General features: G+C 66.2%; 52 protein-coding genes and 1 tRNA gene (1 of these 53 cut by a window edge). 31 read left to right on the top strand and 22 right to left on the bottom strand.

Annotated elements, in window-relative coordinates:
• Positions 1–146: 146 nt before the first annotated feature.
• From E1832_RS08935 to E1832_RS08925, 3 genes are all read right to left on the bottom strand, one after another.
• Positions 147–1,487 (bottom strand): ATP-binding protein, encoded by a 1,341-nt coding sequence (locus E1832_RS08935; RefSeq protein WP_133359393.1) that lies wholly within the window; start codon positions 1,485–1,487, stop codon positions 147–149.
• A complete protein-coding gene (locus E1832_RS08930; protein WP_133359392.1) occupies positions 1,484–2,149 on the bottom strand; it encodes a response regulator in 666 nt (221 codons plus the stop codon). The genes E1832_RS08935 and E1832_RS08930 overlap by 4 nt, the downstream gene beginning before the upstream one ends.
• 124 nt (positions 2,150–2,273) lie before the next feature.
• Entirely contained in the window at positions 2,274–2,747 is a 474-nt protein-coding gene (locus E1832_RS08925) for a hypothetical protein (RefSeq protein WP_133359391.1), read from the bottom strand.
• A gap of 493 nt (positions 2,748–3,240) precedes the next feature.
• Between E1832_RS08925 and E1832_RS08920 the strand changes: the two genes are divergently transcribed.
• Both E1832_RS08920 and E1832_RS08915 read left to right on the top strand, forming a co-directional pair.
• Entirely contained in the window at positions 3,241–5,991 is a 2,751-nt protein-coding gene (locus tag E1832_RS08920) for a VCBS domain-containing protein (RefSeq protein ID WP_133359390.1), read from the top strand.
• A gap of 462 nt (positions 5,992–6,453) precedes the next feature.
• Positions 6,454–7,113, top strand: a complete 660-nt coding sequence (locus tag E1832_RS08915; RefSeq protein WP_245513919.1) for a dienelactone hydrolase family protein — start codon at positions 6,454–6,456, stop codon at positions 7,111–7,113.
• Between the two features lie 30 nt (positions 7,114–7,143).
• Here E1832_RS08915 and E1832_RS08910 read toward each other — a convergent pair whose 3' ends face one another.
• Entirely contained in the window at positions 7,144–8,229 is a 1,086-nt protein-coding gene (locus tag E1832_RS08910; RefSeq protein WP_133359388.1) for a CapA family protein, read from the bottom strand.
• A 228-nt stretch (positions 8,230–8,457) separates the two neighbouring features.
• Between E1832_RS08910 and E1832_RS08905 the strand changes: the two genes are divergently transcribed.
• The 3 genes from E1832_RS08905 to E1832_RS08900 are packed head-to-tail and all read left to right on the top strand — an operon-like array spanning position 8,458 to position 10,423.
• Complete coding sequence (locus E1832_RS08905; RefSeq protein ID WP_133359387.1) at positions 8,458–9,312, top strand: helix-hairpin-helix domain-containing protein; 855 nt, start codon at positions 8,458–8,460, stop codon at positions 9,310–9,312.
• Positions 9,305–9,466, top strand: a complete 162-nt coding sequence (locus E1832_RS22505) for a hypothetical protein (RefSeq protein ID WP_165978841.1) — start codon at positions 9,305–9,307, stop codon at positions 9,464–9,466. The genes E1832_RS08905 and E1832_RS22505 overlap by 8 nt, the downstream gene beginning before the upstream one ends.
• 6 nt (positions 9,467–9,472) lie before the next feature.
• Positions 9,473–10,423 carry a DNA topoisomerase VI subunit B gene (locus tag E1832_RS08900; protein WP_133359386.1) on the top strand — a complete coding sequence of 317 codons (951 nt, stop codon included), beginning with the start codon at positions 9,473–9,475 and terminating at the stop codon, positions 10,421–10,423.
• A gap of 425 nt (positions 10,424–10,848) precedes the next feature.
• Here E1832_RS08900 and E1832_RS08895 read toward each other — a convergent pair whose 3' ends face one another.
• The 3 genes from E1832_RS08895 to E1832_RS08885 all read right to left on the bottom strand — a co-directional run bounded on the left by E1832_RS08895 (position 10,849) and on the right by E1832_RS08885 (position 11,803).
• A complete protein-coding gene (locus tag E1832_RS08895) occupies positions 10,849–11,160 on the bottom strand; it encodes a type II toxin-antitoxin system RelE/ParE family toxin (RefSeq protein ID WP_133359385.1) in 312 nt (103 codons plus the stop codon).
• A gap of 4 nt (positions 11,161–11,164) precedes the next feature.
• Complete coding sequence (locus tag E1832_RS08890) at positions 11,165–11,419, bottom strand: ribbon-helix-helix domain-containing protein (protein ID WP_133359384.1); 255 nt, start codon at positions 11,417–11,419, stop codon at positions 11,165–11,167.
• 72 nt (positions 11,420–11,491) lie between these two features.
• Entirely contained in the window at positions 11,492–11,803 is a 312-nt protein-coding gene (locus tag E1832_RS08885) for an XRE family transcriptional regulator (RefSeq protein WP_133359383.1), read from the bottom strand.
• A 153-nt stretch (positions 11,804–11,956) separates the two neighbouring features.
• On the opposite strand from E1832_RS08885, the gene E1832_RS08880 reads away from it, so the two are divergent.
• From E1832_RS08880 to E1832_RS08870, 3 genes are read left to right on the top strand one after another with little or no spacing between them, the layout of a single operon-like run.
• A complete protein-coding gene (locus E1832_RS08880; protein ID WP_165978842.1) occupies positions 11,957–13,474 on the top strand; it encodes a recombinase family protein in 1,518 nt (505 codons plus the stop codon).
• A complete protein-coding gene (locus tag E1832_RS08875) occupies positions 13,474–14,382 on the top strand; it encodes a plasmid partitioning protein RepB C-terminal domain-containing protein (RefSeq protein WP_133359381.1) in 909 nt (302 codons plus the stop codon). Before E1832_RS08880 ends, E1832_RS08875 begins: the two co-directional genes overlap by 1 nt.
• Positions 14,379–15,296: a plasmid partitioning protein RepB C-terminal domain-containing protein gene (locus E1832_RS08870; protein ID WP_133359380.1), complete on the top strand. Its 918-nt coding sequence runs from the start codon at positions 14,379–14,381 to the stop codon at positions 15,294–15,296. The genes E1832_RS08875 and E1832_RS08870 overlap by 4 nt, the downstream gene beginning before the upstream one ends.
• Positions 15,297–15,712: 416 nt before the next feature.
• Here the strand turns inward: E1832_RS08870 and terL are convergent, their stop codons facing one another.
• From terL to E1832_RS08860, 3 genes are read right to left on the bottom strand one after another with little or no spacing between them, the layout of a single operon-like run.
• Positions 15,713–17,287: a phage terminase large subunit gene (gene terL / locus E1832_RS08865; RefSeq protein ID WP_206021027.1), complete on the bottom strand. Its 1,575-nt coding sequence runs from the start codon at positions 17,285–17,287 to the stop codon at positions 15,713–15,715.
• Complete coding sequence (locus tag E1832_RS22500) at positions 17,175–17,606, bottom strand: DUF5681 domain-containing protein (RefSeq protein WP_165978839.1); 432 nt, start codon at positions 17,604–17,606, stop codon at positions 17,175–17,177. Before E1832_RS22500 ends, terL begins: the two co-directional genes overlap by 113 nt.
• Positions 17,599–18,990, bottom strand: a complete 1,392-nt coding sequence (locus E1832_RS08860; protein ID WP_245513918.1) for a site-specific DNA-methyltransferase — start codon at positions 18,988–18,990, stop codon at positions 17,599–17,601. The genes E1832_RS22500 and E1832_RS08860 overlap by 8 nt, the downstream gene beginning before the upstream one ends.
• Positions 18,991–19,581: 591 nt before the next feature.
• On the opposite strand from E1832_RS08860, the gene E1832_RS08855 reads away from it, so the two are divergent.
• From E1832_RS08855 to E1832_RS08845, 3 genes are read left to right on the top strand one after another with little or no spacing between them, the layout of a single operon-like run.
• Positions 19,582–19,809, top strand: a complete 228-nt coding sequence (locus tag E1832_RS08855) for a DUF3489 domain-containing protein (RefSeq protein WP_245513917.1) — start codon at positions 19,582–19,584, stop codon at positions 19,807–19,809.
• Positions 19,806–20,222, top strand: coding sequence for a DUF2924 domain-containing protein (locus E1832_RS08850; protein WP_133359377.1), 417 nt, complete (start codon positions 19,806–19,808; stop codon positions 20,220–20,222). Before E1832_RS08855 ends, E1832_RS08850 begins: the two co-directional genes overlap by 4 nt.
• The gene (locus E1832_RS08845; protein WP_133359376.1) at positions 20,219–21,898 is read left to right on the top strand and encodes a recombinase family protein; all 1,680 of its coding nucleotides are present in this window, start codon (positions 20,219–20,221) and stop codon (positions 21,896–21,898) included. The genes E1832_RS08850 and E1832_RS08845 overlap by 4 nt, the downstream gene beginning before the upstream one ends.
• Before the next feature lie 375 nt (positions 21,899–22,273).
• Here the strand turns inward: E1832_RS08845 and E1832_RS08840 are convergent.
• Positions 22,274–22,363 (bottom strand) — tRNA-Ser (locus tag E1832_RS08840).
• A 303-nt stretch (positions 22,364–22,666) separates the two neighbouring features.
• Here E1832_RS08840 and E1832_RS08835 point away from each other — a divergent pair.
• The 7 genes from E1832_RS08835 to E1832_RS08805 all read left to right on the top strand — a co-directional run bounded on the left by E1832_RS08835 (position 22,667) and on the right by E1832_RS08805 (position 29,131).
• Positions 22,667–23,536 carry an SPOR domain-containing protein gene (locus E1832_RS08835; protein ID WP_245513915.1) on the top strand — a complete coding sequence of 290 codons (870 nt, stop codon included), beginning with the start codon at positions 22,667–22,669 and terminating at the stop codon, positions 23,534–23,536.
• On the top strand, positions 23,520–24,719 hold the full coding sequence (locus E1832_RS08830) for a D-alanyl-D-alanine carboxypeptidase family protein (protein WP_133359374.1): 1,200 nt from the start codon (positions 23,520–23,522) through the stop codon (positions 24,717–24,719). The genes E1832_RS08835 and E1832_RS08830 overlap by 17 nt, the downstream gene beginning before the upstream one ends.
• Entirely contained in the window at positions 24,716–25,342 is a 627-nt protein-coding gene (gene tmk / locus E1832_RS08825) for a dTMP kinase (protein WP_133359373.1), read from the top strand. Before E1832_RS08830 ends, tmk begins: the two co-directional genes overlap by 4 nt.
• Positions 25,339–26,460 (top strand): DNA polymerase III subunit delta', encoded by a 1,122-nt coding sequence (locus tag E1832_RS08820; RefSeq protein WP_133359372.1) that lies wholly within the window; start codon positions 25,339–25,341, stop codon positions 26,458–26,460. The genes tmk and E1832_RS08820 overlap by 4 nt, the downstream gene beginning before the upstream one ends.
• A gap of 43 nt (positions 26,461–26,503) precedes the next feature.
• On the top strand, positions 26,504–27,322 hold the full coding sequence (locus tag E1832_RS08815) for a TatD family hydrolase (RefSeq protein ID WP_133359371.1): 819 nt from the start codon (positions 26,504–26,506) through the stop codon (positions 27,320–27,322).
• Positions 27,319–28,128: an MBL fold metallo-hydrolase gene (locus tag E1832_RS08810; protein ID WP_133359370.1), complete on the top strand. Its 810-nt coding sequence runs from the start codon at positions 27,319–27,321 to the stop codon at positions 28,126–28,128. The genes E1832_RS08815 and E1832_RS08810 overlap by 4 nt, the downstream gene beginning before the upstream one ends.
• Positions 28,129–28,198: 70 nt before the next feature.
• Positions 28,199–29,131 carry an AEC family transporter gene (locus E1832_RS08805; protein WP_133359369.1) on the top strand — a complete coding sequence of 311 codons (933 nt, stop codon included), beginning with the start codon at positions 28,199–28,201 and terminating at the stop codon, positions 29,129–29,131.
• A 42-nt stretch (positions 29,132–29,173) separates the two neighbouring features.
• Here the strand turns inward: E1832_RS08805 and E1832_RS08800 are convergent, their stop codons facing one another.
• Positions 29,174–30,079 (bottom strand): LysR family transcriptional regulator, encoded by a 906-nt coding sequence (locus E1832_RS08800; protein ID WP_133359368.1) that lies wholly within the window; start codon positions 30,077–30,079, stop codon positions 29,174–29,176.
• 95 nt (positions 30,080–30,174) lie between these two features.
• Between E1832_RS08800 and metF the strand changes: the two genes are divergently transcribed.
• Both metF and E1832_RS08790 read left to right on the top strand, forming a co-directional pair.
• A complete protein-coding gene (metF, locus tag E1832_RS08795; protein WP_133359367.1) occupies positions 30,175–31,044 on the top strand; it encodes a methylenetetrahydrofolate reductase [NAD(P)H] in 870 nt (289 codons plus the stop codon).
• A 57-nt stretch (positions 31,045–31,101) separates the two neighbouring features.
• Positions 31,102–31,608: a PaaI family thioesterase gene (locus tag E1832_RS08790; RefSeq protein ID WP_133359366.1), complete on the top strand. Its 507-nt coding sequence runs from the start codon at positions 31,102–31,104 to the stop codon at positions 31,606–31,608.
• Between the two features lie 60 nt (positions 31,609–31,668).
• Here the strand turns inward: E1832_RS08790 and E1832_RS08785 are convergent, their stop codons facing one another.
• The 3 genes from E1832_RS08785 to E1832_RS08775 are packed head-to-tail and all read right to left on the bottom strand — an operon-like array spanning position 31,669 to position 36,208.
• On the bottom strand, positions 31,669–32,739 hold the full coding sequence (locus tag E1832_RS08785; RefSeq protein WP_133359365.1) for a DUF2235 domain-containing protein: 1,071 nt from the start codon (positions 32,737–32,739) through the stop codon (positions 31,669–31,671).
• On the bottom strand, positions 32,717–35,014 hold the full coding sequence (locus E1832_RS08780; protein WP_133359364.1) for a xanthine dehydrogenase family protein molybdopterin-binding subunit: 2,298 nt from the start codon (positions 35,012–35,014) through the stop codon (positions 32,717–32,719). The genes E1832_RS08785 and E1832_RS08780 overlap by 23 nt, the downstream gene beginning before the upstream one ends.
• Before the next feature lie 36 nt (positions 35,015–35,050).
• Positions 35,051–36,208 (bottom strand): type III PLP-dependent enzyme, encoded by a 1,158-nt coding sequence (locus tag E1832_RS08775; RefSeq protein WP_133359363.1) that lies wholly within the window; start codon positions 36,206–36,208, stop codon positions 35,051–35,053.
• 105 nt (positions 36,209–36,313) lie between these two features.
• Between E1832_RS08775 and E1832_RS08770 the strand changes: the two genes are divergently transcribed.
• On the top strand, positions 36,314–36,748 hold the full coding sequence (locus E1832_RS08770; protein WP_133359362.1) for an Lrp/AsnC family transcriptional regulator: 435 nt from the start codon (positions 36,314–36,316) through the stop codon (positions 36,746–36,748).
• Positions 36,749–36,793: 45 nt separating this feature from the next.
• Here E1832_RS08770 and E1832_RS08765 read toward each other — a convergent pair whose 3' ends face one another.
• Entirely contained in the window at positions 36,794–37,774 is a 981-nt protein-coding gene (locus E1832_RS08765) for a zinc transporter ZntB (protein ID WP_133359361.1), read from the bottom strand.
• Positions 37,775–37,936: 162 nt separating this feature from the next.
• Between E1832_RS08765 and E1832_RS08760 the strand changes: the two genes are divergently transcribed.
• On the top strand, positions 37,937–41,032 hold the full coding sequence (locus E1832_RS08760) for a valine--tRNA ligase (RefSeq protein ID WP_133359360.1): 3,096 nt from the start codon (positions 37,937–37,939) through the stop codon (positions 41,030–41,032).
• Positions 41,033–41,127: 95 nt separating this feature from the next.
• A complete protein-coding gene (locus E1832_RS08755) occupies positions 41,128–41,460 on the top strand; it encodes a DnaJ family domain-containing protein (protein ID WP_133359359.1) in 333 nt (110 codons plus the stop codon).
• On the opposite strand, the gene E1832_RS08750 is transcribed toward E1832_RS08755, so the two are convergent.
• Entirely contained in the window at positions 41,450–41,923 is a 474-nt protein-coding gene (locus E1832_RS08750) for a cupin domain-containing protein (RefSeq protein ID WP_133359358.1), read from the bottom strand. The two genes, E1832_RS08755 and E1832_RS08750, sit on opposite strands and share 11 nt — an antisense overlap.
• A gap of 88 nt (positions 41,924–42,011) precedes the next feature.
• On the opposite strand from E1832_RS08750, the gene E1832_RS08745 reads away from it, so the two are divergent.
• Positions 42,012–42,608, top strand: a complete 597-nt coding sequence (locus tag E1832_RS08745; RefSeq protein ID WP_165978838.1) for a TetR/AcrR family transcriptional regulator — start codon at positions 42,012–42,014, stop codon at positions 42,606–42,608.
• Here E1832_RS08745 and E1832_RS08740 read toward each other — a convergent pair.
• The gene (locus E1832_RS08740) at positions 42,601–43,383 is read right to left on the bottom strand and encodes a crotonase/enoyl-CoA hydratase family protein (RefSeq protein ID WP_133359356.1); all 783 of its coding nucleotides are present in this window, start codon (positions 43,381–43,383) and stop codon (positions 42,601–42,603) included. The two genes, E1832_RS08745 and E1832_RS08740, sit on opposite strands and share 8 nt — an antisense overlap.
• Positions 43,384–43,524: 141 nt before the next feature.
• On the opposite strand from E1832_RS08740, the gene E1832_RS08735 reads away from it, so the two are divergent.
• Positions 43,525–44,631 carry a pyridoxal phosphate-dependent aminotransferase gene (locus E1832_RS08735; protein WP_133359355.1) on the top strand — a complete coding sequence of 369 codons (1,107 nt, stop codon included), beginning with the start codon at positions 43,525–43,527 and terminating at the stop codon, positions 44,629–44,631.
• Positions 44,632–44,794: 163 nt separating this feature from the next.
• Here E1832_RS08735 and E1832_RS08730 read toward each other — a convergent pair whose 3' ends face one another.
• A complete protein-coding gene (locus E1832_RS08730; protein ID WP_206021025.1) occupies positions 44,795–46,003 on the bottom strand; it encodes a pyridoxal-phosphate-dependent aminotransferase family protein in 1,209 nt (402 codons plus the stop codon).
• 146 nt (positions 46,004–46,149) lie between these two features.
• Here E1832_RS08730 and E1832_RS08725 point away from each other — a divergent pair, with 146 nt between their 5' ends.
• Both E1832_RS08725 and E1832_RS08720 read left to right on the top strand, forming a co-directional pair.
• Positions 46,150–46,830, top strand: a complete 681-nt coding sequence (locus E1832_RS08725; RefSeq protein WP_133359354.1) for a phosphatase domain-containing putative toxin — start codon at positions 46,150–46,152, stop codon at positions 46,828–46,830.
• Positions 46,827–48,689: an ABC transporter ATP-binding protein gene (locus E1832_RS08720; RefSeq protein ID WP_133359353.1), complete on the top strand. Its 1,863-nt coding sequence runs from the start codon at positions 46,827–46,829 to the stop codon at positions 48,687–48,689. The genes E1832_RS08725 and E1832_RS08720 overlap by 4 nt, the downstream gene beginning before the upstream one ends.
• A 97-nt stretch (positions 48,690–48,786) precedes the next feature.
• Here the strand turns inward: E1832_RS08720 and E1832_RS08715 are convergent, their stop codons facing one another.
• A complete protein-coding gene (locus tag E1832_RS08715) occupies positions 48,787–49,482 on the bottom strand; it encodes a TIGR04283 family arsenosugar biosynthesis glycosyltransferase (RefSeq protein WP_133359352.1) in 696 nt (231 codons plus the stop codon).
• Positions 49,483–49,551: 69 nt separating this feature from the next.
• On the opposite strand from E1832_RS08715, the gene ygfZ reads away from it, so the two are divergent.
• Both ygfZ and E1832_RS08705 read left to right on the top strand, forming a co-directional pair.
• Positions 49,552–50,286, top strand: a complete 735-nt coding sequence (gene ygfZ, locus E1832_RS08710) for a CAF17-like 4Fe-4S cluster assembly/insertion protein YgfZ (protein ID WP_133359351.1) — start codon at positions 49,552–49,554, stop codon at positions 50,284–50,286.
• Positions 50,287–50,408: 122 nt separating this feature from the next.
• A complete protein-coding gene (locus E1832_RS08705; protein WP_133359350.1) occupies positions 50,409–51,026 on the top strand; it encodes a methyltransferase family protein in 618 nt (205 codons plus the stop codon).
• A gap of 251 nt (positions 51,027–51,277) precedes the next feature.
• Here E1832_RS08705 and efp read toward each other — a convergent pair whose 3' ends face one another.
• A complete protein-coding gene (gene efp, locus E1832_RS08700; RefSeq protein WP_133359349.1) occupies positions 51,278–51,841 on the bottom strand; it encodes an elongation factor P in 564 nt (187 codons plus the stop codon).
• A gap of 218 nt (positions 51,842–52,059) precedes the next feature.
• Between efp and E1832_RS08695 the strand changes: the two genes are divergently transcribed.
• Together E1832_RS08695 and E1832_RS08690 are read left to right on the top strand one after the other, a co-directional pair.
• On the top strand, positions 52,060–52,380 hold the full coding sequence (locus E1832_RS08695) for a DUF6280 family protein (RefSeq protein ID WP_133359348.1): 321 nt from the start codon (positions 52,060–52,062) through the stop codon (positions 52,378–52,380).
• A 109-nt stretch (positions 52,381–52,489) separates the two neighbouring features.
• On the top strand, positions 52,490–53,953 hold the full coding sequence (locus E1832_RS08690; RefSeq protein WP_133359400.1) for a cobyric acid synthase: 1,464 nt from the start codon (positions 52,490–52,492) through the stop codon (positions 53,951–53,953).
• A 296-nt stretch (positions 53,954–54,249) separates the two neighbouring features.
• On the opposite strand, the gene E1832_RS22495 is transcribed toward E1832_RS08690, so the two are convergent.
• On the bottom strand, positions 54,250–54,424 hold the 3' portion of the coding sequence (locus tag E1832_RS22495; protein ID WP_165978837.1) for a hypothetical protein. 782 nt of this gene lie beyond the right edge of the window; the window shows 175 of its 957 coding nt (coding positions 783–957); the start codon falls outside the window, past its right edge — the gene reads right to left on this strand; it ends in the stop codon at positions 54,250–54,252.

Genomic DNA, 54,424 nt, shown 5'->3' with positions numbered 1-54,424 from the left:
TGAAGTAGCGAAAGGGCGATCTTCTGGTCATGTCCAGACGCTACGAAACCGCCCTGCCCGCCTCAAGCTGGTTTGTTTTGACAATGCCGTGCAGCTCCCAATTCGGCCGGAGTGCTGACCCGAGCCCCCGCGCCTGCGGCGTGCGCCTACGCGGCGGGCAGCGTGACCATGATCGTAACTCCGCTCTTGCCTGCCCTGTCCTCGAACGCGACCGACCCACCATGTAGCCCGGCAATGCGCGCCACGATCGAAAGGCCGAGGCCGCACCCCTGTTGCCCGCTGCCGGCCACACGGTAGAACCTGTCGAACACCCGCTCGCGCAAGCCCATGGGAATGCCGGGGCCACTGTCGCAGACCCTCAAAATGACCGACTGATCAAGGACGTCGACCGACACCGTCACCTCACCCTCCGCAGGGGTGTAGCGGACCGCATTGTCCAGCAGATTGCGCAACAGGATGCGCAACAGATCCGCGTTCCCGACCACGACGGCCGGATCGCGGGAAACATCGGCGACCCCCAGATCCATATTCTTGGCCGCCGCTTTGGGTGCTGCTTCTGCGACACATTCGATCACCAGATCCGCAATGTTCACCGGCCCTTTGGTCGCGGCCGCCCCATCCTGATCGACCCGCGACAGCACCAGCAGTTGCTCTACCAGCCGGGTGCCGCGGTCGGCACCTTCGATCACCCCGTCAAGCGCCGCGGCGCATTTCTCGGGATCGCGCTCTTGCCGGGCCACCTGGGCATGGGTCTTGATGGCGGCAAGCGGGGTGCGCAACTCGTGCGCGGCATCGGCGGCAAAGCGGCGTTCGCGATCAAGCAGCAAGGCAATGCGTGCAAAAAGTCGGTCAAGCGCCTCAAGAAGTGGGCGGATTTCATTCGGAGCGGCGCCGACTCCAAGTGGTTGCATGTCATCGGGGCTGCGCCGCTCAACAGCCGAGGTGATGTCGCGCAATGGTCGCAGCCCCCATCCCACCGACAGCCAGATCAGACCTGCAAGCAGCGGAATCGCAACCCAAAGCGGATGCAGGATGTGAACGGCCACGAGGTCGGCGAACTTTCCCTTCAGATCATGGCGCAGCGCCACCTCGACAAGGCGCCCCGCGCTGTCGGATGTGCCGAACACGCGCCAGACCTGATCCGCCGAGGTTGCATCGTGAAACCCTGGCTGCCAGCTTTCGGTCGGAAAGGTCGGCGAACCCACGCTGTCTGCCGAAGCCCCGCCCGCACCGGCGTGGACACGAAAGGCGATCATCCGATCCGCATCGGCGCCCGTTTGATGCAGCAGCGTTTTAGCCAGATCGCCCTGCGGCAGGCGGTCGAGCAGGACGACAAGAAGGTCGGCCGATTGTTCGAGATGGGTATCCAGCATCTCGTCAATCAATTGTCTGGTATCGAGATAAGAGAATAGTGCCGTGGCCAGCCAGGCGACGATGATACTGCCGCCAAGAATGACCAGCAGCCGTTGGCGCAGCGAACGGATCATCCGTCACCTGCCGCAATGATGTAGCCGACACCGCGGACCGTGCGGATGAGGTCAGCATAGAGTTTCCGGCGCAGATTGTGGATGTAGACTTCGACCGTGTTGCTGCCGATCTCCTCGCCCCAGCCATACAGGCTGTCTTCCAGCTGGCTGCGGGTGCGTACCCGTCCCGCGTTCATCATCAGTTCCTGCAAGGTGGCGAATTCGCGCGCGGACAGCTCAACCGGCTCGCCATCCAGAAACACGACGTGGCCGGCCGGATCGAGCGTGACCCGGCCTTGCTGCAGACGTGGGCCAGCAGTCCCCTTCGAACGGCGCAGGAGGGCGCGCAGCCGCGCCTGCAGCTCGGCCAGTTCGAACGGCTTGACCAAGTAGTCATCGCCGCCCGCATCAAGTCCGGCAACGCGGTCGGCAAGGGTATCGCGCGCTGTAAGGACGAGGACCGGAGTGCGATCGTTCCCGGCGCGCAGCCTTTCCAGCAGGGTCAGCCCGTCGATGCCCGGCAGGCCGAGATCGAGGACGATGCTGTCATAGTTGTTGGTGCGCAAGGCCGTTTCGGCATCAAGGCCGTCGACAACCCAGTCAACGGCCCAGCCTGCCTGGGCAAGCCCCGCGGCCACGCCCTTGCCGAGCAAGGCATCGTCTTCCACCAGCAAAATGCGCATCGTTCCCAACGAACCTCGGTTTCCGCAATCCCCCGCACTCCAGACAGTGAACGTCGGAATCGCCACTGTGACAAGCACGGACCCCCGCCTTTTCGGGCCCGTGCTGTCTCGTCGATCGAACCGATCAGTTGAACGGTTTCCAACCGGGATGCTCGAAATGCTCCCCATAGGCATTGAGGGCCTGAATGACCAGAATGGCGCCCTGGCGGGCCTGGTCGCCCGCCTCCATTTCGGACGCGCCCTCGATGATCTGACCAAGCACGCCGTGAAATTGTTCATCGACCGCCGGCTCCAGTTCGCAGTTCTCGATCATGAAGTCGGTCTGCGCCATCACGACCGCCGCCAGCGACTTGTAGTCTTCGACCGGCAGATGATCGTGGTGAATCGCATCGATATTAGCGGCGACGGCCGTCTGAATGGCCTCCATGCCCTTGATCATGTTGTCGTCCCCCTGCCATTTCGCTCCGGCATTCAGCGTCAAGGCAAGCTCGCTCGCCCCATGCCCCTGGTGCGACGTGCTCTCGGCAAAGGCCGGTCCGGCGGTCAAGGAAAGCGCAATTCCGAACAGGACGGGTGCGATGTGTTTGATAGTACGCATTCTGAAGTCTCCTTTTTGGATCGCTTTGGCGTCTCGAAGGACACGCTGGACCCTGTCTGATCCCCCTGCCTTAAATGCCGCTTAAGCAAGGTGGAGGGGCGATGACATGGTTGTGTCCCGGGAAGTGGCGTAGGAACTGGCCTCCAGCTGCTTCTTAATAGCTGGTGTCGCTCGTTCACTGAGCGGAGATCATTGTCATCTCGTCATCATGGTTAACCGCAAGGCGGATCGCTTCGCGGCTGGTTCGAAAGTACCGGAAAGGGTCGGGTGTCTTCATGACGAGAAGCTACGCTCCCGTCCTCTCCCGCTCAAGCCCATCGCCTTGACACCACCCGCTTTGCAGGCACGTGGCCCAGCGCGAAAAGTTACCAAAAGTTAATTTCCCTAGCGTTACTTGAAATTGCATAAAAAACGGCTCCCGAGCCAGTTCCGGTCAGAACACCGCCCGGAGTGAGCCAAAAAATAATTAACACCAACACATTGGGAGAGTGTCATGGCACGTAGTATCACTTTTGTCGTCGACGGTGACGTCGACACACAGGTCACCGTTACCGAGGTGGCCGATGGGACTTTACGCTTCGATTTGAACGTTCTTGGCGCCGGCCTGATCGGCGATCTGCGCGGGCTTTTCTTCGATCTCGCGGATCCCGACGGCGCACCGACGCTAAATCTGAGCACGCTTTCGATCGAGGGCGAGACCCTCGTCGACGGCCACATCAGCAACCCTTCGAAGCTGGTGGGCAACACCAAGTTTGAAGAGGCCGCCGTCGACACCGTCGGCCGGGATGCCAATATGAAGGGCAAGATCCTGCACGACTACGGCCGCTATGACGCCGGGATCGAGTTCGGCATGCCTGGAATGGCCAAGGACGACATCCAGGCCGTCAGCTTCACCCTAAGCAGTTCCGCGGGGGACCTGTCGCTCGACATGCTGGACCTGACCGACTTCGGCCTGAGATACACCTCGGTCGGCGAAGAGGACGGGCCGCGCGACGACTCTCTCAAGATCGGCGACGTGTCCAGCGGGGTGGCCCGCAACGACGCCTTCGAGGTCGACGAGAATGACGAGGGCACCGAGGATCTGCTGGCCAATGACACCAATGGCACCCAGGTCGACGGCACCCGCAAGACCGTGATCTTCGTCACCGATGCCGATGGCGCGCTGACGGCGACCGCAGGCGGGTTCGAGCGAACCGTTGTGATCGACGGGCTGGAGTTGGGCACCCTGACCGTGAGCGACGACGGCTATGCGACCTTCGTCGCCGACGGGGCTGATGTGGACAAGCTTGGCCATGATGCGATCAAGACTTGGGCGTTCACCTATGTGACTGAGGCAACGGACGGCAGCCTGGCCACCGCCGATGTGGAACTGACCATCGACGGACAGAACGACCAGCCCGTCGCCGAAGATCTGTTCCTGACGGTCGACGAGGATGACGGCAGCAGCCCGTTCACCCCGAGCCTGACCGGGGATGGCGTGACGGCGTCCTTCGTCGCCTCCGACATCGATATCGGCGATACGCTCAGCTATCAGATCATCTCGGCGCCGACGGATTCCGAGGGCCATCTGTACGGAGAGGTGATCAACAACGGCGACGGCACCTTCACCTTCAACCCGCTCGACAATTTCCAGTTCCTGGGCGACGGCGAGACCCGGGACGTGACCTTCGAGTATGTCGCGATCGACGACAGCGGCGCCGGCCTTTCGCCGAACTGGCCCGAGGAGGTCGATACCTCGGAGGCCAAGACGGTGACCGTCACCGTCGTCGGCTCCGACGACGCTCCGACGGAGACCGCGGGCGACCTGCTGTTCGTGACCGAAGATCAGAGCATGTTCGGCACCGGCGACGCCATCGTCTTCGACGACCCGCTGCCGTTCTTCGGGCTGGATGAATGGTTCAGCCTCGATGCCACGATCATCCCCGGCTACACCTTCTCCGGCGCCGTACTTGAGGGCATCCTTGAGGGGATCGAGGCGGTCGCCGATTTCTTCGTCGATGTCGGCTGCGAGATCGCCAGCTGGTTCGGCGGCGATTGCGACGACGTCGATGTGGACCTCCCTTCGTCGATCTCGACGCCGAGCATCGGCACCAGCGGTTATCTCGACGCCAAGGTCGGGCTGCAGCCCTATTTCGAACTGACCACCGGCGATGTGGATGCCACCGTGCCCGTCGATGTGGTGTTCACCGCGCCCTACCAGGTCGAGGAGGGCGATACCTTTACCATCGGGTCCTCCTATTCGATCGACGGCGCGGAATTCACCACCGCCAGCCCGAATGTCAGCTTCGGCCTTGACTTCGTGTTCGATATCGCCGCGGATCTCGACTTCGACATCGGGTCTTCGACCTTCGGCGGCGGGTATTCGTTCGGCATATTTGACTTCGACACCGCCGATATCTCCGATTTCGAAGGCGAACTTGGCGAACCCGGTTTCAACATCTTCAACTTCGATGCCGAGGACGATCTGGAATTCGAGGTCGGCCTGCCGTTGGGCAGCACGCTGTCGGCCAACTTCCCGCTCATCAACACCGACAGCAACGACGCGCCGAACCCGTCTTCCGAGGTTCTCACCAGCACCGGCGAGGATGACATCGCCGTTCTCGACGTGGATGTGGATGCGCTGGTTTCGGCGTTGCCGTACATCCCGCCGCTGGGCGATTCCGGCTCCGAGGGGCTGTCTATCGACATTGCAGGCGCCTCAGTGAATCTGGTCTCCTTCGACTGGGCCTGGGACGTCGTCGCGGTCAACCTGATCAACACCCTCAAGGTCGTTCAGGACTTCACTATGACCATCGACGAGTTGCCTCTGCTGGCGAGCTTCGAAGACGGCTCGGTCATCAGCGGGCTGAAGGTGGGCGACGATCTGACGGTCACGGCCCCCGATGAGCTGGTCTTCGATCCGGAGGTCGACGGCGATGCAGACGGGGTGCTTGATTTCGATATCGACGTGGACATGGGCGCGATCTTCGAGAACCTGACCACGCTTGGCTTCGACATGGACCTGTTCGTCGGCCTGCTGCGCCTGACCGGCGGCATTTCGTCCGACTTCTTCTCGGACACTTCGTTCAGCCTGTTCCCCGGCGGCGAGCCGGGCACCGCGGACGACTTCCTGTGGAGCGATACCTTCGAGCTGATTGACGACTACACGCTGGCGACGCTGTTCGACGACGATTTCGCGCTGACCGGGTTCGAGGGCAACCCGCACACGGTGGACACGGTCAACGGCTACTACGACATCGCCTGACGGCCCGAGCCCGCACCGGGCGGCCGGCGCGGCGCGCTCCGTTCAATCCGAGGCAGTTTGATGCCGGGCGGGCGAGGCCGCCCGGCATCTTCGTTGCCCGCTTTCAGCACGCGTGATCAGCGGTCAAGCCGGGCTGCGGCCGCGCGCCGAGCGGTGGTGTCAGATCGATGAGAACCGGTCTCCACAAGGGCAGGATGGCTATCCCTGGACTTGCCCGGATTTTGTGGAGAGCGTTTTCCCATAGAACACCTCCTGGTTCCTCAGTTGGTGCTCTCCACTTTTTCAGGGCAAGTCCATGTCCCTGGGGCTGGCCATCGTGGTCTGCGGCCTGGTGGCGACGGCGGCGCGCGTGGTCGCGGGCCTGCCGGGATAGGGGCCGCCGCTTTCGCGGCGATTCGTGCTATGATGCCTTCCGGGCGAGGAACGATCCGCCAGACCGGGTGCAACCAGGAGGGAAACGGCATGGTACAAGCGCAGATCGAGCCGGAAACCGTTTCGGTGGGCCGCCCCGCCCTCGAAGGATACCTGCGCGTGCCCGAGGCGCCCATCGGGCTGGTGATCTTCGCCCACGGCGCCGGCAGCAGCCACCGCAGCCCGCGCAACAACCGGGTGGCCGAGGCCTTGGGGAGGCGCGGCATCGCGACCCTGCTGTTCGACCTGCTGACCGAGGAGGAGGCGCTGGACCGCCGCAACGTCTTTGACATCCCCCTGCTGAGCGAACGGCTGATCGAGGCGGTGGACTGGGCGCTGTCCCAGCCCGAGCTGGCGGCGCTGCCGGTCGGGTTGTTCGGGTCCAGCACCGGGGCCGGCGCCGCGCTGGTCGCCGCCGCCCACGGCCCGGCGCGCTTTGCCGCCGTCGTGTCGCGCGGCGGGCGGCCCGACCTGGCGGGCGAGGCGCTGCGGTCGGTGCGCGCGCCGGTGCTGCTGATCGTCGGCGGCCTCGACCACGTGGTGATCGACCTCAACGCGACGGCGGCCGAGCAACTGCTCTGCCCCAACCAGACCGAGATCGTCCCCGGCGCCACCCACCTGTTCGAGGAACCCGGCACGCTGGACCAGGTGATGGACCTGGCCGGGACATGGTTCGAGAAAAAATTCCTCCAAGCGGGGGCCGGGGGCTGACCGGGCGCGCCGGCTCAACGCTTCGACGTCTCAACGCTCCGGCGTCCCAGCGGGGGAGAGCAGGACCGACCCCTCCGCGTCCTGGGTGAGCGCCATCCCGCCCAGACAGCTTTCTCGACGCAGCATGTCGGCCAGCCATGCGGCCTCTTGCGCATCGGCACGCCCCAGCGACAGCCGATGCCGGCGATAGGGGATCATCTCCAGCCGCTCCAGTTTCCCGGTCCCGAGGGCAACATCGGCGATATAGGCCAGGCCGAGGTCGGGCTTGAACTCCTCATGGCCCGTGATCCCCTCGTAATCGTTGATCAGGTCGCCCGCCCCGTACAGGATCGGCTTGCCCCGATGAATCTCGATCCCCTTCGGATGGTGCGAGGAATGGCCGAAGACCAGGTCCGCCGCGCCCGCGTCGATCAGCGCCCGTGCCATCGCGCGCTGCTCGTCCGGGATGAAATAGCCCCAGCTCCACCCCCAGTGGATCGACACGACCAGCAGGTCGCCGGGCCGTTTCAGGCCGTCGGTCCGGGCGTGTATATCGGATACGGTCGCGTCGATGCTGTCGGGCTGGAGATTGATGCCGGGGCGGTCGGGTCCGGCGCGCCAGCCTTCCGGCACGCCGGCAGAGGGTGAGCCGTAGGCGATGACCAGGACGCGCCCCTTGCCCGTCACCTCGGCGACACCCGCTTGCGCGGCCTCCTCCGCGCTGCGCCCGACCCCGGCCCGGCCGATGCCGGCCCGATCCAGCGAGTCGAGCGTTTCGGTCAACCCCTCCTCGCTCCAGTCCAGAACATGGTTGTTGGCCAGCGTGCAGATGTCGATCCCCGCCGCGGTCAGCGCACCGATGTTCCCGGGCGACATGCGGTAGTTGATCTGTTTCGCTGCCGGGTGCTCGGACGTGGTGATCGCGGTTTCCAGGTTGATCACCCGCAGATCACAGGCGCGCTTTTCCAGATCGGCCAGCAGGTCGCCCCAGACATAGGAAAACGGCACCTCTTCGGGGATCGGACCATTGCGCCGTTCGGCGAGATCGACGTAGCCAAGGGCCGAGCGCATGTAGCTTTCGTAAAGGCGCGGATCGACGGGATAGGGCAGGATCTGGTCGATGCCGCGCCCCAGCATCACATCGCCCCCAGAAAGAGGCGCAGAGTGTTTGCGTCGTTGCGGTCCATCCGATCCTGGCCCTGTCGCGGGCCGCCAGACGGTTGCGGCGGCCTGTCCGAACTGTGCCGCGCGCGCCGGGCCGGGGCAAGGATTCCGGGCCGCCCGCGATACGCAGCTATGGAAATGATGGCGTTATGCGGTCACACTCGGAACAGGACAGGCCGCAAACGGGACCGGAGCAGGGGCATGGAAAGCCGCCTTTCGCAGGAACAGATCGCCGATCGCCTGAACGAGGCCGCGACGCTGCTCGAGGCGCAGGGGGCGGACCGGTTCCGCGTGCGCGCCTACCAGATGGGGGCCGATACCGTTCGCGCCCTGGACGAGACGCCCGCCGAAATCCTCGAACGCGCGGGGTTGGAGGGGCTGGTCGCGCTGCCCAACATCGGCGACCGGCTGGCGCGGGCCATCGACGAGATGGTGGCGACGGGCCGCTGGATCCAACTGGAACGGATGCGCGGCGAGGCCGAACCGGAAAGCCTGTTCCAGTCGGTTCCGGGGATCGGGGCGGCCACCGCGCAGGCGATCCAGGACGCGCTGCACGTGGAAACCCTCGAGGCGCTGGAGATCGCCGCCCATGACGGGCGTCTGGAAAAGGTCCCCGGCATCGGTCCGCGCCGGGCGGCGGCGATCCGGGCCTCGCTGTCCTCGATGCTGGCCCGGCGGCGCCGGCAAAGGCGCGAGGATCACGAGGAACCCGGCGTGGAGTTGCTGTTGGAGGTCGACAGGCTCTATCGGGACAAGGCGGCCGCGGGCGAATTGCGCCGGATCGCGCCCAAGCGGTTCAACCCCGGTGGTGAGGCCTGGCTGCCGATCTTTCACAGCGACCGCGACGGCTGGTCGTTTACCGCGCTCTACTCCAACACCGCGCTGGCCCACGACCTGGGGCGTACCGACGATTGGGTCGTGATCTACTTCGGCCGCCCCGGCGGGCGCGAGCACCAGCGCACCGTGGTCACAGAGACCCGCGGCCCGCTGGAGGGGCAGCGCGTGGTGCGGGGGCGGGAGCCCGAGTGCAGGCATCACTATTTCGCCGATGACTGAACGCGCCCACAGTACCCCAGGGGGCCTGAAAACGGTTTCCGCCCAGGACCTTGCCGGGCGGCAGCGCGAGATATCGATCTCGGAATTCTTCCTCAAGAACCGGCACCTGCTGGGCTACGACACCCCGGCCAGAGCGCTGGTGACGGCGGTGTAAGAGGCGGTGGATAATGCCATAGACGCCTGCGAGGACGCCGGCATCCTCCCCGAGATCCGGATCGAGCCGAGCCGGCGCGGCCGGATCTATACCGTCGCGGTGCAGGATAATGGCCCCGGCATCGTCGAGGCGCAGATCGGCCGCATTTTCGGCAAGCTGCTCTACGGTTCGAAATTCCACAAGCTCAGCCAGTCGCGCGGGCAACAGGGAATGGGGATTTCGGCGGCCGGAATGTACGGTCAGCTGACCACCGGCGAGGCGATGCACATCCTCAGCCGGGTCGCCGGCGAGCCGCAGGCGACCGACCTGTACGTGTCCATCGACACCAGGAAGAACCGCCCCGACATCCACCACAAGAAGCACGTGGACTGGGACGTGCCCCATGGCACCCGGGTCGAAATCACGCTGGAGGGCCATCTGCAGGGCGGGCGCCATTCCATCGCCGCATACCTGCGCCAGACCGCTATCGCCAACCCGCACGTGACGCTGCATTTCCGGGACTCCGAGGGCGAGGCGCGCGATTTCCCCCGCAGCGTGGAGGCGTTGCCGCCGCGCCCGCAGGAGATCAAGCCGCACCCGCACGGCATCGAGCTGGGACGGCTGATCCAGATGCTGCACGGCACCAAGAGCCGCACCTTGATGCAGTTCCTGGTCGACGACTTCTCCAGCATCGGCAAGGTGACTGCGGCGCGGATCATCGAGGCGGCGGGCAAACGGCTGAGCGCGCGGTCCTATCCCAAGCATATCGCCCACGCCCAGGCCGTTGCGCTGCACCGCGCCTTCGACCGGGTGAAGATCCCCGGCCCCCGCACCGACTGCATCGTGCCCATCGGCGAGCCGCAGTTGCTGCGCGGGCTGCAATCGGAGCTGGCCGCGGATTTCTACACCGTCACCACGCGGCCGGCGGGCACCTATCGCGGCAACGCGCAGTCTCCGAAAGTCGGATGGCCTAGTTAAACCCGTTTGAACCAAAAAGAAAAAAGGCCCTCACTGGGGCCTAGTCTAGGGTTCGCGAGTGGTTTGTGGCGGAGGGGAAAGGATTCGAACTGTCGAGGCGGCAGAGTTACAGCCTCCTCGCACGCGACCCGCTGCGCTCCCAGCATTCCAGTTTGAGAGGATGGTCGCGTGACAGCGCCCGCCAGAATCCGTTGCCCTTGGACCAGAGGGAACGGAGCGCCCGAAAACTCTGTTCGAAGTAGCAACCGGGATCTATTCTAAAATCGGTGAATCCGAGCAGATAGTGTTCAACACCCGCTCCTACGCCCGCTTACGCCAGCCCGGAAACAAAGCAGGATCAAAGAGGATACAAAGCAAGAGAATTTCGTCCGCAGGTGCCGGCTCGGGGCATTGGCAACCGGTGGCGAAGCGCCATTTGCGGAGCGTTATCCGAAGAAGTCCTCCTTGAAACGATCAATCTGATGCATCCGCTCGTGGAGGATCGTGACAATGCCGATATCGCCGTTCGAGAGGTGCCTCCAATACACGAAATGCCGCTCGCAGCGGAAGAAAAACCCCTCCACTCCGAATTCGGCAGGCACGGCCCGCGAATGCACACCGCGCGTTTCGATCTGCTCGAATGCGGCGAACAAGCCGGTGATGTAGGTCTCGGCCTGCGCCTCGCCCCACGTGTCGCGCGTGTATCGGTAGATCTCGTCGAGACGGACCGAAGCCGCCTCCTGGACCAGGATCGCCATCGGCTCAGGTCCGGTTACGGGCGATCACCTCGGCGGCCGTCAGCGGCTTGTAGCTCTCCTCGGGCGCGGCGAAGGCACGGTTCAGCTCGGCCTTCAGCCGATCAAAGGCTTCACGCTCGACACGCTCCTTGTCGCGGCGGATCAGATCACGGATGTACTCGCTGACGTTCTCGTAGGCGCCGTCCTCGCCGACATTGGTCGCGACGAACTCGGTGAGCGCGCCGCTGACGCGCACGGTCATGGTGGTGGTCCGAGACATGGCGCTCTCCCTACATCTGTGTTCAAGATAACCAATATCGAACACGATACAAGGGCTGCATCGGTGCCCTGCCTATCCGTCGTCATCCTCGAGAACCAGGCGATCTGCCATCGTCAGCAGCAGAACCAGAACGACGTCCGAATGCCGCGCGAGCGACAACAGGTGTTCGCCGCTCGGACCGCGCTCGCCCGCGAACCAGTATTTCACCGTCCTCTCGCTGGCCCCAGTCCACCTCATGGCGGACTTGATCGCTCGGTGGGTCGATCCGAGTTCTGCGTGCAGTGCCATCGCCACGGCGGCGCGATAGTCGGCCGGAACGTCCTCTGGGTGCACAAATGTGCCCATCTTCCGCACAACTGTGCCCATCTTCACCCGCATCTTCATATGTTTCTCCGCTAAATGTTTGGAGAGACATGAAAACAGCAGAACCCGTCTGCGCCTGTGACTGGCCGGGTCTTCGCACTTTGAAGAGGAGCTCGGCGATTGGCAGGTCAAAACGAAAGCATTGGGACTGGTTTCGGGACGCCCGAACCCGACGTGCCAGCTATCGCCTATGTCCGGATGTCGACAGACCACCAGAAGTATTCCACCGAAAACCAGCTGGACGTCATTCGCAAGTATGCCGAAGCCCGCGGCCTGACGATCCTGCGGACGTTCGAGGACTCCGGGCGATCTGGCCTGCGGCTCGATGGCCGGGAGGCGCTGCAGAGCCTGATGGCCGAGGTCCAGTCGGGCCAAGCCGATTTCAAGGCGATCCTTGTATATGACGTCAGCCGCTGGGGGCGGTTTCAGGACGCCGACGAGGGTGCCTATCATGAGCACGTCTGTTCCCGCGCCGGTATCCGGGTCCACTACTGCGGCGAGCAGTTCGAGAACGACGGCAGCATCGGGTCGAACCTGCTGAAGACCGTGAAGCGCGTGATGGCGGGCGAATACAGCCGCGAGCTGTCGGTGAAGGTCTTCGCCGGGCAATGCCGTCTCGTGGAACTCGGCTATCGCCAGGGAGGCGCCGCCGGATACGGGCTGCGCCGGGTGCTGATCGACGAGCACGGCAATCCGAAAGGAGAGCTATCGCGCGGCGAACAGAAGAGCCTGCAGACCGATCGCGTGATCCTGGTGCCCGGCCCTGAAGAGGAGCAGCAGGTCGTCCAGCGCATGTACGAGATGTTCGTCAACGAGGGGCGGCCGGAGCGCGAGATCGCGGAGGTCCTGAACGCCGAAGGACACCGGACCGATCTTGACCGCCCCTGGACGCGAGCGACAGTCCATCAGGTGCTCACCAACGAAAAATACATCGGGAACAACGTCTTCAACAAGGTGTCGTTCAAGCTGAAGCAGCGCCGCGTGGTGAACCCTCGGGATATGTGGATCCGGGCAGAGGGCGCGTTTCCGGCTATCGTCGACAAGGCCCTTTTCCTGCGGGCTCGGGAAATCGTCGATGCCCGCAGCCGCCATTTCTCCGACGAGGAACTGCTCGATGCCTTGCGCGCGATCCTCAAGCGGCAAGGCATGCTGTCGGGGCTGATCATCGACGAGGAGGATGACCTGCCCTCCTCCAGCGCCTATCGCAGCCGCTTCGGCAGCCTGGTCCGCGCCTACCGGCTGATCGGCTACGAGCCGGACCGCGACTACAGCTACATCAAGGTCAACCGCGCCTTGCGGCAGGCCCATCCAAGGGTGATGGCCGAGATCATCGCAGGGGTCACACAGCGCGGTGGATCGGCCGTGCAGAACCCGGAAACCGACCTGGTTCGCGTCAACGACGAGTTCACGGTGTCCATCGTGTTGGCCCGCTGCACGGCGACGGCGGCCGGATCGCTGCGCTGGCGCATCCGTCTCGACACCGGCCTTGTGCCCGACATCACCATCGCCGTGCGCATGGACGAGGTGAACGAGGCGCCGCGCGACTACTACGTGCTTCCCAGCATCGACATGACCTTCGGGAAACTGAAATTTGCCGAGCAGAACGGGCTCGCGCTGGATGCGTACCGGTTCGACACGCTCGATTTCTTCTACGCGCTCGCCTCGCGGGCCAGGATCGCGGAGGTGGCGTGATGCCCGACGACTTGGAGCCAACCAGCCAGAAGCAGGTGACCCTGATCCCTTGTGACCGGATCCGGATCCTCAACCCCCGCGTCCGAAATCGGCGCACCTTCGAGGCGATGGTGGACAACATCGCCCGCATCGGCCTGAAGCGGCCGATCACCGTGGCCCCGCGCGCCGGGACGGACCCGCAGGAGTATGACCTCGTCTGTGGTCAAGGCCGCCTCGAGGCGTTCATCGAGCTCAAGCAGGACCACATCCCGGCCATCGTGATCGAAGCCGACGAGAGCCAGTGCCTTGTCATGAGCCTCGTCGAGAACTGCGCAAGGCGGCAGCACAACCCGATCGATCTGATGCGCGAGATCGGCGCGCTCCGCCAGCGCGGCTACAACGACCGCCAGATCGGCGAGAAGATCGGAGTATCCACCGAGTACGTGAACATGATCGCCGGATTGCTGGAGAAGGGTGAGGAGCGCCTGGTCTCCGCCGTGGAGACAGGACTGCTGCCGCTCAACCTCGCCATCCAGATCTCCAAGACCGACGCCAAGGGCGCGCAGAAGGCGCTGATGGACGCCTACACTCAGAAAAAGCTGCGTGGCCGAAAACTGACGCTTGTGCGCCGCCTGATCCAGCAGCGCGAGCTCCGCGGGCCCCAGATCAAGAGCAATGCACTCGGGCGGAGGGCGGCGAAACGCGCGCTGACCAGCGAGGGACTTGTCCGGGCCTATCAGCAGGAAGCGGCACGCCAGAAACTGCTGATCAAGAAGGCTGAACTGACCCAAGGACGGCTGATGTTCGTGCGCGAGGCGTTCCGCAAGCTCTGCGCGGACGAGCATTTCATGACCCTGCTTCGTGCCGAGGGCCTGGAGTCCATGCCCGCCGATCTCGCGCAGGCGGTCACCGATGGACCCTCGTCATGAAACGGGGCGCGGACAAACGCCCGGCCAGCGTCAATCACGGCTTCGAAGGTGATTGTGTCACCCTGCCGATCGACGTGATCTTGCCCCTGCGGGCGCTCGGAAAGAGCGCAAAGTCCAGTCGAAAGTACCGGCAGATCGTCGCCTCCATCGCCCAGATCGGGCTCGTCGAACCGCCGGTCGTCGTCCCGAACCCCGACAAATCCGCCACCTGGTTGCTGCTCGACGGGCACCTGCGGATCGAGGCGTTGAAGGATGACGGCGTGCAGGAGGTGGAATGCCTCGTTTCCACCGACGACGAGGCGTTCACCTACAACCGGCAGGTCAGCCGCCTCGCGCCGATCCAGGAGCACAGGATGATCCGGAAGGCGATCAACCGCGGAGTCCCAGAAGAAAAGATTGCAGCCGCACTCGACCTCGGCACGCGCAGCATCCAGAAGAAGATCAAGCTGCTCGATGGCATCTCCGAGGAAGCCATCGCGATCCTCAAAGACAAGCTCTGCACGAACGCGGTGTTCGACTCGCTCCGCAAGATGAAGACCATTCGCCAGATCGAGGCGGCCGAACTGCTGGTCAATGCCAACAACTACTCCGTCGCCTACGTGAAGGCGATCCTCGCAGGCACACCACAGGCCCAGCTGGTCGATACCTCCAAGCCGAAGAAGGTGAAGGGCATCACGCCCGAGGCGATGGCGCGGATGGAACAGGAGCTGGCCGGCCTGCAGGAAGGCATCGCCTCGATTCAGGACACGTACGGCCAGGATCATCTGCATCTGACCGTGATCAAGGCCTACGTCGGCAAGCTGCTCGGGAGCGCCAAGGTGGTTCGCTACCTCATGCAGACGCGACCCGAATTCCTGTCAGAATTTCAGACCATTGCCGAGATGGACTCTGTGATGCCGGCCGAGGCGGAATAGCCGGCGCGGCAGACTTGATGGGGACCCGGACCCGATAAGCGCGGGGACCGCGGGAGACGCCGGACGGTGGGCCGAATCGAGCGCGGCGGTGGGGATGGCGGCAAACCCGCTCGGGGCCCACCAGGCTGGCTTGAGTTTTCGCCGGCCGCGCAGCCGCGCCAGCGGCCGCGTTCAATCGGGGCGTGTCGGAGCCCGGGCAACTTCGGCACGCCCACCCGCCATATCTTCTCGCTACTACTCTCACGCGACCGAACAGAACACGATCAAAGCAAATACCAATCAGGAGAAAAGTGTCCGGGTGAGACTTTCAAACGCATGATTCTAAAGAGAATCGTAGTCATCGGCGATTGAAGTGAATCCGATCGCAATCCCGCGAACTCGGATCGGACGGGACTCGAACTGACGAGGCGGCGGAATTACAGCCGCCGCACACGCGACCTGCTGCGTTCGCGGCGTTCCAGTTTGAGCGGATGGTCGCGGGGCAGCGTCCGCCAGAATCCGTTACCTTTGGACCAGTTCAGGAACTGGCTGAAGCTGTCGACCTGGTCATCATGACGGCCACGCGGAAAGGACTGCAATTCGCGCTTGAAGGCCGGAAGCCAGGACGCCTCGACAGGCAGGACGACCTTGCCCTCTTCCACCGGCGCACAGGCCGCGCTGAAGCGGATCTCTTTCTCGTTTTCGGGCCGAACGCTCTGAAAACGCCGGTCATCCTGAAACAACTCATGCAACAACGGCCGGCCTGTCGCGGCATCCTCGATCAGGACCTTGTCCGGGTCCCACCGACCGACAAGGGACAGCACTTTGGCCTTGAGCTCAGGATAATCCAGTTGTCCGCGCCAGACATCGAGCAGGTGCCAATGCGGCGGCAGGAACCCCCAGGTCGTACAGACCGAGAAGTCGGACCGCGGATCAGACGACGTGCCCGTGTCCCAGCTTTGAACGATCAGGTGGTAGCGATGCCGCGGGAGCGCTTCGTCATAGCTGCCGAACCATTCCCAGCGCAACGGCGACCCGTCCGGGGCGACCGGGTTTTGCTGGTATTGGCAATTGAAGACCGCAGCGCCCATTTCCCGGCGCATGCGGTCGAGCGTCGCGCGGTCGAGCTTCGCCGGAAACAGCAGGTCGCCCGGTTTTCGGCGATGTTCTTTTCCGCGCCCGATGGGCACGGTCTCATGGTCTTCCGCGATTGCCGGCAGGTTCAGGTGCCGATACGTGCCCTTGTCGAGCAGATAGCCCGGTGGATCCAGTTCATGCAGGCGCTGCGCGATCATCACCACCCGGCCTTCCGCTGGATTGTCAAACCGCGACAGCAGTGTGCCCTCGATGAATTCCTGCGCCCGGATCAGTTCCGCCTCGGAATTGGCATCGCCCGCCTTCAACAGATCGTCAACGATGATGTAATCGGCACCGTGGCCGGTCACCGAACTGCCGATGGAAACCGCCTTGCGGCTGCCGCCCCTGGTGGTGCGGATTTCCTCTGCCGTATTACCTTTCTTTGCCAGCCGGGTGCCCGGGAACATCTCCTGGTACCACCGCGACGACATGACTTTCCGGCAATCGTCGGAATGTTTGCGCGCGAGATCGAGACCATAGCTGGCCACGATGATCTTCGCGCCGGGACAGTGGCCCAGAAGGAACGCGACATAGGCCACCGCCACCGTGACGGATTTCAGGCAGCGGGGCGGGATGTTGATCACCAGCCGCTTGTTCTCGCCGATCCGGACGTTGTCGAGCTCATGGCACATCGCGCGCACATGCCAGGCCGGCTCGAATCCGGTGTTGGACCCGCTGTGGAGGGTGTCGAACACCCGCCACACGAAGGGGAAAAAGTTCTTCCGGCAGACGGCAATCGCCGCCTGCCGGACCATGCGGGGATCAGGCGCCGTCATCGTCCGCCTCCGCGCCGTCGCAACCATCACCAGCGGAATGCGGATCGGAGAAGAAGTCCCGGAGGATGTCGTAGTCGACGGCATCCGCGCGACTCGCATGCTCGGTCTTTTCCAACTCTGCATTCACAGCATCGAACAGCATGGGATCGATCTTCAGCAGGGCCAGCAGCGCCTTCATGTTCCCCTGCAGGGCACTGGTCGCAAGCCGTTTGGCCATGGCTTCGGCCTTGGAGACGCGAACCTCGCGGTTGCCCTCGCGGATCGTGATCTGCGACTCCAACTCGCGTTTCAGGCTGGCATTGAGCCCCTTGGCCCCCTTCGGCCGGCCCTTCGGATTGCCCGACTGGCCCTTCTTGAACCGGGTATGCCTGGGCGGCTTGCCGTACCCGACCTCGTAGTCCTCGTCCCGCTCAGACATCTGCCGCCTCCTCGTCCCGGGTGGGCCGCGCCGCGGCACGGTCGTCGAAACCCTCCCCATTCGCTACATGCAAAGCTTTCTCCCCGGTCATTTCTTGCCAGCGGCGGATCGCGACATCGACATAGGCCGGATCGAGCTCGATGAGGCGGGCGCGCCGCCCGGTCTTCTCCGCCGCCAGCAGCGTCGCGCCGGAGCCGCCGAACATGTCGAGCACGACATCGCCGCGGTGGCTCACATCCATGATGGCGTCTGCGACCAGCGCCGTGGGCTTGACGGTCGGATGATCGGCGAGATCAGCCTCCCGCCCCTGCCCGAAGCTGTTCACGCCAGCATAGTCCCAGACATTGGTTCGGTTCCGCCCGTGCTTGCCCAGTTCCACGTTGTTGATGTGCGGCGCTCCCGGCTTCTTGAAGATGCAGACCAACTCGTGTTTGGAGCGGTAGAGGCTGCCCATGCCGCCATTGGTCTTGTTCCAGACACAGAGATTGATCAGATCGAGCCCGCAGGCCTTGGCGGTCGCGATCAGCTCTTCCACGTGGCGCCAGTCCATGCAGACCATGGCGATGCCGCCCTCCGGCAGCTGGTCCACGATCTCGGCGAGGAAGTCGGCCAGGAAACCGCGGAACGCCTCCGCCGACATCTCGCCCGAGGCCATGGCGAACTCGCGATGCGCACCGCCATCGCCGGACCTCACATGGCCCTGGATGGGTACGTTATAGGGCGGGTCGGTGAACACCATGCACGGCGCCTCCCCGTCGAGCACGCGGACGTAGCTCTCCGCCTCCAGCGCATTGCCGCAGAAGATGCGGTGCGGGCCCAGGATCCAGAGATCGCCAGGCCGGGTCACGGTCTCGCGCGTCTGGTCCGGCGCCTCGACCGTCTCGGAGGTCTCGGGCGCCTCCTGCCCTGCCCCACCGATGATGATGTCGATCTCGGGCAACTCGAAGCCGGTGATCTCGAGACCGAAGTCCAGCGTGCCCTCGAGGCCGAGATCCATCAGCTCGGCGAACTCGATCTGCAGGGCTTCCTCGTTCCAGTCCGACAGGTCCGCCAGCTTGTTGTCGGCGATGCGCAGCGCCCGCACCTCAGCCTTGGACAGGTGATCAACCACCACTGTCGGAACCGCCTCAAGGCCGAGGGCCTTGGCCGCCTCGAACCGGCCATGTCCAGCGATGATGACGCCATTGCCATCGACGAGGATCGGGGCGACGAAACCGAACTGCGCGACAGAGGCCGTCAGCTTCTCAATATTCTTCGCCCTGTGAACCCGGTTGTTGTTTGCGTAGGGCTTCAGGTCCGAGAGCGGGGTCTGAACGACCTTGTCGGCCATCCAGATGGTCTCGGGCGATGCCGATGCATCGGGTTTGGGTTTCTTCGCAGGCATAAATGCCTCCTCTCAAACTGCGCCGGTGCGGCGCTGTGAATGAAAGGATCGCATCGGGAAAATCAGAGAGAGCATGACAAGCAACTCCCCGGACCGATCGATCCAGCGAATTGCCCCTTCGAATGCTCTCGACAGAACCGCTCAGGCGCGGACTGGAGTGCTGCCTGGAAGATGTATCCATCTCCCCTCGGGACCCATGTCCCTTGCAGGGCATCAACAAGATAGGAGACACGTACATGGAATGCAAGACACTGATTTTTGACAAAAAATCAGGGCGCCCGTACCCGCTTCAAACGTCGACGATGCCGTCGAACGTTTCTGCTCAACTCGTCTGATGATCTGCAATCACAGAACGAAAAAAAGACCGCGCCCCACTCACCAGGCGCGGTCTATTCGAAACCAAGGTGTCCATGAAAACACCTCCAGATTAGCTGCTTGCCGGCACCTCGCAAGCATTAAACGCGTGGCGCGGAACAGGACTGGACTAGTGCGCCGAACCACGCATCACTGTCGGCACGCCCGATGAGTTCGGGCTCTCCTCGGTACGAGGGGGCGGCATCCCGCCGCCTCCGCAACCAGAGGAGACACCTCATGACGAAGACCAAACAGACCAAGATCGGCAAGGTGCAGGCGATGCTGCGCCGGCCGTCGGGCGCCAGCCTCGAGGCCATCTGCAAGGCCACCGGCTGGCAGCCGCACTCGGCCCGTGCCGCGCTCAGCACCCTGCGCAAGAAAGGCGCCGCGATCGAACGCCGCGACAGCGACACCGGCAAGAGCGCCACCTATCACCTGCTCGACAAGCAGGAAGACCGGGCATGAGCCTGCCCGGCGATCTCCCAGACTTGGACGATATGGCGCGGCCGGAACTGCTGGCGCTATGGCAGGAGTTGTTCGATGCACCGGCCCCGCGCATGCTGAGCCAGCCCTTCCTGCGCCGCTTCATCGCCTTCGAGTTGCAGTCCCGCCGCCACGGCGGGCTGCCCCGCAAGGTGACGGCGGCCATCGAGAAAGGCGCCGACAAATCGCAACGGGCGACAAGCCCGACCCTCAAGCCCGGCGGCCGCCTGCTGCGGGAATGGAACGGGGTGACCCATGTGGTTGATGTCACCGAGGGTGGCTTCGCCTGGAACGGGCAGACCTACCGCTCGCTCTCGGCCATCGCGCGCGAGATCACCGGGGCGCACTGGTCCGGGCCACGCTTCTTTGGCCTCAAGGGAAAGGCTGCCAGATGAGCCCGCGCCCGAAAATCCGCTGCGCCATCTACACCCGCAAATCCTCCGATGACGGGCTCGACCAGGACTTCAACTCGCTCGATGCGCAATACGAGGCCTGTGCCGCCTATATCGCCAGCCAGCGCCACGAGGGCTGGAAGCTGCTGCCCGGGCGCTATGATGATGGCGGCCTCTCCGGCGGCACGCTCGAGCGCCCGGCCCTGCAGCAGCTCATGGCGGAGGTGGATGCCGGCCGCATCGACATGGTGGTGGTCTACAAGATCGACCGGCTGACCCGGTCGCTGGCCGACTTTGCCAAGCTGGTGGAGCGGCTGGAACAGGCGAACTGCTCCTTCGTCTCCGTCACCCAGGCCTTCAATACGTCGTCTTCCATGGGGCGGCTCACGCTCAACGTGCTCTTATCCTTCGCCCAGTTCGAGCGCGAGGTGACGGCCGAGCGCATCCGCGACAAGATCGCCGCCTCCAAGAAGAAGGGGCTCTGGATGGGCGGCAACCTGCCGCTCGGCTATGACCGCCATCCCGATCCGAACACCCGAACGCTGGTGGTGAACCCGGAAGAAGCCGAGAGGGTGCGGCGGCTCTTTACCCTCTATGCCGATCTCGGCTGCCTGCGCCGTGTGACGGAGGCGGCAGCGCGGGAAGGGCTGCGCTCAAAGCGGCAGGTCCGCGCGAACGGAACCGTGTCCGGCGATCGCCCCCTCTCCCGCGGGCAGATCTATTACCTGCTGCGCAACCCGGTCTATCTCGGCAAGATCCGCCACAAGGAGAAGGTCTGGCCTGGCCAGCACGCAGCCGTAATCGATGAAATGCTCTGGGACGACGTGCAGGACAAGCTGCAGGTTGCGGCCAATCGATCGCGCCGGCGGCGATCGGAAGACGGGCAGACACAATCCATCGCGAACAGCGCCTGGCTGACCGGCAAGCTGCGCGACGAGACTGATGACCGGCTGACCCCGACGCACACCACCCGGCATCGCCGGCGGTTGCGCTACTACATCTCGAACCGGCTGATCTCCGGCGGCAGCGACCCATCGAGCTGGCGGTTGCCGGGACCAGCGTTGGAGCGGGCTGTGGCGGATGTCATCGTTCAGCATCTCAAGGCGGCGGCTGCGGCGCACCGGGTTCTGAACAGGCCCGACGCGGCCAGCGGTGCCGAGGTGAACGCATCAACTCTCAACTTGATTAATGCGCTGCGGAAGGGAACGGGCACCCGGATTGCCAAGCTGATCGAGACCGGCACGGTTCAGCGCGGCCGGATCGACCTGACTCTGAACGCCGCCCTGCTGGCCGAGGCCCTCACTGTCCCGGCCGCCGATCTGGCCCCCTCTCTCCTGGAAGTCTCCGCCCCGTTCGACCTGCGCCGCCGCGGGGTGGAAGCGAAGATCATCGTCGGGGAGCCGAAGCCGCAACCGGACCAGTATCTGCGGACGATGTTGATCCGTGCCCATGGCTGGGCAAAGGAGTTGAAATCCGGCACCCAGCTCTCCGACATCGCCCGCAGGGAAAACGTGCCCGGATCCTTCATTCGCAACCGCGCGCAGCTTGCCTTCCTGTCGCCCAAGATCCAGGCTGCGATCCTGGACGGCACTCAACCGGCCGAGCTCTCTCTCAAAAGGCTGGTCAGCGTCACGGTGCCGCTCGACTGGCGCGACCAAGAGCAGATGTTCGGCTTCTGATTCACGGCTCCCCTGTCTCCCTGATACCGCGCAGGCCTTCCCTGTTCCGTCCTTGCAGCTTCCCTGTTCGATCAAAATAATTCCCTGTTCCGTTACGCAGGGAAATCCGAGCTAACCCATTGAAGCGAAGTACGGAATCTGGGTCAATTTCAACCAGACAGCATGCATTTGGCCAAAATTCCCTGTAAATCGGCCGGTATCAGGGAAATCTCGCCCAAAGCGCACCCGCCAAATTCCCTCTCTGAGACTTCCCTGGTTGCCGGCAGAAAAGCGGGACAAGTCGCCCGTCTCTGTTCCGGTCACGTACGTGCAACCCTCGGGAATTGCGGCACAATTCCGGGGCAAAAAGCGACACTGGACTGAGACCAATGTGGGTGGCGGGGAGACAGGGATTCGAACCCTGGGAACGCTCTCACGCTCAACGGTTTTCAAGACCGCCGCATTCGACCACTCTGCCACCTCCCCGGTCCGGCGCGGGTTTAAGCCGACCGGCGGGGTCAGGCAAGGCAAAACAGGGGAATTCTTGCCGAGCCTGTCGCGGCGTACTTTCCATGCCAGCACCGCCGCGTTATGATCCGCGCAACGTCGGCGTCCAGCCCCGTTGGGGTGCGGCGCCGTTGAACGACCGGGATAACCGGCGCGGGGCGTGTGCGCGTGCATGCATCTGGGGTGCATATGCGGGCGACGGCCCGCCGACAGGCAAGGAACATGAAGATGGATCGCGTAATTCGTGCAATCGGACGCCCGTTTTGTACACTCCGCCGCCCCATGCGGTTTGCGCTGCTTCTGGGGGCGGCCGGGGCCCTGGCCGGGTGCGAGGAGGGCGCGCAGATGCCCGCCTTTTTCCAGCCCAAGGACACGCCCGCGGATAGCGCACCGCTGCAGGACACCCGCACCAAGCTGGTGGAACGCGATGTCGAGGCGCCCGAGGTGTTCCAGGTCACCGAGGCCGGGCTCTGGGACGGGCGGCCATCGCTGGGCGGGGTCTGGGTGGCGCATCCCGACGTGCAGGAGCCCGAACGGGTAATCATCCGCAACACCGCCAATGGAAAATTCGTCATCGGCGCCCTGTTCCGCCGCGAACGTGCCATTCCCGGCCCGCGCATCCAGGCCTCGTCCGACGCTGCGGCGGCGCTGGGGATGCTGGCCGGCGCGCCGGTCAAGCTGAACGTCACCGCGCTGCGCCGCGAGACCGTCGAGCCTGAACCGGCCCCGGACGCCGCCGCCCCCGACGCGCCCGCCGATGTCGAACAGACCACGCTCGATCCCATCGCCGGGGCCGCCGCCGCGATCGACGCGGATTCCCCTGCCGCCAAACCCGCTGCGAAACCGGCGGCCAAACCCTCGGACAAGCCGGCGGACAAACCGGCGGCCAAATCCGCGTCGAAACCCAAATCCTCAGCTCTGACGAAACCCTATATCCAGATCGGCATCTTCAGCGTGAAAGCCAACGCGGAACGCACCGCCGATCAGATGCGCGGCGCCGGCATGGTGCCCACCGTGCTCGAGCAGGAGTCGAACGAAAAACAATTCTGGCGTGTCGTCGTCGGCCCGGCGCGGAACACGTCCGAACGCACCGCCCTGTTGAAGAAAGTCAAGGAAACCGGATTCTCGGATGCCTATGCCGTTACCAACTGATCCCCGCCGTCCCCGCCGCGTCGCGGCGCTCTGCCTGACCGCCCTGGCCCTGGCGGCCACCCTCTGGGCGCTGCCCGCCGCCGCCTTCGAGACCCGGGCGCGCGCGGCCTATGTGATCGACCAGAGCACCGGCACGGTGCTTTTGTCCAAGAACGCAGACCAGCCGTTGCCACCCGCCTCGATGTCCAAGCTGATGACGCTCTACGTCGCCTTCGAGGCGCTGCGCGACGGCCGGCTGACCCTGGACGAGCGGCTGCCGGTCAGCGAACACGCGATGAGCTATGGCGGTTCGACCATGTTTCTGGACACCACCGACCGGATCCGGGTCGAGGATCTGTTGCGCGGCATAATCGTGCTCAGCGGCAACGACGCCTGCGCGGTGATCGCCGAGGCGCTGAGCCCGGACGGCTCCGAGGCGGGCTTTGCCCGCTACATGACCCAGCGCGCCCGGCAGATGGGCATGACCAACTCCACCTTCGCCAATGCCAACGGCTGGCCCGCCGCCGGTCACCGCATGTCGGTGCATGACCTTGCGATCCTGGCACAGCGGATCATCACCGATTTTCCCGAATACTACCCGCTGTTTTCCGAAACCGAGTTCGCCTTTGACGGGCGGGCGCCGTCGAACACCCAGAACCGCAACCCGCTGCTGCATCTCGGCATCGGCGCCGACGGGCTCAAGACCGGCCATACCGAAGAGGCCGGCTTCGGCCTGGTCGGCTCGGCCAGGCAGGGCGACCGCCGGGTGATCTTCGTGATCTCGGGCCTTGGCAGCAAGGAGGCGCGCGCCGACGAGGCCGAGGCCGTGGTTAACTGGTCGTTTCGCCAGTTTGCCGAAAAGACCGTCCTTCACGCCCAAACGCCGGTCGCCCGCGCGCCGGTCTTCATGGGGCGAGAGCCTGCGGTAGATCTGGTGTCCGCCGAGGATGTGACCGCGTTGCTGCCGGCGCTCTCGGCCGATCGGATCGAGGCCGAGGTTGTCTATACCGGCCCGGTCCACGCCCCCATCGCCAGGGGCGACCAACTGGGCGAACTGGTCCTCAAGCCCGAAGGGCTGGAGGAGATCCGCCGCCCGCTGGTGGCGGATCGCGCGGTGCCGGTGGGCGGCTTTTTCGTGCGGTTGCAGACCGCCGCGCGGGCCCTTGTGACCCGCTTTGCCAACGGGCCCGAGGGGACGATGTGACCGCCCCCGCCCGGTTCATCACATTCGAGGGGATCGACGGGTCCGGCAAATCCACCCAGGCCCGCCGTCTGGCGGATGCGCTGCGCGAGGCCGGCCATGAGGTGGTTTTGACGCGCGAGCCGGGCGGCTCGCCCGGCGCCGAGGAGATCCGCCGCCTGGTGCTGGAGGGCGACCCGGACCGCTGGTCCGCGGAAACCGAGATCCTGCTCTTTACCGCCGCCCGCCGCGATCATCTGGAGCGAACCATCCTGCCCGCGCTGGAGGCGGGAAAAATCGTGATCTGCGACCGTTTCGCCGACAGCACGCGGATGTATCAGGGGTTGTCGCGCGGCGATCTGCGCGCACTGGTCGACCAGTTGCACGACCTGATGATCGGCCGCGAGCCCGACCTCACCCTGCTGATCGACCTCGACCCCGACACCGGCCACGCCCGCGCCAAGGGCCGGCAGGGCCATGAGGAACGGTTCGAGGATTTCGGGCCGGAGCTGCAACGCCGCATGCGCGCGGGCTTTCTCGCACTGGCCGAGGAGTTCGCCGACCGTTTCCGCATCGTCGACGGCGCCCGCTCTGAACAGGACGTCGCCCGCGACGTGCTGACCGTTGTCGAACCGGAGCTGGCATGAGCGACAACGCCCCCCCGCCCCCCGATCAGGTGCCCGGCGCACCGCATCCGCGGCAAACGCCCCGGCTGTTCGGCCAGGACGAGGCCGAACAGGCGTTCCTGTCGGCCTTTGCCTCCGGGCGGCTGCACCACGGCTGGCTGCTGACCGGCCCGCGCGGCGTGGGCAAGGCGACGCTGGCCTGGCGCATCGCGCGCTTTCTGCTCGCCACGCCGGACGCGGCGGAGGACGGGCTGTTCGGCGCCCCGCCGCCGCCCGACACGCTGGACGTGGAGCCCGATCACCCGGTCGCCCACCGGCTGTTGGCGGGCTCCGACCCCGGGCTTGCCACCATTACCCGCAGCGTGAACGAAAAGACCGGGCGCATGCGCGACGAGATCGTCGTCGACGACGTCCGCACGCTCAATCGCTTTTTCGGGCTGTCGGCGGCCGACGGCGGCCGGCGGGTGGTGATCGTGGACTGCGCCGACGAGATGAACGTGAGCGCCGCCAACGCGCTGCTGAAAATGCTTGAGGAGCCGCCGGCGCGTACCACGCTGCTGCTGATCTCGCACCGGCCCTCGGGCCTGCTGCCGACGATCCGCTCGCGCTGCCGGACGCTGCGCCTCGCGCCGCTAAGCCCCGGGGACATGCGCGCGGCGCTGGAACAGGCCGGCGCAGAACTGCCCGGCAATGCCGAGCATCTGGCGGCGCTTGCGGCGGGTTCGGTCGGCGCGGCGCTGCGGCTGACCGCGCTGGGGGGGCTGGAAATCTATGGCGAGCTGATGGCCCTGCTCGCCAGCCTGCCGCGGCTGGACCGCCCGCGCGCGCTGGCGCTGGCCGAGGCGGCCGCCCAGCGCGGCGGATCGGACCGGTTCGAGCTGCTGCTGGACCTGATCGACATCGCGCTATCCCGGCTGGCGCGCACCGGGGCCACCGGCGCCGCGCCCGCGCCCGAGGCCGCGCGCGGCGAGGCCGAAACGCTCGCCCGCCTGTCGCCCGATGCCTATCGCGCCCGCGCCTGGGCCGATGCGGCGGCCGAGATCACCGCCCGCAGCCGCCATGGACGGGCGGTCAACCTTGACCCTGCCGCCCTTGTCCTAGATACGGTTTTCAGGATGCAGCAGACTGCCGCGGGCTGACCCCGCCCCGAAGATGCGGCGCGCAGGAACCGACCGGAAACCGATGACCGAGACCACCCAGATCCAGCCGCAGATCACCGACAGCCATTGCCACCTCGATTTTCCCGATTTCGAAGGCCATCTCGAGACCATCATCGCGCGCGCCTCCAACGCCGGGGTCACGCGGATGGTCACGATCTGCACCCGTCTGCGCAACGAACCCGGCGTGCGCGCCATCGCCGAGCAGTACGCGCCGGTGTTCTACGCCGCCGGCACCCACCCGATGAGCGCGGCCGAAGAGCCGATGGCGACGGTGGACGAGCTGATCGCGCTGGCCAAACATCCGAAATTCGTCGGCATCGGCGAGACCGGGCTCGATTACCACTACACCGCCGAGAGCGCCGGGGGGCAGAAGGACAGCCTGCGCATCCATATCACTGCCGCGCGCGAGACCGGGCTGCCGCTGATCATCCACGCCCGCGCCGCCGATGACGACATGGCCCGCATCCTGGCCGAGGAATACAGGAACGGCGCCTATTCCTGCGTCATGCACTGCTTCTCCTCCTCCGCCGAACTGGCGAAGGCCTCCCTCGACCTCGGTTTTTACCTGTCGATGTCCGGCATCGCCGCCTTTCCCAAATCGAAAGAGCTGCGCGAGATCTTCGCCGCGGCCCCCCTCGACCGCATCCTGGTGGAAACCGACGCCCCCTATCTCGCGCCGCCGCCGCATCGCGGCAAGCGCAACGAGCCGGCCTTTGCCGCCCATACCGCCCACGTCGGCGCCGAGATCTTCGGCATGGACTACGCCGCGTTCGCCGCGCAGACCCAGCGCAATTTCGACCGCCTGTTCACCAAGGTCGCAGCCTATGAGGCGGCGGCATGAGCGGCGAGCTGCGCTTTACCATCCTCGGCTGCGGCTCGTCCGGCGGGGTGCCGCGCCTTGGCGGCCACTGGGGCGACTGCGATCCGGAGAACCCGCGCAACCGCCGCCGCCGCTGCTCCATGCTGGTCGAGCGCGACGGACCTGAAGGCACCACATCGGTGCTGATCGACACCAGCCCGGACATGCGCGGCCAGCTGCTGGACAGCGGCACCGGACGGCTCGACGGGGTGGTCTATACCCATAGCCACGCCGATCATGTGCATGGCATCGACGATCTGCGCATGATCGTCTTCAACATGCGCGCCCGGGTGCCGGTCTGGGCCGACGGCGACACCCAGGACGCGCTGCTGGGCCGGTTCGGCTATGCCTTCGTGCAGCCCGAGGGCTCGCCCTATCCGCCGATCCTCGATCTGCGCACCATCAAGGGCCCGTTCGAGATCGACGGCCCGGGCGGCCCGATCCCGCTGCGCCCGTTCAAGGTCGGCCACGGCTCGATCGATGCGCTGGGGTTCCGCATCGGCGGGCTGGCCTATATGCCGGACGTCGCCGAAATCTATGACGCCGCCTGGGACGAATTGCGCGATCTCGACATCTGGGTGCTCGACGCGCTGCGCCGCAGCCCGCATCCGACCCATTCGCATCTGGCCCAGTCGCTGGAGTGGATCGAACGGGCCGCGCCGAAACAGGCGGTGCTGACCAACATGCATATCGATCTGGATTATGACACCGTCGCCGCCGAGACGCCGGAGCATATCATCCCGGCCCATGACGGCATGGTGATCCGACTGCCGGTTCCGGACCGGTGACCACCCTGCGCGCCCTGCCCGCCCCGATCCGCCCGCCGGGGCCCCGGCCCCGCCCCGGGCCCGCCGCACGATGATCCAGACCCTGATCGACGTCATCCTGCCGGTCTTTCTGGTGATCGGCGCCGGCTATGCCGCGACGCGGGCCGGGTACTTCACGACCGGCCATGTGGATGGGCTGATGCGGTTCGCCCAGAGCTTTGCGGTGCCCTGCCTGCTGTTCGCCGCCATCTCGCACCTCGATCTGCGCGCCGGGTTCGATCCGCGGCTGCTGCTCAGCTTCTACACCGGGGCGCTGGCCTGCTTCGGCCTGGGGGTGATGGGGGCGCGGCTGCTGTTTCACCGCGACTGGGAGGATTGCGTCGCAATCGGCTTTTGCTGCCTGTTCTCCAACTCGGTGCTGATGGGGCTGCCGATCACCGAACGGGCCTATGGACCGGGCAACCTGGCCGGAAACTTTGCAATCGTCGCCTTTCATTCGCCGTTCTGCTATGGCGTCGGCATCACCGCGATGGAGATCGTGCGCAACCGCGGCAACGGCGGCGGACGCATGGCCCGGGCGGTGCTGACGGCGATGTTCAGAAACGCACTGATCCTGGCGATCCTGCTGGGCTTTGTCGTCAACCTCTCCGGCGTCGCCCTGCCCGGCGCGGTCGAGGATGCGCTGGGGCTGATCACCCGGGCGGCGCTGCCCGCCGCGCTCTTCGCGCTGGGCGGCGTGCTGGTGCAATACCGCCCCGAGGGCGACCTGCGCGCCATCCTCATGGTCTGCGCGCTGGCGCTGCTGGTGCATCCGGCGATCACCTGGACGCTGGGCCGTGCGCTGGCGGTGCCGCAGGATCTGTTCCGCTCCGGCGTGCTGACCGCCTCGATGGCGCCGGGGGTCAACGCCTATATCTTCGCCAACATGTACGGACGCGCGAAACGGGTCGCCGCCTCGTCGGTGCTGATTGCCACCGGGGCCTCGCTCATCACAGTCTGGCTTTGGCTGAATGTGCTGGGATAGGCGCCCCGGTCCGCAAGCCAGGGTCCACAACGCCCCCAATCCTCATGCCGCCTGGAGCCGCCGCGCCTCTTGCCGGGCGAGCGAGATCAGCTCCCTGACAAAGGGCTTGTCGCGGTCCTCGCTGCGCACCGCGGCATAAAGCCTCCGGGTGATCCCGTCCTTGGTCAGCGGCCGGGTGACGTAGTCGGAGCTGTATTTCACCTCGCGCACCACCCAGTCGGGCAGCACCGAGATCCCCCGGTTCGACGCCACAAGCAGCAGGATCACCGCCGTCAGCTCCACCTGCCGGACCGCCTTGGGCGCCACCCCCGCAGGGGTCAGCAACTGGCTGAAAATATCCAGCCGGCTGCGCTCTACCGGGTAGGTGATCAGTGTCTCGTCGCGGAAATCCTCGGCCTCGATATAGGGTTTCGCGGCCAGCGGATGCTGCGAGGCGGCGACGAAAACCGGCGCGTAGTCAAACAGTTCCACGAAGTCCACGCCGGGAATGTCCTCCGGGTCGGAGGAGACGACCAGATCGACCTCCTCCTTTTGCAGCGCCGGCAGCGCGTCGAAGGCGAGGCCCGGGCGGATGTCCACATCCACATCCGGCCAGTTCTTGCGAAAGGCCTCCAGCACCGGGAACAGCCATTCGAAACAGGCGTGGCATTCGATGGCGATATGCATCCGCCCGGTCTCGCCCAGGCGCAACGCATTGAACTCGGCCTCCATCGCCTCGACCTGCGGCAGGATCTGCTCGGCCAGCCGGAGCAACCGCAGCCCGGCGGGCGACAACTTCATCGGTTTGGACCGCCGGATGAACAGCTCGACCCCGGCCTGATCCTCCAGCCCCTTGATTTGATGGCTCAAAGCGCTCTGGGTGATATTCAGGTGATCGGCGGCGCGGGCGAGCCCGCCGCAGTCGTGGATCGCCTTGATCGTGCGCAGATGTCGGAATTCGATATGCATCCCACCGCTCCGCTCATGTTGTTGTTGAGAATTATGAGTTTGTCTCACAATGCCGCATATGCGACAAGGGCGGAAATCAAAGGATAATGCGACCGATGAAAGCCCCTGAAGTCTCTTTTGAATTCTTCCCGCCGCAGAACCTGCAAGCCTCGTTCCGGCTTTGGGATACGGTGCAGGTGCTGGCGCCGCTTGATCCGCGTTTCGTCTCGGTCACCTATGGCGCTGGCGGCACCACCCGCGATCTGACTCGCGACGCGGTGGCGACGCTGCACAAATCCTCGGGCCTGAAGGTGGCGGCGCATCTGACCTGCGTCAACGCCACCAAGGAAGAAACCCTTGAAATCGCTGACGGTTTTGCAAAATCCGGCGTAACCGAGATCGTCGCGCTGCGCGGCGACCCGCCCAAGGGCGAGGGCCGGTTCACCCAATATCCCGGCGGCTTTGCCAACTCGATCGAACTGATCGAGGCGCTGGCGGCGACGGGCCGGTTCAAGATCCGTGTCGGCGCCTATCCCGATGTGCATCCCGAGGCGGCCAGCGCGCAGGCCGACATCGACTGGCTCAAGCGCAAGCTCGACGCCGGCGCGGATGAGGCGCTGACCCAGTTTTTCTTCGAATCCGAAACCTTTTTCCGGTTCCGCGACGCCTGCGAAAAGGCCGGCATCGACGGGTCGAGGATCACCCCCGGCATCCTGCCGATCGAGAACTGGAAAGGCGCGCGCAACTTTGCCCGCGGCTGCGGCACCACGATCCCGCAATGGGTCGAGGACGCCTTTGAAAAGGCCACCCGCGACGGCCGCGAGGATCTGCTGGCGACCGCGATCTGCACCGAGCTCAGCAGCGAGCTGATCGAGGGCGGCGTGGAGCGGCTGCATTTCTACACGATGAACCGGCCCGAGCTGACCCGCGACGTCTGCCATGCGCTGGGTGTCACGCCCAAGGTCAGCCTGGAGAACGTGGCGTAACGGCTTGTCCGCGCCCCTCGGGCTGCTAGCCTGCCCTTCGTCACGATGGAGGGCAGGATGAATCAGGCGACACCCCCGAACTACGCGAAAAACCCGGAGGACCTGCTCGGACCGGCCGACATGGCCAGCATGTCGGGGCTGGAGTTCATGCAGGGCATCCGCGACGGAACCCTGCCCGCGCCGCCGATTTCCAAAACCCTGGGCTATTCCCTGCATTCGGTCGAAAAGGGCCGCGTGGTGTTCCGCGGAACGCCGCTGTTCGACTTCACCAACCCGCTGGGGTCGGTCCACGGTGGCTGGTACGGCACCCTGCTGGATAGTGCGATGGCCTGCGCGGTGCAGACCATGGTGCCCAAGGGCGCGGCCTATACCACATTGGAATACAAGATAAACATCCTGCGCGCGATCCCGCTGGGAACCGAGGTCGACTGCCTCGGCGTGGCCGATCACGTGGGCCGCTCGACCGGGGTGGCCCATGGCGAGATCCGCGGGGTCGAGGACGGCCGGCTTTATGCCACCGGCTCGACCACCTGCATCGTGCTGCAACTGCCACCGAAAGGGTGAGTTTCCAGCGGGAGACCATGAACCGCTAAGGGCAGTGCCCGCCCTGGCGGGCGCTGCCGGTCAAACATCATGCGCCGCGGCATGGAGCAGACCACCTCCGCGTCCCCCCCTCTCCCGCACGCTCTCGTGCAGACGTTCTGACGGGTCGTCCCCCACCAGCCGTGGCTTGCGCAGCACGAACAGCTTGCCCCAGCCGCGCCAGGTGCCGACCGAGGGGGCGTCGGGGTCGGTGTGGAACCGCGCCCGCCAGCCTTTTGGCAGTGGCAGCCCGCAGGTCTCGGCCCGGTCCAGCATCCACACCAGCGAGATATTGGCCAGCGGCCGCGCCACCTCGTAACCGCCGAGCTGCCCGCCCACATCGCCATGCGCGCCACGGAACCAGACCTGTTCCACATGCCCCTCCCAGCCCGGCGGACAGGACCACAGTTCGGGGCGGAACACCTCGCGCGTTTCATCCAGCGCCAGCGCGTGAAACCCGTTGCGGATGCTCGGGCCAAGGGTGTGCGAGTGAAAGGAATGCTGCGCCTCGGCCCATTGCCACAGGAACGGCAGGCGCAGGCCCAGCGCCTTGACCGTATCCCAGACGCCGACCATCTCGATCCCGACGGACCGGTGACAATGGGCGCGGGCGAAGGCGTTGGAGAAATCGCTGTCCGGATCGCCCTGATAGTGGCGATAGACGGTGCGGATGTTCCGCTCGGTCGCGCAGTCGGCGCGCAACAGGCCGACCCGGTCGATCACACCGGCCAGCGAACGCACCGCATAGGCCCCGCGCGAATACCCCATCAGAAAGATCCGGTCGCCGGGGCGATAGCGCGAGGCGAGATAGCCATAGGCGCGGCGGATCTGCCGGTTGATGCCGCGCCCCAGCAGCACGTCGGGCGCGGCGCGCCAATGCGGCCACTGCACCCCCGCCTCGTAATAGAGCGAGACCTGAGCGCCCATATCGCGGCACAGCCGGTAGGTGACGCCGGCGTGGGTCTCATAGCCCGGCTCGAGCGACGACATGGTGCCGTCGAGGATGATCAGATGACACAGCGGCGCGCGGGTGCGCCCCTCGGCCGAGTGAACCGATTGCAGCGGCCGGCCGAACCAGCCGAAGATCCGATCACGAAGCCGTTGCAGTCCCATTGCGCAGCATGTCCCAAACTCTCAGCGGCGTGAACGGCATATCAGCCTGCCGTACGCCGCGCGCCCAAAGCGCATCCTGTACCGCGTTGGCAACGGCCGCCATCGACCCCACGGTGCCCGCCTCGCCGCAGCCCTTCATGCCCATCAGGTTGGCGGTGGAGGGCACCGGCTCGGAGGTGAAACCGATCATGGGCGCGTCGGCTGCGCGCGGCAAGGCATAGTCCATGAACGTTGCCGTGAGCAGCTGCCCGTCCTCGTCATAGACCACATGCTCGCTCAGCGCCTGGCCCAGCCCCTGCACCACCCCGCCGTGCACCTGCCCCTCGGCCAGCAGCGGGTTGATAAGATTGCCAAAATCGTCGACCACGGTATAGCGGTCGACCCTCACCTGGCCGGTCTCGGGATCGACCACCACCTCGGCCACATGGGTGCCGTTGGGATAGGAGCGGCCGGGCAGACTGGCGCGCGCCTCATGCGCCAGCAGATCGGCGCGGTCATCGGCGCGGGCCATGTCGGCGGCCTCCAGCAGGGTCGGCGTCAGATTCGAGCCCGGCGCGCGGAAGGTTTCGTCGTCGAAGCGGATCGCGCTTTCCTCCACCCCCATCTTGTCGGCCAGATAGGGGGTGAATGCGGCCAGCATCGCGTCCACCGTGGCCAGCGTCGCGGTACTTTGCGTGGTGACGGACCGCGATCCGCCGGTGCCGCCGCCCTGCTTGATCAGGTCGCTGTCGCCCTGGATCACGTGGATACGCCCGGCGGGAATGCCGGTCTGGTCGGCAAGGAACTGGGCATAGACCGTCTCGTGCCCCTGCCCGTTCGACTGGGTACCGACATAGAGATTGACGATGCCGTCCTCGCAGAACTCCACCCTTGCGCCCTCGGACGGATCGCCCAAGATGCTCTCGATGTAATAGCACAGCCCCTGCCCCCGCAGCAGGCCGCGTTCGGCGTCGGCCGCGCGCCGTGCCTCGAACCCGGCGGCGTCCGCCTTCGTCCCGGCAAGGGTCAGGATGCGGTCGAACTCGCCCACGTCATAGGTCTCGCCGGTGGCGGATCGATAGGGGAACTGGTCGGGCCGGATGAAATTGCGCCGGCGCAGCTCCCACGGATCGACGCCCAGCTCGCGCGCGGCGCGGTCCATGGCACGTTCCAGCACATAGATCGCCTCGGGCCGCCCGGCGCCGCGATAGGCGTCGACCTGAACGGTATTGGTGTAATACCCCTCGACCTGCAGCCAGGTGGTTTGCACGTCATAGACCCCCATCAGCACGCGCGAGAACAGCCGCGTCTGGATCGCCTGCCCGAAGTTGGAGTTATAGGCCCCGAGGTTGCAGCGGCTCTTGACCCGATAGGCGGTGATCTTGTGATCGGCATCAAAGGCCAGTTCGGCGGTCGAGGTCAGGTCGCGCCCGCCGTGGTCCGACAGCATCGCCTCGGTCCTCTCGGACATCCAGCGCACCGGCCGGCCCAGCATGCGCGCGGCCTGGGCGACGGCGAAATACTCCGGATAGGGCGCCACCTTCATGCCAAAGCCGCCGCCGACATCGGCGATGCTGACATGCACCGCCTCGGGGTCGAGGTCCAGCATCCGCGCGATCTCGCCCTTCAAGGCCCAGACGCCCTGGCCGCCAAAGGTCAGGTGCAGGCGGGCGCCGTCCCAGCTGGCGAAACACCCGCGCGGCTCCAGCGAGTTGACGATGATCCGGTTGTCGGGCACCTCGAGGCGCACCACATGGGCGGCCGCGGCAAAGGCGGCCTCGGTCGCGGCCTCATCGCCCAGCCCCCAGTCGAGGGCAAGGTTGTCCGGCGCCTCGTCATGCACCGCCGCACCGCCGGGCGCCAGGTCCAGCTTGGCCGGCAGATCCTCGGTCTCGAACAGGATGCATTCGGCGGCGTCGCGGGCCTGTTCCGGCGTCTCGGCCACGATCAGCGCCACCGGCTCACCCACATGGCGGACCTTGCCCCTGGCCAGGAGCGGGCGATGCGGATCGGCGGCGCGGGAGCCGTCGCGGTTCTCCAGCACCACGCCCGCCATGCTCGCGGTGAGGCCGGCGGCCTCCAGATCGTCATTCGTCAGCACCAGATGCACGCCCTCGGCATCGCGGGCATCGGAAATATCCAGCCCGGTGATCACCCCGTGGGCGACCGGCGAGCGGAACACATAGGCATGCAGCGCCCCTGCCGGCGCAATATCGTCGAGAAACCGTCCATGCCCCGTCAGCAGACGCAGATCCTCAACCCGTGTCACCGGCTGGCTTTTTCCGAACTTTTCCATCGCGCGCGCCCCTGATCGATTTCGTCAGGCGCGACCCTAGCTTTCGTGCGGGCAATGTCCAGTCAGACCCAGCACCGTAATCACATCGCGTAGCCCGTAACCGTTGAAGCCGGTCGACATGGCCACCGAATAGGCACCCATCCCGGCGAACAACACGTAATCCCCCGGCGCCGCATCCGCCGGCAGGGCCAGCCCGTCCGGCAGCCGGTCGAGGCTGTCGCAGGTGGGGCCGAAGATTCGGCGCGGACGCGGCGGACCCCGGCGCGGGGCGCCGTCCGGGGCCAGCACCCGCACCCGCCCGGTCAGCCCCATGTCGCGCAGATCGGTCAGCCCGCCATAGATGCCGTCATTCAGAAAAATCGTCTCGCCGCCATCACGCTGCGCCTTGATCCTTGCCGCCAGCGTGAAGGCCTCCGAGACCATCGCGCGGCCCGGCTCGCAGATCAGCGCCGGCGCGTCGGGGCCAAAGGCGCGCGTCACGGCCACCCCGATCCGGGCAAACACCGCCTCCAAATCCGGCGCGGGGCCGGTTCGATGGGCGGCGAACCCGCCACCGACGTTCAGCCGGGCGATGCGCACCCCGGCGCGGGCGGCGATGCGCGCGGCCGCCTCGATATAGCTTTCCCATGCGCCGGGATCCTCGCACTGGGTGCCGGGATGAAAACACAGCGCCGGACGCCATCCCCCCTCGGCCACCCGGCGCAGCAGATCCGCCGCCCGCTCCGGCGCGGCGCCGAATTTCTCTCCGAAATCATAGGCCGCGCCCCTGACCGGCAAGGCAAAGCGCACCGCGATCTCGGCCCCGCGCGGCACATCCCTGAGCTTGTCAAGCTCGCTGTCCTCGTCGATCGACCAGCTCGCCACGCCCATCTGGGTGCCCGCCGCCACCTCGTCGGGACTGCGCACCGGGTTGTTGTAGTGCAGCACGGCGGCGGGATTGATCGCGCGTACCGCCCGCATCTCGGCCGGCGAGGCGACATCGAAGGCGGCAATCCCGGCACTATCCAGATTGGCCAGCACCTCGGCCCGGTCGTTGGCCTTGACCGCATAGGTCACCAGCCCGGGAAAGCCGCACTGAAACCGCCGCGCCGTGGCCTGCAAGGTGGCGGGCGACAGGAAAAGGACGGGGGCGTCGGGCCGCATCCGCGCCAGACAGGCGGCGGGATCGGGCCAGGGGGCGGACAGATGTTGCATCTCATACCTCGTGAATTTTTCCCCAGACTCGCGCGAATTTCTGTCGATTTCGTGCGGCACCCTGTTTAAATCGGAGTCATCTTTCGTCAGATCGACGAGGTTTTGATGCAAACCGACGAAACCGATCGGATATTGCTGCGCCTGTTGCGCGAGAATGCCCGCGCGCCGGTCACCGACCTGGCGCGCCGTCTGGGGCTGGCGCGCACCACCGTGCAGGCGCGGATCGAGCGGATGGAAAAGGCGGGGGTGATCGCCGGCTACACCCTGCGCGCCAGCGCCGCCACCGCGCCGCCGCTGCGCGCCACGGTGCTGGTCTCGATCGAGCCGCGCAGCGGCCCCGCCGTGCTGGCCCGGCTGAAAAGCCTTTCGGGCGTCGAGGTGGTGCATACCACCTCGGGCCGGTTCGACCTGCTGGTGCAGGTCGCCGCCGGAACCACGGCCGAACTGGACGACACGCTGGACCGGATCGGCGAGGCGCGGGGGGTCAAAAGCTCTGAAAGCCTGATCCACCTGTCCACCAAACTGGACCGGGCGCCGTGACAGCTCGCCGGCGCCGCCCCGGCGCCGATGGTCCCGGCCCCGCGATCAGCGCGGGAAAAGCCCCATCCGGCGGAACAGCCATATCTGCCCCGCCCCGATCGCCAGCAGCAGCGCGCAGACCGCCCAGAAGGCGCCCGGCCAGGCCGCGCCGGGAATGCCGCCCACATTGATGCCCAGCAGGCCCGTCACCAGGCCCATCGGCAGGAACACCGCCGCCACCACTGACAGCACCAGCATCTGCCGGTTCATCGCCTCGGCGCGGATGTCCAGGATCTGATCGTGCACAACCTGGGCGCGGTCGCGGAGCGCATCCAACTCCTCGGCCAGTCGCGTGACCCGTTCGGTCGCCTCGCGCAGCCGGCTGCGGTCACGCTGGGTCAGCCAATCCAGATCCTCGATCTCCAGCGTCGACAGCGCATCGCGCTGCGGGAACATATAGCGGCGCATCACGATGGAGGTGCGGCGAATATCGGCCAGATCGGCCCGCATCGCGGAATCGCCCCGGCCTTCTTCCTCCATCGCATCTTCCAGCCGGTCGGCGCGCTCGTTCAGCGCCGCCACCACCGGCTCGGCCCGGTCGGCCAGTCGCAGCGCCAGCCGGGCGATCAGATCGCCCGGTGTCGTCGATCCCTGACCGCGATCCAGCGCGGTCATCAGGTCAACCAGCGCCTGCAGCGTGCGCATCTGGACGGAAATCATCATCCCCGCCGACACGAACAGCCGAACCGAGATCATGTCCTCGGGTTCGGCGCCCGGGTTCAGGTTGACCCCACGCAGGTTCATCAGCGCGATATCCTCGTGAAGCGTGCAGCGCGGCCGCGTCTCTTCGGCCAGAAGCGCCTCGATTTCATGCCGGTCCAGCCCCGCCGCCTCCAGCCAGGTGCGCCCGGCCTCGCTCGCGCCGTCCACATGGGCCCAGACAAAGCCGCCGCCCGGGGGCACGGGATCCCGCACGGTCTTTTGCTCCGGGGCCAATCTCTGCACCCCGCCGGTGCCGTCAAAGCCATAGATGCGGATTTCATCCATCCGTCGCCCCCTGTCCAAAGCTGCCCGCCCCCACAGTGCCGCCCTGGCCGCACCCTGTCACCGGTTTTCCGCCATGGCACAAAGCAAGAAATCCGCCCTGCCGCCTTCCCCTTCGGCCTCAGCTTCGATAGATGATCCAGCGACCACAGAGGGACCAGCAGCATGGCGATGGAAAAGACATTCAACGCGGCCGAGGCCGAGGATCGTTTGTACCGGGCCTGGGAACAGGCCGGATGTTTCACCGCGGGCGCCAATGCCTCGCGCGCCGAAACCTTCTGCATCATGATCCCGCCGCCGAACGTCACCGGCAACCTGCACATCGGACATGCCTTCAACAACACGCTGCAGGACATCCTGGTGCGCTGGCACCGGATGCGCGGCTTCGACACCCTGTGGCAGCCCGGCCAGGACCATGCCGGCATCGCCACCCAGATGGTGGTCGAACGCAAGCTGGCCGAGACCCAGCAGCCCTCGCGCCGCGAGATGGGACGCGAGGCCTTTACCCAGAAGGTCTGGGAATGGAAACAGCAGTCGGGCGGCACCATCGTCAACCAGTTGAAGCGCCTCGGCGCCTCCTGCGACTGGAGCCGCAACGCCTTCACCATGTCGGGTGCCCCCGGTGCCCCCGAGGGCGAAGAGGGCAATTTCCACGACGCGGTGATCAAGGTCTTTGTCGACATGTACGACAAGGGGCTGATCTATCGCGGCAAGCGGCTGGTGAACTGGGATCCGCATTTCGAGACCGCGATTTCCGACCTTGAGGTGGAGAATATCGAGGTCGCCGGCCACATGTGGCACTTCAAGTACCCGCTGGCGGGCGGCGAGACCTATACCTATGTCGAGCGCGACGAGGACGGCAAGGTCGTGCTGGAGGAAGAGCGCGACTATATCTCCATCGCCACCACCCGGCCCGAGACCATGCTGGGCGACGGCGCCGTCGCGGTGCATCCCTCGGACGAGCGTTACGCCCCCATCGTCGGCAAGCTCTGCGAAATCCCGGTGGGGCCCAAGGAACACCGCCGTCTGATCCCGATCATCACCGACGACTATCCCGATCCCACCTTCGGCTCGGGCGCGGTGAAGATCACCGGCGCGCATGACTTCAACGACTACCAGGTGGCCAAGCGCGGCAACATCCCGATGTACCGGCTGATGGACACCAGGGGCGCGATGCGCGAGGACGGGCTGTCCTATGCCGAGTGCGCCACCCGCGCGCAGGAGATTGCCGGCGGCGCCGAGTTCACCGAGATGGAGGTGGACACGCTGAACCTGGTGCCGGACGAGCTGCGCGGGCTGGACCGTTTCGAGGCGCGCAAGCGGGTGGTCGAGCAGATCACCGAAGAGGGCCTCGCGGTGATGATCCTGGACGAAGACGGCGAGCAGCTGGTGCCGCTGGTCGAAGCCAAGCCGATCATGCAGCCCTTCGGCGACCGCTCCAAGGTCGTGATCGAACCGATGCTGACCGACCAGTGGTTCGTCGATACCGCCAAGATCGTTGGCCCGGCGCTGGACGCGGTGCGCAAGGGTGACATCGACATTCAACCCGAGAGCGGCGAGAAAACTTATTTCCACTGGCTGGAGAATATCGAGCCCTGGTGCATCTCGCGCCAACTGTGGTGGGGCCACCAGATCCCGGTCTGGTACGGGCTGGACCTTTCGGCGCCGGATTTCCGCGACGACGAGGGCGACGGCAAGCTGGACCTGGTCGAGATGGGCCGCCTGCTGCTGAACGGTCTTGTGCATATGGGCGACGTGAATCACTGCGCCGCCGATTTCGACGCGGTGCTGGCGGCGTTCCGGGGCGAACTGGCGGACACCCCCCACCCCCTCGCCGATGCCCGCATCGTCGAGGTCGCCGACAAGCACGAAGCAATCCACACCTTCGCCCAGGCGCTGGCGCAGTACGAGATCGATCAGGATCCGACCCGGCTGGTCTATCCGGTCTGGCGCGATCCCGATGTGCTCGACACCTGGTTCTCCTCCGGTCTCTGGCCGATCGGCACGCTGGGTTGGCCCGAGCAGACCCCGGAGCTGACGCGCTATTTCCCGACCGACGTGCTGGTCACCGGGCAGGACATCTTGTTCTTCTGGGTGGCCCGGATGATCATGATGCAGCTCGCCGTGGTCGACGAGATCCCGTTCAAGACGGTCTATCTGCATGGCCTCGTCCGCGACGCCAAGGGCAAGAAGATGTCCAAATCGGTCGGCAACGTGGTCGACCCGCTTGAGATCATCGACGAGTACGGCGCCGATGCGCTGCGCTTCACCAATGCCGCCATGGCCTCGCTCGGCGGGGTGCTGAAGCTGGATATGCAGCGCATCGCCGGCTACCGGAATTTCGGCACCAAGCTGTGGAACTTCGCCCGCTTCGCCGAGATGAACGGCGTGTTCGAGGTCGAGGCCGATGCCATCCCGCAGCCGACCCAGACGCTGAACAAATGGATCGTCGGCGAAACCGCCCGGGTCCGCGCCGAGGTAGATGCGGCGCTGGAGACCTTCCGCTTCAACGACGCCGCCAGCGCGCTCTACGCCTTTGTCTGGGGCAAAGTCTGCGACTGGTACGTGGAATTCTCCAAACCGCTGCTCCAGGGCGAGGATGCGGCAGCGCAGGCCGAGACCCGCCAGACCATGAAATGGGTTCTGGACCAGTGCCTGATCCTGCTGCACCCGATCATGCCCTTCATCACCGAAGAGCTCTGGGCGCTGTCGGGCAGCCGCGCCAAGCCGCTGATCCATGCGGACTGGCCCGCCTACGCGCCCGCCGATCTGGTGGACGAGGCCGCCGACCGGGAAATGACCTGGGTGATCGGGCTGATCGAGACGGTCCGCTCGGCGCGGGCCCAGATGCATGTCCCCGCCGGCCTCCATGTGCCGATGCTGGTGAGCGAGATCGACGCCTCCGGCCAGGCCGCCTGGGGCCGCAACGAGGCGCTGATCAAGCGGCTGGCGCGGATCGAGGGGCTGACGCCGGCCGACAGCCTGCCCAAGGGCACGGTGACGATCCCGGCCGAGGGCGCCACCTTTGGCCTGCCGCTGGCCGGCATCATCGACATTGCCGGGGAAAAGGAACGGCTGGAGAAGACGCTGGCGAAACTGACCAAGGAGCTTGGCGGGTTGCGCGGCCGGCTGAAGAATCCGAAGTTCGCCGAATCCGCCCCCGAGGAGGTGGTCGAGGAGACCCGCGCAAATCTCGCCGCCCGCGAAGAGGAAGAGGCGCGGATCACAGAGGCGCTGGCGCGGCTGGCCGAGCTGGAATAGGCCCATCCGACGCGGCGACAGCGCGCGTCAAACGGTGTAGAGTAACGGGGCCGGGGAAGATTTCCCCGGCCCCGTTTCCATTTCCGGAGGGGACCATGAGCCGCGCATTCCGCAACCTGATCGAACGCCAGATCCGCAAGGCCGAGGCCGAGGGCAAGCTGTCGAACCTCGAAGGCGAGGGCAAACCGCTGCCCGACCGCCCCGGCGATGCGCTGATCGATCCCGGGCTTGCCGCCGGCCACCGAATCATGGCGGAGGCGGGCGTGCTGCCGGAGGAGTTCAAGCTGAAGAAAGAGCTCGACGCGGCCCGCGCCGCCTATGCGAAACTGACCGACCCTGACGAAAAGAAATCCGCGATGAAACGCATCGCCGATCTTGAGCTGCGTTATCACATCGCGCAGGACGTGCGGCGCAGGTTCATGCGCTGACCGCCTGCGCGGGGGGCGGCGGGATCTCCACCCCGGCGCGCGCCGCGGCCTCCAGCACATGGGCGACGCCCGGGCGGCCGCCGCTCACCGGAAAGGCCCAACTGTCCTCCGGCACCGGATCGCCGGCCTCGGAGAAGAACATGTCATGAATCCGTCCCGGCGCGTTGAAGATCATCAGCCGCCCCGGCGCCGCGCCGGCGTTGGTGAACGCATGCAGGCTGCCCGAGGGGATCGTCACCATGGCGCCGGTCCCGGCACGGGTCACCTCACCCTCGACCATGAAATCGAAACTGCCCTCCAGCACCACGAAGCATTCTTCCTCTTCGGGATGCCGGTTGGGCGGCGCGCCGGCCCCGGGGGCCACCAGCGCCTCGACCATGCAATAGCGGCCATTGGTTTCACTGCTGAATTTATGGAAGTGCAGGATATTCCCAAGCATGTGGAATCGTCTGCTTGCTTTCATTCACAATACTCCTTGAATCAGGTGCGGCGAGCCCGTACCGATAATGAGACCACTGTCTCATAAACGCAGGACTGTCAAGCGGGGACGGATGAAACACGAACGCAAGGCGCAAAAACTGAAAACCCGGCAAAAGCTGCTGGCCGCCGCGCGGGAGCTGGCGGAAGAGAATGCCGACGTTTCGGTGACCGCCGCCGCCCAGCGCGCCGGCATCTCCAAGGCGACCGCCTACCGCTATTTCTCGGACCCGGCGGTTCTGGCCAGCGAGGCGGTGCTCGACATCGCCGTGCGCGACGCGGAAAGCCTGCTCGATGGCGTCGAGAACCTACGCGAGCGGGTGCATCTGGTGACGGATTACTACCGCGATTTTGGCCGCGAGCGCGAACCGGCCTTCCGCAAATTCCTCGGCCAGCTGATGGCCGACTGGACGCCCGATACCCCCAACCGCCAGCGCGGCGCGCGGCGCATCCCGGCGCTGCGGCTGGCGCTGGAACCGGCGCGCGACCGGATGCCGGCGGGCCGGCTGGAGGATCTGGTGATGGCGCTGGCCGGCTGCGGCACCGGGTTCGAACAGCATATCGCGCTGAACGATGTCTGCGGGCTGGACCGCGCCGCCGCCGACCGCATCGCCCGCGCCGTGGTCGATGCGATCCTCGACTTCTACCTGCCGGCGGAGGCGCTTAGCTGAACTCCGGCTTGCGCCCCTGCATCTGGGCCATGACGACCTCCATCTGCTCGGGCTTGCCGAGGACGCCGACCTGTTCGCGCGACTCGGCCAGCAGAACCTCTTCGCGCCCGGCGCTTTCGGCCACCGCGATCAGCCGCTTGGCCGCCCGGATCGCCGCCGGGCTCTGCCCCGCGATCTGCGCCGCGAGCTCCAGCGCCCGTGCCAGCGGATCCCCGGCGATCTCGGTCACCAGCCCCCAGGCCTCGGCCTGGGCCGCCGGGATCGACGTGGCGGTATAGGTCAGCAGCCGCAGCACATCCGACCGCACCAGCCGCGGCAACAGGGCCATGCCGCCCATATCCGGCACCAGCCCCCATTTCATCTCCATCACCGCCAGCTTGGCATCCGGCGCGGCAATGCGGATGTCGGCGCCCAGAGCCATTTGCAACCCGCCGCCATAGACCGCGCCGTGCAGCGCCGCGATCACCGGCACCGGCACCCGCCGCCAGGTCAGGCAGACCTCCTGCATCCGGTTGGCGTCGTCGTGGCTGCGCTCCATCAGCCAGGCTTCGGGATCGACGCTGCCCATCCTGGCGAAACTGGCCATATCGAGTCCGGCGCAAAAGCTTTTTCCCTCGCCCGCCAGCACCACCGCCCGCGCCTTCGAGGCCGCGACCTCGGCCCCGGCGGCAAGGATCGCCTCGACCATCGCGTCGTCCAGCGCGTTCATCTTGTCGCCCCGGGTCAGGGTGACCCGGGCGATATGATCCTGATATTCCACCGATACGCGCGCCATCGCCGCCCCTCCTCATATGCCTTGCCCCACCCTGCCCCGGCAGCGTGGCAAAAATCCAGCCGGACGTGGGGGAACGGGCGCAGGACGATGGGACACCGAAATCGCTTGCCCAGGGCCGCTTTCCCGTCATATTTGCGCGCCATGACAGAACCTCGTTACACCCCGCTCGTCCGTTCGCTGCCTGCCACCGTGCCCTTTGTCGGCCCCGAAACGCAGGAACGCCAGCGCGGCGCCCCCTTCACCGCCCGGCTGGGCGCGAACGAGAGCCTGTTCGGCCCCTCGCCCAAAGCGATCGCGGCGATGCAGGCAGAGGCGGCAGAGATCTGGAAATACGGCGACGCGGAAAGCTACGACCTGCGCCAGGCGCTTGCCGCCCGTCACGCGATCGCACCGGAAAACATCATGGTCGGCGAGGGTATCGACGGGTTGCTGGGCTATCTGGTGCGGCTGCTGGTCAGCGAGGGCGACGCCGTGGTCACCTCGGAAGGGGCCTATCCGACCTTCAACTATCATGTGGCGGGGTTCGGCGGGGTGCTGCACAAGGTGGCCTACGTCGACGACCGCGAGGATCCCGCGACGCTCTTCGCCAAGGCGGGCGAGGTGGGGGCCAAGCTGGTCTATCTGGCCAACCCCGACAACCCGATGGGAAGCTGGCATTCGGGCGCCGACATCGCCGCGGCGCTGGACAGCCTGCCCGAGGGCGCGCTGCTGGTGCTGGACGAGGCCTATGTGGAATTTGCCCCCGAGGGCACCGCGGCGCCGATTGCCGCCGACGACCCCCGCGTGATCCGCATGCGCACCTTTTCCAAGGCCTATGGCATGGCCGGCGCACGGGTGGGCTATGCCATCGCCGCGCCGGAACTGATCACCGCGTTCAACAAGGTGCGCAACCATTTCGGCATGAACCGCTTTGCCCAGGCCGGCGCGCTGGCCGCGCTGCTGGACCAGGACTGGCTGGCCCATGTGCAGACCGAGGTCGCCGCGGCGCGCCACCGCATCGCCGAGATCGCCCGCGACAACGGCCTGACCACCCTGCCCTCGGCGACCAATTTCGTGGCTGTGGATTGCGGGGCTGACGGGGCCTTCGCCAAATCCGTGCTGGACGGGCTGGTGGAGCGCGGCGTCTTCGTGCGGATGCCCTTCGCCGCGCCGCAGAACCGCTGCATCCGCGTCAGCTGCGGCCGGCCGCAGGATCTCGACGCCTTCGCCGCCGCGCTTCCCGAGGCGCTGAAGCAAGTGCGCGGTTAAAGCGATCTTCTGAGCCACGGCCCCCTGCGCGGAACACGGCCGCAGAGCACTGCGCAAGGGCCGGGCGGCCTGCTCCGTCGGTCGAGCGGCAGAAAGGATCCAGCCGACAAGAAGGCCTGAATTCCCGGCCCCGGCGCTCCCCCGCCGGGGCCTCGCTTTTCGCCTATTTCCCGGCGATCACCGTCGCGGCGGCCTCAACCGCGCCGGTCCCGTGCGGGATCTCCAGCGCGGTCAGCCCGGCCTCGATCCCGCCCAGCATGCCCAACACCATATGCCCGTTCACATGGCCCATATGGCCGATGCGAAAAAATCCGTGCCAGGCCGGATCGTCCGGCTCGGCCATGCCCAGTCCGATGCCCAGCGTCAGCCCGAAATTCCGCGACACCCAGTCGCGTAGCGCCGAGCCCTGCGGCGCGCCGATGCGCAGCGCCGTCACCGCATGCGAGCGATAGGCCGGATCGGAGACGTTGAGCTCCAGCGGTCCGGTCTGCCCCCAGACCTCGCAGGCCGCCCAGATCGCCTGCGCCAGCCGCTCGTGCCGGGCCCAGACATGTTCGATCCCCTCGTCATGGATCAGGTCCAGCGCGGCGCGCAGACCATAGAGGTGATGGGTCGGCGCGGTGCCGCCGAAATACTGGTAAAAGGCCTGCGGATCGGCCCGCGGCGCCCAGTCCCAATACCGGCTGACGCGCGGCATCTTCGCCCGCACCGCGGCGGCCTTGTCGTTGAAGAACACAAACCCCAGCCCCGGCGGCACCATCAGCCCCTTCTGGCTGCCGGTCACCGCCACATCGACGCCCCAGCCGTCCATCTCGAAGCGGTCGCAGGCCATCGCGGCGATGCAATCGGCCATCAGCAGCGCCGGATGCCCGACCTCGTCCAGCACCCGCCGCAACCCCGGCAGATCGTTGCGGATCGAGCTGGAGGTATCCACATGCACCCCCAGCACCGCCTTGATCCGGTGCGCCTTGTCGGCACGCAGCACCTCGGCCACCCGGTCCAGATCCCAGGGGGTCTGCTTGCCGAAATCGAGGATCTGCGCCTCGATCCCCAGCCCCTGCGCCATGTCGGCCCAGCCCAGCCCGAAACGGCCGGTCGCGGGCACCAGCACCGTCTCGCCCGGCGCCGCGACATTGGACAAGGCCGCCTCCCAGGCGCCATGGCCGTTGCTGATATAGATCGCCGCGTTATGCGCGGTGCGCGCGACCCGCTTCAGATCCGGGATCAGGCTGGCGACCATGTCGATCAACGCGCCCTCATAGATATTCGGCGCCGGCCGGTGCATCGCCCTCAGCACCGCCTCCGGCATCACCGAAGGCCCCGGAATCGCAAGGTATTCGCGCCCCTGCGCAACGCTCAACGTCTGTGTCATGCTATTGTCCTGAAACTGGTCCGGCGAACACTATCCCGCCCACCGGCGGCGTCAATCCGAAGCGCAGCCTTGTCACGCCCTTCCCCGCATCTTAGATAGGCGCGATTTCCCCGGGTGCTGCCCGGACAGGCATCAAAGGAAGCGTCATGGGTCTCGCCGGCCGGATACGACAGTTCGAACGGGATGTGCGCGCCTATTTCAACGTCGACCCGAGGATTCCCGGGAACGAGCGGCGCGCGCGGATCTACAACCGCTATTTCGACCACGCCATCCTGCGCGGGATCTGGACCAACGAGTATGAGATCGCGCCGGGGGTGTACCGCTCCAACCACCCGACGCATGAGCGGTTTGCCCAAATGGCCGGGCGCGGCATCCACACCGTCCTCAACCTGCGCGGCGCCAGCGTCTCGGCCCATTACCTGACCGAAAAGGCCAGCTGCGAGGCGCTGGGCCTGACCCTGGTCAACGCCACGCTGCATGCCCGGGCGGCCGCCTCGCGGGACGAAATCCTGCACCTGATCGAGGTGTTTCGCCGGATCGGGAAGCCCTTTGTCATGCATTGCAAATCCGGCGCCGACCGGGCCGGGTTCGCCTCGTCCGTCTATCTTCTGGCGATCGAGGGGCGACCGGTCAGCGAGGCGCGAAGGATGCTGTCCTGGCGGTTCTTCCATGTCCGCAATTCCAAGGTCGGCATCCTCGACTATATTCTCGACACCTACGAAGCGCGACACCGGCAGGATGCCATTTCCTTTGAGGACTGGATCGCAACCGAATACGATCCCCAGGAGATCGAAACCCGGTTCCGGCAAGGAAAGACGCCCGCATGAGCGACAGCACCGCAGGAGCCAAGAGCACGACGCTGCTGATCTGGCTGTGGCGCAACTACCTGCACCGGCATGTCGGCTGGCTGATGGTCGCGCTGCTCTTCATGACCCTCGAGGGCTCGATGCTGGGCGCGCTCAGCTACATGATGCAGCCGATGTTCGACGACATCTTCATCGGCGGCGATACCGGCGCGATCACCGGGGTGGCGCTGGCGGTGATGGCGATCTTTGTTCTGCGGGCAGCCTCCGGCGTGACCCAGCAGGTGGTGCTGACCCGCATTTCCCAACGCACCGCGGCCAGCCTGCGGCTGGACCTGCTGGCGCGTGCCATGCGTCAGGACGGCGCCTTTCATCAGGCGCATCCGCCGGGCTTTCTGATCCAGCGGGTGCAGACCGATGTGAACGCGATCAACGACGTCTGGCGCGCCGTGATCACCGGCGCGGGGCGCGACGCGGTCTCGCTTCTGGCGCTGATGGCGGTGGCGATCAGCGTCGACTGGCGCTGGACCGCGATCACCCTGATCGGCGTGCCGGTCCTGTTCCTGCCGGTGGCGCTGATCCAGCGTTTCGTGCGCAGCCAGGCCCGCAGCGCCCGCGATCTGGGCGCTGGCCTGGCGACGCGGCTGGACGAGATATTCCACGGCATCGTACCGATCAAGCTGAACGGGCTGGAACGCTATCAGCAGCGCCAGTACGCGGACAAGACCGACCAGTTCGTCGGCTCGGAAATTCGCGCCGCCTTCGGCACCGCGGCGATCCCGGGGCTGATCGATGTGATGGCCGGGGTCGGCTTCATGGCGGTGCTGATCTATGGCGGCGGCGAGATCGTCTCGGGCGAAAAGACCGTCGGCCAGTTCATGAGCTTTTTCACCGCCATGGGCCTCACCTTCGAGCCGGTGCGCCGTCTCGGTTCGATCAGCGGGCTGTGGCAGGTGGCCGCCGCCGCGATCGAGCGGATCAAGGAACTGATGGACGCCCCGATCCGGCTGACCTCGCCGGCGAAACCGGTTGCCGCGCCCAAGGGCCTGCCGCAGATCACGCTGAAGGACGTCTCGCTCAGCTATGGCACCGCGCCGGCGCTGCGCGGACTGACGCTGACGGCCGAGCCAGGCAAGACCACCGCCCTGGTGGGGGCCTCCGGCGCGGGAAAATCGACCATCTACAATCTGCTGACCCGGCTGGTGGATCCGCAAGCGGGCCGCGTTGCCGTCGGCGGCGTCGATGTGCGCGACATGGACCTCGCCGCGCTGCGGGGGCTGTTCTCGGTGGTCAGTCAGGACGCGTTGCTGTTCGACGAAACCCTGCGCGAGAACATTCTGCTGGGCCGAACCGATGTCAGCGAGGCGCAGCTGAAAAAGGTGCTGGACGCCGCCCATGTCTCGGATTTCCTGCCGAACCTGTCGAACGGGCTCGACACCCGCGTCGGGCCGCGCGGCTCGGCGCTTTCGGGGGGACAGCGGCAGCGGGTGGTGATCGCCCGGGCGCTGCTGCGCGACACGCCGATTCTGCTGCTGGACGAGGCGACCAGCGCGCTCGACGCGCAGTCGGAAAAGGTGGTGCAGGCGGCGCTGGACCGGCTCTCGGGCGGGCGCACGACGCTGGTGATCGCGCATCGCCTCTCGACCATCCGCAACGCCGACAAGATCGTGGTGATGGATCGCGGTCGCGCGGTGGACGAAGGCACCCACGAGGAGCTTCTGGCGCGCGGTGGCATCTATGCCGACCTCTACCGGCTGCAGTTTCAGGACGGCAAGATGCTGGTCGATGCCCGCGGCAGGCCGGTGCCCGCCGCCACTCCGGTCGCGGAAAAGGCCGAGCGTCAGGGCTGGCTGCGGCGGGCGGTACGCAAACTGGTCAGCTGACCATCACCGCGCCCGGTTTTTTCTCTGATTGAAAAGGCTCAGGGGGCACAGTCCCCTCCCTCTGGCTTGACGTCAGACCAGAGGGCGGCGCCCGACCCTACCGCCGGTAGCGGGCCGCCAGCGCCGACGGATCCGCCCCCATGGCATAGCGCAGCAGCGTCCACAGGTTGCGCGCCCCGCGCCGCAGCCAGCCGGACTGCTGATAGCGCGCCGCGCTGGTCAGCGCCTGCGCAGGCAAGGCGGCCAGCGGCTGTCCCGGCCCCCGGGCCAACGCCCAGACCAGCGCCACATCCTCCATCAGCGGCTGGTCGCGATAGCCGCCGGAGCGGTCGTAGTCAGCGCGCCGCAGCAACAATCCCTGATCCCCGTATGGCAGCCCGAAGAGGCCCGCGCGCAGGTTGGCCCAGCCGGCCACCAACGCCGGCCTCAAACCACGCGCCCGGAACCGCAGACGGAAATAGGCCGGCCCGGCGCCCTCGCGCTCCAGATGCGCGGCGACCGTCGCGGCCCAGCCCGGCGACAGCTGGGTATCGGCATGCAGGATCAGCAGCCAGGCCCCCCGCGCCTCCGCCACGCCCCGGCGCAACTGTCCCCCGCGCGAGGGCGATCCGGTTACCACCACCGCCCCGGCGGCCTCGGCTAACCGGCAGGTGGCATCGGTCGAACCGCCGTCGCTCACCACCAGTTCGCGGATCAGCCCGGCCACCAGCCCCTCGGTCAGCGCCGCCAGACAGCCCGGCAACTCGTCCGCGGCGTCGAGGGTGGGAATGATGACACTGATCGGGGCGGGCACGCGCGGCTTTCCCTGTTCAACCTGACCTCGCTTCCTATATCAACCGCAAGGGAAAGCAAGGAGCCCGACATGACCGCGCGCCGCATCCTCCGCCTGTCCGGACCGGAGACCGAGGAGTTCCTTCAGGGACTGATCACCAATGATATAGGCAAGCTCGGGGACGGGCTGATCTATACCGCGCTGCTGACGCCGCAGGGCAAGTTCATCGCCGACTTCTTTCTCGCCCGGGACGGGGCGGAGGTTCTGCTCGACGTCGCCGAGGCGCTGGCCGAGGATCTGGTCAAGCGCCTGAACATGTACAAGCTCCGGGCCAAAGTCACCATTTCGCCCACCGACCTGCACCTGCAACGCGGCACCGGCCCCGCCCCAGCCGGCGCCCTGCCCGATCCGCGTCACCCGGATCTGGGCTGGCGCGCCTATTCCGAGGCCGCCGAGTCCGACGACGACAGCGATTGGGATGCGATCCGGGTCGCCCATTGCATCCCCGAGACCGGCATCGAGCTGACGCCGGACAGCTATATCCTCGAGGCCGGGTTCGAGGCGCTGAACGGCGTCGATTTCCGCAAGGGCTGCTATGTCGGCCAGGAGGTCACCGCGCGGATGAAGCACAAGACCGAGCTGCGCAAGGGGCTGCGCCGTGTGCGTGTCGAGGGGTCGGCCCCGGTGGGCACCGCGATCACCGCCGACGGCAAACCCGCCGGAATGCTTTATACCCAGTCGGGCGGTCACGGCATCGCTTATCTGCGCCTCGACCGCGCGACAGGCGCGATGCAGGCGGGCGAGGCGCGCGTCAGCCTGATCTGACATCCCCAAAGCCCCGGCGCGCCCCAAAGCCCCGGCGCGCCCGGCTGTCATCCGCCTGTTGTATTGCCGTGTTTTGAAACGTCCAGTTTCGCACCAAACTGGAGTCAGGACCGGATCGACCCATGCGTGATAGTCTGCTTTCCCTTCACAGCGCCTCGCTGATCACCGCCATTGCCGCCGCCCTGCTGCTGGGCGGGCTGCTGGCCTGGAATCTCTACCGCCCCGGCTTCGGCTTCTGGCCGGCGGGCGATGAGGCGCCGGTTCGCCACCACACCGCCTTTGGCCTGTTCCGCATCTTTTGCGGCGCCACAGTCGTCTTTGCCCTGCTGGAGATCGGAACCCACGGCTGGGGTCACTGGAGCCGCTACGCGGTCGGCGTGCCGCTGATGGCGGTCGCCTTTGGAATCACCCTCTGGGGCTACAGGTTCCTCGGCATCGAGAATACCTATTGCGCCAGCGACGGGCTGGTGACCAGCGGCATGTATGAATATTCGCGCAACCCGCAATATGTCACCTCGGTGCTGGCCACCGTCGGCCTCGGCATCGCCAGCGGGTCGCTGATCACGCTGGGCCTCGCCGGGGTTCTGTTCCTGCTCTACTTCCTCTTCGTGCTGAACGAGGAGCGCTGGCTGATGCAGGGCTATGGCGACGCCTTCCGCGCCTATATGCAGAAAACCCCCCGGTTCGTGGATGCGCGCAGCCTGATGCGCGCCCGGGCGGCGATTCTGGAGAGCCTCTGAGGCCCTTCCCCCGTCTCGCCCCACCGCCCGGCAGAGGGCCGGTCGGGCGCTGCCCAGTCGCGCCTCCCGCCTTGATTGCGGGCAAGAGGGTTCAGTCTGGCGGCGGCTTTGTTTCGCCAAAGCCGGCACTGCAAGACGTCGGCGCCTTCACCTGCCGCTGCACGCAGGGAGTTCCTCTCACCGCGGCGCAATCGAAAAAGGGCGGGTGCTGAACACCCGCCCCTTGCAAACGATCAGACCTGCCGTCGCCCTCAGGCGCGTTCGGCGTATTCCATCGTCTCGGTGTTGACGATGATGTCCTCGTCCTGACCGACAAAGGGCGGCACCATCACCTTGACCCCGTTGTCCAGGATCGCCGGCTTGAAGCTGTTGGCGGCGGTCTGACCCTTTACCACCGGCTCGGTCTCGGCGATCCGGCAGGTGACTTTCTGCGGCAGCGTGGCATTCAGCGCCTCGGCCTCATGGAATTCCACCAGGATGGTCATGCCGTCCTGCAGGAACGGGCGGCGATCGCCAAGAATCGCAGCCGGCAGCTCGACCTGATCGTAGGTCTCGGTATCCATGAAAACCAGCATGCCGTCGGTTTCATAAAGGAACTGCATGTCCTTCTGTTCCAGCCGCACACGCTCGACCTTGTCGGCGCTGCGGAACCGTTCGTTCAGCTTCGAGCCGTTGCGCAGGTTGCGCATTTCGACCTGGGCAAAGGCGCCGCCCTTGCCGGGCTTCACGTGGTCCACTTTGACGGCCGCCCACAACCCGCCATTATGCTCCAGAACATTGCCGGGGCGGATTTCGTTTCCGTTGATCTTGGGCATGACTAAATCCTTCACGCAAGGTTGATGCACGGGTTGCGGCCCCTATATCTGGCAGTGCAGGGCCTGGCAAGACAACGATATATCGTGCTGCACCCGCAGAGAGCCATGCGCATGACGCATCGCTGCCATGCAGAAACGGGGTGCCCGAATCGGTTTCGATCAGTCATAAGCAACGCCACGCCGAAAATTGCAAGAGCAAGAAAAACAAGGAAAACGGGATGAAAGATTTCGTTGACGGCACCGCCTTCAATAACGAGCAAGGCAACCGTGCACGTAAACTGTTCGCGGCCGTTGTACTGGCCGCCCTCGACGATGCGATCGCCGATGACAAGAAATATGGCAATGGCCCCGAGCAGATCGCCCGCTGGGCCCGCTCCCGCGATGGGCGCGAAGTGCTGAGCTGCGCCGGGATCGACCCGAATGAACGTGTCGTCAGCGGCCTGATGGACTTTGTCTCCAAGGGCGTGCGCACCTCGGTCGCGTTGTCGCGCGAAGAGAGCGAGCGTCGCCACGCCGCCCAGCAGGCCGAGGCCGCCTGAGCAATTCCCCCTTTTCCTGAGAAGCGCGTCCTTCGGGGCGCGTTTTTTTCTTTCCCGTCGGCACCGCTCTGCCAAGGTGCCATCGGGGGGCGATGAGGGACCTGTGACGATGACCCGCGCGCTGATGATCCAGGGCACCGGCAGCAATGTCGGCAAATCGCTGCTGGTGGCCGGCCTGTGCCGGGCCGCCGCCCGTCGTGGATTACGCGTCGCGCCGTTCAAGCCGCAGAATATGTCCAACAATGCCGCTGTGACCGCCGATGGCGGCGAGATCGGCCGCGCCCAGGCCCTGCAGGCCCGCGCGGCGGGACGCGCACCGCACACCGACATGAACCCGGTCCTGCTGAAACCCGAGAGCGAGACCGGCGCGCAGCTGGTGGTGCAGGGCCGCCGCCGCAGCACGCAGGAGGCCGCCCGCTATCAGCGCGACAAGGGCGCGCTGCTCAACGTGGTGCTGGAAAGCTTCCGCCGCCTTGCCGCCGATGCGGATCTGATCCTGGTCGAGGGGGCCGGCAGCCCGGCGGAAACCAATCTGCGCCGCGGCGACATCGCCAACATGGGCTTCGCCACCGCCGCCGGGGTGCCGGTGGTGCTGGTCGGCGACATCGACCGCGGCGGCGTCATCGCCCAGATCGTCGGCACGCAGGCGGTGCTCGACGCTGGCGATCTCGCCCGGATCGCCGGCTTCGCCGTCAACCGCTTTCGCGGCGATCTGGCGCTGTTCGATGCCGGCCGCGACGATATTGCCGCGCGCACCGGCTGGCCCTGCCTGGGGGTGGTGCCATGGTTCCATGACGCTTGGAAACTGCCTGCCGAGGACATGATGGACATCGCCTCGCGCGGGGCCGACCGGGACGGCGCCTGCAAGGTGGCGGTGCCGCAGCTGCCGCGGATGGCGAATTTCGACGATCTCGATCCGCTGGCCGCCGAGCCCGCCGTCACGGTCCAGATCGTGCCGCCGGGACGGGCGCTCCCCGGCGACGCCGATCTGGTGCTGATCCCCGGCAGCAAATCCACCCGCGGCGATCTGGCGTTTCTGCGGGCGCAGGGGTGGGACATCGACATCCACGCGCACCTTCGCCGCGGCGGTCACGTTCTGGGCCTCTGCGGCGGCTATCAGATGCTGGGGCGCCGCATTTCCGATCCCGAGGGGGTCGAGGGCGCGCCGGGCGCCGAGCCCGGTCTGGGGCTGCTCGACGTCGAGACGGTGATGCTGGGGGACAAGCAGGTCAGGTTGCGCCAGGCGACCGCCCTGCCCGGCGGCGCGCCTGTCAGCGGCTATGAGATCCACATGGGCCGGACCGAGGGGCCGGACCGGGCGCGCGGCTGGCTGTCGGTGGACGGGCGGACCGAGGGCGCGGCTTCGCCCGACGGGCGGGTGCGGGGCAGCTATCTGCACGGGATCTTCAGCTCCGACACCTTCCGCACCGGTTTCCTCGCCGGTCTGGGGCATCGGTCCGAACACGCCTATGAGGCCGGGGTCGAGGCCACGCTGGACGCGCTGGCCGACCATCTGGAGACCTATATGGATGTGGAGGCGCTGTTGTGGCTGGCCGCGCCCGTGCGGGCGTAGAGCGGCGCGGACACCCCTTACCCCTGCAACCTTCGAGCCCCCCAGTACGGAACAAGGCCGAAGGCCGCCTCTCGCGCATTGCGGAGAAATGCACTGTCGGCAGGCGATTGCAGTCCATGCGATCACCGCGAGACGCGCAAGCGCATCCCTCAGAGGTCGTCCGGATTTGACTGCCGTAAAAACGCGCCGATCAGAGGTAGCAGCGCCAGCCCCCGGTCCGGCGCTTGTGCGGCTTGCTTTGTTTGTCGAGCGTCGGCAACGAGCCGGGGGCCCGTCGGACCCGGCTCACCTGTCGTCTAGTCGAGATCCTGCGCCGCCAGGGCGCGGTGAATCTCGCGCCGCACCAGCTTGCGCACGTTGCGGGTGATGCGCTCGCCCAGGGCGCCCTGCAATTCCTGACGCACGATTTCGGCGACCAGTTCGCGCAGGCTGTCCTCGTCGATCACCGCCTCATCGGCGGCCAGATCCTCC

The organism is Antarcticimicrobium luteum (assembly GCF_004358185.1).
Taxonomy (GTDB): domain Bacteria; phylum Pseudomonadota; class Alphaproteobacteria; order Rhodobacterales; family Rhodobacteraceae; genus Antarcticimicrobium; species Antarcticimicrobium luteum.
Note: the sequence above shows the minus strand (reverse complement) of the source record. Positions and strands in the feature narration are given on the sequence as shown.

Bases quoted from the DNA above. Each gene is read 5' to 3' on its own strand.
- E1832_RS08935 (WP_133359393.1), bottom strand. From the start codon at position 1,487: ATGATCCGTTCGCTGCGCCAACGGCTGCTGGTCATTCTTGGCGGCAGT.
- E1832_RS08930 (WP_133359392.1), bottom strand. From the start codon at position 2,149: ATGCGCATTTTGCTGGTGGAAGACGATGCCTTGCTCGGCAAGGGCGTG.
- E1832_RS08925 (WP_133359391.1), bottom strand. From the start codon at position 2,747: ATGCGTACTATCAAACACATCGCACCCGTCCTGTTCGGAATTGCGCTT.
- E1832_RS08920 (WP_133359390.1), top strand. From the start codon at position 3,241: ATGGCACGTAGTATCACTTTTGTCGTCGACGGTGACGTCGACACACAG.
- E1832_RS08915 (WP_245513919.1), top strand. From the start codon at position 6,454: ATGGTACAAGCGCAGATCGAGCCGGAAACCGTTTCGGTGGGCCGCCCC.
- E1832_RS08910 (WP_133359388.1), bottom strand. From the start codon at position 8,229: ATGCTGGGGCGCGGCATCGACCAGATCCTGCCCTATCCCGTCGATCCG.
- E1832_RS08905 (WP_133359387.1), top strand. From the start codon at position 8,458: ATGGAAAGCCGCCTTTCGCAGGAACAGATCGCCGATCGCCTGAACGAG.
- E1832_RS22505 (WP_165978841.1), top strand. From the start codon at position 9,305: ATGACTGAACGCGCCCACAGTACCCCAGGGGGCCTGAAAACGGTTTCC.
- E1832_RS08895 (WP_133359385.1), bottom strand. From the start codon at position 11,160: ATGGCGATCCTGGTCCAGGAGGCGGCTTCGGTCCGTCTCGACGAGATC.
- E1832_RS08890 (WP_133359384.1), bottom strand. From the start codon at position 11,419: ATGTCTCGGACCACCACCATGACCGTGCGCGTCAGCGGCGCGCTCACC.
- E1832_RS08885 (WP_133359383.1), bottom strand. From the start codon at position 11,803: ATGAAGATGCGGGTGAAGATGGGCACAGTTGTGCGGAAGATGGGCACA.
- E1832_RS08875 (WP_133359381.1), top strand. From the start codon at position 13,474: ATGCCCGACGACTTGGAGCCAACCAGCCAGAAGCAGGTGACCCTGATC.
- E1832_RS08870 (WP_133359380.1), top strand. From the start codon at position 14,379: ATGAAACGGGGCGCGGACAAACGCCCGGCCAGCGTCAATCACGGCTTC.
- terL (WP_206021027.1), bottom strand. From the start codon at position 17,287: ATGCGAGTCGCGCGGATGCCGTCGACTACGACATCCTCCGGGACTTCT.
- E1832_RS22500 (WP_165978839.1), bottom strand. From the start codon at position 17,606: ATGTCTGAGCGGGACGAGGACTACGAGGTCGGGTACGGCAAGCCGCCC.
- E1832_RS08860 (WP_245513918.1), bottom strand. From the start codon at position 18,990: ATGCCTGCGAAGAAACCCAAACCCGATGCATCGGCATCGCCCGAGACC.
- E1832_RS08855 (WP_245513917.1), top strand. From the start codon at position 19,582: ATGACGAAGACCAAACAGACCAAGATCGGCAAGGTGCAGGCGATGCTG.
- E1832_RS08850 (WP_133359377.1), top strand. From the start codon at position 19,806: ATGAGCCTGCCCGGCGATCTCCCAGACTTGGACGATATGGCGCGGCCG.
- E1832_RS08845 (WP_133359376.1), top strand. From the start codon at position 20,219: ATGAGCCCGCGCCCGAAAATCCGCTGCGCCATCTACACCCGCAAATCC.
- E1832_RS08835 (WP_245513915.1), top strand. From the start codon at position 22,667: ATGCGGTTTGCGCTGCTTCTGGGGGCGGCCGGGGCCCTGGCCGGGTGC.
- E1832_RS08830 (WP_133359374.1), top strand. From the start codon at position 23,520: ATGCCGTTACCAACTGATCCCCGCCGTCCCCGCCGCGTCGCGGCGCTC.
- E1832_RS08820 (WP_133359372.1), top strand. From the start codon at position 25,339: ATGAGCGACAACGCCCCCCCGCCCCCCGATCAGGTGCCCGGCGCACCG.
- E1832_RS08815 (WP_133359371.1), top strand. From the start codon at position 26,504: ATGACCGAGACCACCCAGATCCAGCCGCAGATCACCGACAGCCATTGC.
- E1832_RS08810 (WP_133359370.1), top strand. From the start codon at position 27,319: ATGAGCGGCGAGCTGCGCTTTACCATCCTCGGCTGCGGCTCGTCCGGC.
- E1832_RS08805 (WP_133359369.1), top strand. From the start codon at position 28,199: ATGATCCAGACCCTGATCGACGTCATCCTGCCGGTCTTTCTGGTGATC.
- E1832_RS08800 (WP_133359368.1), bottom strand. From the start codon at position 30,079: ATGCATATCGAATTCCGACATCTGCGCACGATCAAGGCGATCCACGAC.
- metF (WP_133359367.1), top strand. From the start codon at position 30,175: ATGAAAGCCCCTGAAGTCTCTTTTGAATTCTTCCCGCCGCAGAACCTG.
- E1832_RS08790 (WP_133359366.1), top strand. From the start codon at position 31,102: ATGAATCAGGCGACACCCCCGAACTACGCGAAAAACCCGGAGGACCTG.
- E1832_RS08785 (WP_133359365.1), bottom strand. From the start codon at position 32,739: ATGGGACTGCAACGGCTTCGTGATCGGATCTTCGGCTGGTTCGGCCGG.
- E1832_RS08780 (WP_133359364.1), bottom strand. From the start codon at position 35,014: ATGGAAAAGTTCGGAAAAAGCCAGCCGGTGACACGGGTTGAGGATCTG.
- E1832_RS08775 (WP_133359363.1), bottom strand. From the start codon at position 36,208: ATGCAACATCTGTCCGCCCCCTGGCCCGATCCCGCCGCCTGTCTGGCG.
- E1832_RS08770 (WP_133359362.1), top strand. From the start codon at position 36,314: ATGCAAACCGACGAAACCGATCGGATATTGCTGCGCCTGTTGCGCGAG.
- E1832_RS08765 (WP_133359361.1), bottom strand. From the start codon at position 37,774: ATGGATGAAATCCGCATCTATGGCTTTGACGGCACCGGCGGGGTGCAG.
- E1832_RS08760 (WP_133359360.1), top strand. From the start codon at position 37,937: ATGGCGATGGAAAAGACATTCAACGCGGCCGAGGCCGAGGATCGTTTG.
- E1832_RS08755 (WP_133359359.1), top strand. From the start codon at position 41,128: ATGAGCCGCGCATTCCGCAACCTGATCGAACGCCAGATCCGCAAGGCC.
- E1832_RS08750 (WP_133359358.1), bottom strand. From the start codon at position 41,923: ATGAAAGCAAGCAGACGATTCCACATGCTTGGGAATATCCTGCACTTC.
- E1832_RS08745 (WP_165978838.1), top strand. From the start codon at position 42,012: ATGAAACACGAACGCAAGGCGCAAAAACTGAAAACCCGGCAAAAGCTG.
- E1832_RS08740 (WP_133359356.1), bottom strand. From the start codon at position 43,383: ATGGCGCGCGTATCGGTGGAATATCAGGATCATATCGCCCGGGTCACC.
- E1832_RS08735 (WP_133359355.1), top strand. From the start codon at position 43,525: ATGACAGAACCTCGTTACACCCCGCTCGTCCGTTCGCTGCCTGCCACC.
- E1832_RS08730 (WP_206021025.1), bottom strand. From the start codon at position 46,003: ATGACACAGACGTTGAGCGTTGCGCAGGGGCGCGAATACCTTGCGATT.
- E1832_RS08725 (WP_133359354.1), top strand. From the start codon at position 46,150: ATGGGTCTCGCCGGCCGGATACGACAGTTCGAACGGGATGTGCGCGCC.
- E1832_RS08720 (WP_133359353.1), top strand. From the start codon at position 46,827: ATGAGCGACAGCACCGCAGGAGCCAAGAGCACGACGCTGCTGATCTGG.
- ygfZ (WP_133359351.1), top strand. From the start codon at position 49,552: ATGACCGCGCGCCGCATCCTCCGCCTGTCCGGACCGGAGACCGAGGAG.
- E1832_RS08705 (WP_133359350.1), top strand. From the start codon at position 50,409: ATGCGTGATAGTCTGCTTTCCCTTCACAGCGCCTCGCTGATCACCGCC.
- efp (WP_133359349.1), bottom strand. From the start codon at position 51,841: ATGCCCAAGATCAACGGAAACGAAATCCGCCCCGGCAATGTTCTGGAG.
- E1832_RS08695 (WP_133359348.1), top strand. From the start codon at position 52,060: ATGAAAGATTTCGTTGACGGCACCGCCTTCAATAACGAGCAAGGCAAC.
- E1832_RS08690 (WP_133359400.1), top strand. From the start codon at position 52,490: ATGACCCGCGCGCTGATGATCCAGGGCACCGGCAGCAATGTCGGCAAA.